Source organism: Pseudomonas sp. Mn2068 (assembly GCF_049319725.1).
Classification (GTDB): domain Bacteria; phylum Pseudomonadota; class Gammaproteobacteria; order Pseudomonadales; family Pseudomonadaceae; genus Aquipseudomonas; species Aquipseudomonas gingeri.
In genome coordinates this window covers 1-56,060 of record NZ_JBMOUG010000015.1, presented here as the reverse complement: position 1 = coordinate 56,060, position 56,060 = coordinate 1, and the positions used below count along the sequence as shown (strand labels likewise).

At 63.4% G+C, this 56,060-nt stretch carries 50 protein-coding genes; 19 read left to right on the top strand and 31 right to left on the bottom strand.

Annotated elements, in window-relative coordinates:
• Positions 1-948 precede the first annotated feature (948 nt).
• The gene (locus ACL9RJ_RS26570; RefSeq protein WP_017124295.1) at positions 949-2,313 is read left to right on the top strand and encodes an OprD family porin; all 1,365 of its coding nucleotides are present in this window, start codon (positions 949-951) and stop codon (positions 2,311-2,313) included.
• Between the two features lie 233 nt (positions 2,314-2,546).
• Here ACL9RJ_RS26570 and ACL9RJ_RS26565 read toward each other — a convergent pair whose 3' ends face one another.
• Both ACL9RJ_RS26565 and ACL9RJ_RS26560 read right to left on the bottom strand, forming a co-directional pair.
• Complete coding sequence (locus tag ACL9RJ_RS26565; RefSeq protein ID WP_017124296.1) at positions 2,547-3,389, bottom strand: mechanosensitive ion channel family protein; 843 nt, start codon at positions 3,387-3,389, stop codon at positions 2,547-2,549.
• A 121-nt stretch (positions 3,390-3,510) separates the two neighbouring features.
• Positions 3,511-3,996: a YajQ family cyclic di-GMP-binding protein gene (locus tag ACL9RJ_RS26560; RefSeq protein ID WP_017124297.1), complete on the bottom strand. Its 486-nt coding sequence runs from the start codon at positions 3,994-3,996 to the stop codon at positions 3,511-3,513.
• Between the two features lie 118 nt (positions 3,997-4,114).
• On the opposite strand from ACL9RJ_RS26560, the gene ACL9RJ_RS26555 reads away from it, so the two are divergent.
• Together ACL9RJ_RS26555 and ACL9RJ_RS26550 are read left to right on the top strand one after the other, a co-directional pair.
• Positions 4,115-5,068, top strand: coding sequence for a GGDEF domain-containing protein (locus ACL9RJ_RS26555; RefSeq protein WP_017124298.1), 954 nt, complete (start codon positions 4,115-4,117; stop codon positions 5,066-5,068).
• A complete protein-coding gene (locus tag ACL9RJ_RS26550) occupies positions 5,068-5,985 on the top strand; it encodes a putative 2-dehydropantoate 2-reductase (protein ID WP_422765832.1) in 918 nt (305 codons plus the stop codon). Before ACL9RJ_RS26555 ends, ACL9RJ_RS26550 begins: the two co-directional genes overlap by 1 nt.
• 26 nt (positions 5,986-6,011) lie before the next feature.
• Here the strand turns inward: ACL9RJ_RS26550 and ACL9RJ_RS26545 are convergent, their stop codons facing one another.
• Positions 6,012-7,247: a M20/M25/M40 family metallo-hydrolase gene (locus tag ACL9RJ_RS26545; protein ID WP_177064869.1), complete on the bottom strand. Its 1,236-nt coding sequence runs from the start codon at positions 7,245-7,247 to the stop codon at positions 6,012-6,014.
• Between the two features lie 215 nt (positions 7,248-7,462).
• Here ACL9RJ_RS26545 and ACL9RJ_RS26540 point away from each other — a divergent pair, with 215 nt between their 5' ends.
• Together ACL9RJ_RS26540 and ACL9RJ_RS26535 are read left to right on the top strand one after the other, a co-directional pair.
• Positions 7,463-9,499, top strand: coding sequence for a sensor histidine kinase (locus ACL9RJ_RS26540; protein ID WP_177088212.1), 2,037 nt, complete (start codon positions 7,463-7,465; stop codon positions 9,497-9,499).
• Positions 9,500-9,501: 2 nt separating this feature from the next.
• Positions 9,502-10,086, top strand: coding sequence for a cob(I)yrinic acid a,c-diamide adenosyltransferase (locus ACL9RJ_RS26535; RefSeq protein WP_017124302.1), 585 nt, complete (start codon positions 9,502-9,504; stop codon positions 10,084-10,086).
• Positions 10,087-10,194: 108 nt separating this feature from the next.
• Here the strand turns inward: ACL9RJ_RS26535 and ACL9RJ_RS26530 are convergent, their stop codons facing one another.
• From ACL9RJ_RS26530 to secA, 3 genes are all read right to left on the bottom strand, one after another.
• On the bottom strand, positions 10,195-11,136 hold the full coding sequence (locus tag ACL9RJ_RS26530; RefSeq protein ID WP_177130786.1) for a Nudix family hydrolase: 942 nt from the start codon (positions 11,134-11,136) through the stop codon (positions 10,195-10,197).
• Positions 11,137-11,245: 109 nt separating this feature from the next.
• Complete coding sequence (gene argJ, locus ACL9RJ_RS26525; protein WP_177108733.1) at positions 11,246-12,463, bottom strand: bifunctional glutamate N-acetyltransferase/amino-acid acetyltransferase ArgJ; 1,218 nt, start codon at positions 12,461-12,463, stop codon at positions 11,246-11,248.
• A 128-nt stretch (positions 12,464-12,591) separates the two neighbouring features.
• Positions 12,592-15,327, bottom strand: coding sequence for a preprotein translocase subunit SecA (gene secA / locus ACL9RJ_RS26520; protein ID WP_042934581.1), 2,736 nt, complete (start codon positions 15,325-15,327; stop codon positions 12,592-12,594).
• A 308-nt stretch (positions 15,328-15,635) separates the two neighbouring features.
• On the opposite strand from secA, the gene ACL9RJ_RS26515 reads away from it, so the two are divergent.
• A complete protein-coding gene (locus tag ACL9RJ_RS26515) occupies positions 15,636-16,091 on the top strand; it encodes a DUF721 domain-containing protein (protein WP_422765831.1) in 456 nt (151 codons plus the stop codon).
• A 4-nt stretch (positions 16,092-16,095) separates the two neighbouring features.
• On the opposite strand, the gene ACL9RJ_RS26510 is transcribed toward ACL9RJ_RS26515, so the two are convergent.
• The 3 genes from ACL9RJ_RS26510 to purU are packed head-to-tail and all read right to left on the bottom strand — an operon-like array spanning position 16,096 to position 18,694.
• A complete protein-coding gene (locus tag ACL9RJ_RS26510) occupies positions 16,096-17,583 on the bottom strand; it encodes a helicase HerA-like domain-containing protein (RefSeq protein WP_017124307.1) in 1,488 nt (495 codons plus the stop codon).
• A gap of 34 nt (positions 17,584-17,617) precedes the next feature.
• The gene (locus tag ACL9RJ_RS26505; RefSeq protein WP_017124308.1) at positions 17,618-17,815 is read right to left on the bottom strand and encodes a hypothetical protein; all 198 of its coding nucleotides are present in this window, start codon (positions 17,813-17,815) and stop codon (positions 17,618-17,620) included.
• A 30-nt stretch (positions 17,816-17,845) separates the two neighbouring features.
• Positions 17,846-18,694 carry a formyltetrahydrofolate deformylase gene (gene purU, locus ACL9RJ_RS26500; protein WP_042934597.1) on the bottom strand — a complete coding sequence of 283 codons (849 nt, stop codon included), beginning with the start codon at positions 18,692-18,694 and terminating at the stop codon, positions 17,846-17,848.
• Between the two features lie 349 nt (positions 18,695-19,043).
• Between purU and mvaT the strand changes: the two genes are divergently transcribed.
• The gene (mvaT, locus tag ACL9RJ_RS26495) at positions 19,044-19,421 is read left to right on the top strand and encodes a histone-like nucleoid-structuring protein MvaT (protein ID WP_017124310.1); all 378 of its coding nucleotides are present in this window, start codon (positions 19,044-19,046) and stop codon (positions 19,419-19,421) included.
• Between the two features lie 90 nt (positions 19,422-19,511).
• Here mvaT and sbcB read toward each other — a convergent pair whose 3' ends face one another.
• Positions 19,512-20,948 carry an exodeoxyribonuclease I gene (gene sbcB / locus ACL9RJ_RS26490; RefSeq protein ID WP_178991287.1) on the bottom strand — a complete coding sequence of 479 codons (1,437 nt, stop codon included), beginning with the start codon at positions 20,946-20,948 and terminating at the stop codon, positions 19,512-19,514.
• Positions 20,949-21,110: 162 nt separating this feature from the next.
• On the opposite strand from sbcB, the gene ACL9RJ_RS26485 reads away from it, so the two are divergent.
• From ACL9RJ_RS26485 to ACL9RJ_RS26460, 6 genes are read left to right on the top strand one after another with little or no spacing between them, the layout of a single operon-like run.
• Positions 21,111-21,836: an RDD family protein gene (locus ACL9RJ_RS26485; RefSeq protein WP_017124312.1), complete on the top strand. Its 726-nt coding sequence runs from the start codon at positions 21,111-21,113 to the stop codon at positions 21,834-21,836.
• On the top strand, positions 21,833-22,813 hold the full coding sequence (locus ACL9RJ_RS26480) for a stage II sporulation protein M (RefSeq protein WP_422765830.1): 981 nt from the start codon (positions 21,833-21,835) through the stop codon (positions 22,811-22,813). The genes ACL9RJ_RS26485 and ACL9RJ_RS26480 overlap by 4 nt, the downstream gene beginning before the upstream one ends.
• Complete coding sequence (locus ACL9RJ_RS26475) at positions 22,800-24,329, top strand: DUF4129 domain-containing protein (protein WP_177119346.1); 1,530 nt, start codon at positions 22,800-22,802, stop codon at positions 24,327-24,329. The genes ACL9RJ_RS26480 and ACL9RJ_RS26475 overlap by 14 nt, the downstream gene beginning before the upstream one ends.
• Positions 24,326-25,489 (top strand): DUF4350 domain-containing protein, encoded by a 1,164-nt coding sequence (locus tag ACL9RJ_RS26470; protein WP_177119345.1) that lies wholly within the window; start codon positions 24,326-24,328, stop codon positions 25,487-25,489. Before ACL9RJ_RS26475 ends, ACL9RJ_RS26470 begins: the two co-directional genes overlap by 4 nt.
• Positions 25,486-26,502 (top strand): AAA family ATPase, encoded by a 1,017-nt coding sequence (locus ACL9RJ_RS26465; protein ID WP_177088197.1) that lies wholly within the window; start codon positions 25,486-25,488, stop codon positions 26,500-26,502. The genes ACL9RJ_RS26470 and ACL9RJ_RS26465 overlap by 4 nt, the downstream gene beginning before the upstream one ends.
• A 13-nt stretch (positions 26,503-26,515) precedes the next feature.
• Positions 26,516-27,847, top strand: coding sequence for a DUF58 domain-containing protein (locus ACL9RJ_RS26460; RefSeq protein ID WP_017124322.1), 1,332 nt, complete (start codon positions 26,516-26,518; stop codon positions 27,845-27,847).
• 18 nt (positions 27,848-27,865) lie between these two features.
• Here the strand turns inward: ACL9RJ_RS26460 and ACL9RJ_RS26455 are convergent, their stop codons facing one another.
• Together ACL9RJ_RS26455 and ACL9RJ_RS26450 are read right to left on the bottom strand one after the other, a co-directional pair.
• Positions 27,866-28,225: a PilZ domain-containing protein gene (locus ACL9RJ_RS26455; protein WP_017124323.1), complete on the bottom strand. Its 360-nt coding sequence runs from the start codon at positions 28,223-28,225 to the stop codon at positions 27,866-27,868.
• Positions 28,226-28,452: 227 nt separating this feature from the next.
• Positions 28,453-28,827, bottom strand: a complete 375-nt coding sequence (locus ACL9RJ_RS26450) for a tetratricopeptide repeat protein (protein ID WP_042934583.1) — start codon at positions 28,825-28,827, stop codon at positions 28,453-28,455.
• A 172-nt stretch (positions 28,828-28,999) separates the two neighbouring features.
• On the opposite strand from ACL9RJ_RS26450, the gene pyk reads away from it, so the two are divergent.
• Positions 29,000-30,451: a pyruvate kinase gene (gene pyk / locus ACL9RJ_RS26445; RefSeq protein ID WP_017124326.1), complete on the top strand. Its 1,452-nt coding sequence runs from the start codon at positions 29,000-29,002 to the stop codon at positions 30,449-30,451.
• 91 nt (positions 30,452-30,542) lie between these two features.
• Here pyk and ACL9RJ_RS26440 read toward each other — a convergent pair whose 3' ends face one another.
• From ACL9RJ_RS26440 to ACL9RJ_RS26430, 3 genes are read right to left on the bottom strand one after another with little or no spacing between them, the layout of a single operon-like run.
• Positions 30,543-31,292 (bottom strand): enoyl-CoA hydratase-related protein, encoded by a 750-nt coding sequence (locus ACL9RJ_RS26440; protein WP_177119343.1) that lies wholly within the window; start codon positions 31,290-31,292, stop codon positions 30,543-30,545.
• Between the two features lie 45 nt (positions 31,293-31,337).
• On the bottom strand, positions 31,338-32,276 hold the full coding sequence (locus ACL9RJ_RS26435) for an iron-sulfur-binding ferredoxin reductase (protein WP_422765829.1): 939 nt from the start codon (positions 32,274-32,276) through the stop codon (positions 31,338-31,340).
• Complete coding sequence (locus ACL9RJ_RS26430) at positions 32,269-33,375, bottom strand: GGDEF domain-containing protein (protein ID WP_017124329.1); 1,107 nt, start codon at positions 33,373-33,375, stop codon at positions 32,269-32,271. Before ACL9RJ_RS26430 ends, ACL9RJ_RS26435 begins: the two co-directional genes overlap by 8 nt.
• A 335-nt stretch (positions 33,376-33,710) precedes the next feature.
• Here ACL9RJ_RS26430 and ACL9RJ_RS26425 point away from each other — a divergent pair, with 335 nt between their 5' ends.
• The gene (locus tag ACL9RJ_RS26425) at positions 33,711-35,234 is read left to right on the top strand and encodes a fumarate hydratase (protein WP_017124330.1); all 1,524 of its coding nucleotides are present in this window, start codon (positions 33,711-33,713) and stop codon (positions 35,232-35,234) included.
• 426 nt (positions 35,235-35,660) lie between these two features.
• On the opposite strand, the gene ACL9RJ_RS26420 is transcribed toward ACL9RJ_RS26425, so the two are convergent.
• Both ACL9RJ_RS26420 and ACL9RJ_RS26415 read right to left on the bottom strand, forming a co-directional pair.
• Positions 35,661-36,137, bottom strand: coding sequence for an REP-associated tyrosine transposase (locus ACL9RJ_RS26420; RefSeq protein WP_017124331.1), 477 nt, complete (start codon positions 36,135-36,137; stop codon positions 35,661-35,663).
• Between the two features lie 879 nt (positions 36,138-37,016).
• Positions 37,017-37,943 carry a LysR family transcriptional regulator gene (locus ACL9RJ_RS26415; RefSeq protein WP_177088188.1) on the bottom strand — a complete coding sequence of 309 codons (927 nt, stop codon included), beginning with the start codon at positions 37,941-37,943 and terminating at the stop codon, positions 37,017-37,019.
• 77 nt (positions 37,944-38,020) lie between these two features.
• On the opposite strand from ACL9RJ_RS26415, the gene ACL9RJ_RS26410 reads away from it, so the two are divergent.
• Entirely contained in the window at positions 38,021-38,539 is a 519-nt protein-coding gene (locus ACL9RJ_RS26410; RefSeq protein ID WP_422765828.1) for a DMT family transporter, read from the top strand.
• Here the strand turns inward: ACL9RJ_RS26410 and ACL9RJ_RS26405 are convergent.
• From ACL9RJ_RS26405 to yiaY, 8 genes are all read right to left on the bottom strand, one after another.
• Positions 38,527-39,867, bottom strand: coding sequence for an MFS transporter (locus ACL9RJ_RS26405; protein ID WP_422765827.1), 1,341 nt, complete (start codon positions 39,865-39,867; stop codon positions 38,527-38,529). The genes ACL9RJ_RS26410 and ACL9RJ_RS26405 overlap by 13 nt on opposite strands.
• A 78-nt stretch (positions 39,868-39,945) precedes the next feature.
• Positions 39,946-40,887, bottom strand: coding sequence for a hydroxymethylglutaryl-CoA lyase (locus ACL9RJ_RS26400; RefSeq protein WP_177119339.1), 942 nt, complete (start codon positions 40,885-40,887; stop codon positions 39,946-39,948).
• Complete coding sequence (locus ACL9RJ_RS26395) at positions 40,884-42,077, bottom strand: CaiB/BaiF CoA transferase family protein (protein ID WP_177119338.1); 1,194 nt, start codon at positions 42,075-42,077, stop codon at positions 40,884-40,886. The genes ACL9RJ_RS26400 and ACL9RJ_RS26395 overlap by 4 nt, the downstream gene beginning before the upstream one ends.
• Positions 42,078-42,196: 119 nt before the next feature.
• Complete coding sequence (locus ACL9RJ_RS26390) at positions 42,197-43,105, bottom strand: LysR family transcriptional regulator (RefSeq protein WP_177119337.1); 909 nt, start codon at positions 43,103-43,105, stop codon at positions 42,197-42,199.
• Positions 43,106-43,152: 47 nt separating this feature from the next.
• Positions 43,153-43,824, bottom strand: a complete 672-nt coding sequence (locus tag ACL9RJ_RS26385; protein WP_177119336.1) for an NAD(P)H-binding protein — start codon at positions 43,822-43,824, stop codon at positions 43,153-43,155.
• Positions 43,825-43,834: 10 nt separating this feature from the next.
• Positions 43,835-44,698: an oxidoreductase gene (locus ACL9RJ_RS26380; RefSeq protein WP_422765826.1), complete on the bottom strand. Its 864-nt coding sequence runs from the start codon at positions 44,696-44,698 to the stop codon at positions 43,835-43,837.
• A 77-nt stretch (positions 44,699-44,775) separates the two neighbouring features.
• Positions 44,776-45,348 (bottom strand): TetR/AcrR family transcriptional regulator, encoded by a 573-nt coding sequence (locus tag ACL9RJ_RS26375; RefSeq protein ID WP_017126583.1) that lies wholly within the window; start codon positions 45,346-45,348, stop codon positions 44,776-44,778.
• A 344-nt stretch (positions 45,349-45,692) separates the two neighbouring features.
• Entirely contained in the window at positions 45,693-46,841 is a 1,149-nt protein-coding gene (gene yiaY / locus ACL9RJ_RS26370) for an L-threonine dehydrogenase (protein ID WP_422765825.1), read from the bottom strand.
• Positions 46,842-46,994: 153 nt separating this feature from the next.
• Here yiaY and ACL9RJ_RS26365 point away from each other — a divergent pair, with 153 nt between their 5' ends.
• Positions 46,995-47,999 carry a DUF4917 family protein gene (locus ACL9RJ_RS26365; protein ID WP_017126585.1) on the top strand — a complete coding sequence of 335 codons (1,005 nt, stop codon included), beginning with the start codon at positions 46,995-46,997 and terminating at the stop codon, positions 47,997-47,999.
• Between the two features lie 11 nt (positions 48,000-48,010).
• On the opposite strand, the gene ACL9RJ_RS26360 is transcribed toward ACL9RJ_RS26365, so the two are convergent.
• Entirely contained in the window at positions 48,011-48,553 is a 543-nt protein-coding gene (locus ACL9RJ_RS26360; RefSeq protein WP_017126586.1) for a helix-turn-helix domain-containing protein, read from the bottom strand.
• 160 nt (positions 48,554-48,713) lie between these two features.
• Here ACL9RJ_RS26360 and ACL9RJ_RS26355 point away from each other — a divergent pair, with 160 nt between their 5' ends.
• Together ACL9RJ_RS26355 and ACL9RJ_RS26350 are read left to right on the top strand one after the other, a co-directional pair.
• Positions 48,714-49,496: an aldolase gene (locus ACL9RJ_RS26355; protein WP_177119333.1), complete on the top strand. Its 783-nt coding sequence runs from the start codon at positions 48,714-48,716 to the stop codon at positions 49,494-49,496.
• 42 nt (positions 49,497-49,538) lie between these two features.
• Positions 49,539-50,432, top strand: a complete 894-nt coding sequence (locus tag ACL9RJ_RS26350) for a dihydrodipicolinate synthase family protein (RefSeq protein ID WP_177088172.1) — start codon at positions 49,539-49,541, stop codon at positions 50,430-50,432.
• A gap of 30 nt (positions 50,433-50,462) precedes the next feature.
• Here ACL9RJ_RS26350 and ACL9RJ_RS26345 read toward each other — a convergent pair whose 3' ends face one another.
• From ACL9RJ_RS26345 to ACL9RJ_RS26325, 5 genes are all read right to left on the bottom strand, one after another.
• Positions 50,463-51,815, bottom strand: coding sequence for an LLM class flavin-dependent oxidoreductase (locus tag ACL9RJ_RS26345; protein WP_369684105.1), 1,353 nt, complete (start codon positions 51,813-51,815; stop codon positions 50,463-50,465).
• Positions 51,808-53,229, bottom strand: coding sequence for an MFS transporter (locus ACL9RJ_RS26340; RefSeq protein WP_017126590.1), 1,422 nt, complete (start codon positions 53,227-53,229; stop codon positions 51,808-51,810). Before ACL9RJ_RS26340 ends, ACL9RJ_RS26345 begins: the two co-directional genes overlap by 8 nt.
• A 236-nt stretch (positions 53,230-53,465) precedes the next feature.
• Entirely contained in the window at positions 53,466-54,215 is a 750-nt protein-coding gene (locus ACL9RJ_RS26335; protein ID WP_017126591.1) for a tRNA-dependent cyclodipeptide synthase, read from the bottom strand.
• 4 nt (positions 54,216-54,219) lie between these two features.
• A complete protein-coding gene (locus ACL9RJ_RS26330) occupies positions 54,220-54,996 on the bottom strand; it encodes a 2OG-Fe(II) oxygenase (protein ID WP_177088167.1) in 777 nt (258 codons plus the stop codon).
• Positions 54,997-55,006: 10 nt separating this feature from the next.
• Positions 55,007-55,936: an aliphatic sulfonate ABC transporter substrate-binding protein gene (locus ACL9RJ_RS26325; RefSeq protein WP_017126593.1), complete on the bottom strand. Its 930-nt coding sequence runs from the start codon at positions 55,934-55,936 to the stop codon at positions 55,007-55,009.
• Positions 55,937-56,060 lie beyond the last annotated feature (124 nt).

Sequence of the window (56,060 nt, the reverse complement as noted above, 5' to 3'; positions counted from 1 at the left end):
CCAGGGCGACGACTCGACTGCGCCCGGCCACATGCGATGAGGATACCCGCCTTCGGCCTCCAGTTCACTGCAAGCCGGCCGGAGAGCGGCAAACGGACGATCATCTTCTCTCCGCGCCAAAATGAAACACCTGGAAACGCTACGCACCATTTCGGGCACAGAACGACCCTTTCTCATTCAGAAAGACGTAAAAAAACCTTTCTTATAATCAAAACGTCATCTTTTCCTGAAAACCTTCCCTGACCTGCAATGCCGACTCGACCTGAGCCGATCGCCAGAAAGCACGAACGGAAACGACTGACTGTACGAACAGAAACAGCCTACAGTCACTTTTGCACCAAAACTGCACAGAGCGACTACTATCGGTGCATGTTCTACCCGCCGATTAACCCATTGGCGGTGTGGACCGGTAACGTTTTCAGCTTTCTGCACGTAATCAATGGATTAGCAGCACAAGGAAAAGTGATACGTCAAGCACCATGAGAAACCGGCTTCGCCCCTGCTCTCATGAGGGTTTCAGCGCGACGGGACGGTCAGGAAAATATTTTCTGGTTTTTTTTGAACTTTGTGCATGCTTGTTGCATTACCCCTTGCATAGTCGCTACAGAGGGCCTGATCGGACGCTGAAGCTCCCGCGACACGGTAACAACGCAAGACGGTGCGACCATGGACAGTTAAATGCTTGAACATGGGGCTTTCTTATCTATGCTCAGGCGTTCGACAACAGCGCTGAAGTTGTACAGCCGATACGAAAAGGCTGTGAATTTGCGACATGGACCGAGCTTTTTGCGACACGCTCGTAAAGAAGCCGCAAGGATAGGTGAGCAAGTATCGCCAATAATGTCAGCGTGATATAAGTTTGCGCCGACACAAAAAGAAAGAGCCGCCCAGACAAAAATACAGGTGGGACGGCAGTACTCTTCCTAAAAACCAAAGGAGCAAATCACGATGCGCGTGATGAAGTGGAGCATGATCGCCCTGGCTGTTTCCGCAGCAGGCACTCAATTGGCAATGGCTGAACCTTTTGTTACCGACCAGGCTGATGCCAAGGGTTTTGTTGAAGGTGCTTCGGCTGGCGTGGTTCTGAAGAACTACTACTTCAACCGTGACAAGAAAGCCGGTGCAGAAGACTCGATCGACTGGACCCAGGGCATTCTGGGCAAGTTCAGCTCGGGTTACACTCAGGGTCAGGTTGGTGTAAAGGTTGAAGGTTTTGGCGATGCTGGCTATCTGCTGAGCGGCGAAGACAAACAATCGGGCTCTCAGAACATGAGCCGTGATGCCAACAACAAGAACAATGACAGCTTCGGCAAAGCCGGTGCAGCAGTTGCTGTACGCGTCTCCAAGACCGAACTGAAATTCGGTGACCAGCAGCCTAGCACTGCTCCTGTCTTCGCCCTGGGCGGCAGCCGTCTGTTCCAACAGACCGCTCGTGGCTTCCAACTGCAGAGCAGCGAAGTCAAAGACCTGGATCTGGAAGCCGGCCACTTCTACGCTGGCAGCAGCCAGGACCAGACTGCAATGGATCAGCAACTGCGCGCTACCTACGCCGGCAAGATCGGTGCAGGCAAAGCCAACGCTGGTGCGAACCTCGACGTCAAGAGCGCCGACTACCTGGGTGGCAAATACGCCATCAACGAGAACCTGACCGCGTCCCTGTACGGCGCCAAACTCAAGGATCTCTGGAACCAGTACTACGCCAACGTTAACTACACCCTGCCATTGGCTGCACAGCAATCGTTGAACTTCGACTTCAACATCTATCGCACAACCGACACCGGCTCTGCGCTGGCAGGTGACATCGACAACACCGCTTTCTCGTTCGCGACCGCCTACTCCTTCCTGAATGCACACACGATTACCGTGGCATTCCAGAAAGTACGTGGCGACACCCCGTTCGACTACGTCGGTGTGGGTGACCGCAACAACCGTGGTGGCGACTCGATTTTCCTCGCCAACTCCATCCAGTACTCCGACTTCAACGGTCCGGGTGAGAAGTCCTGGCAAGTACGTTACGACCTGAAAATGGCCGAGTACGGCATCCCAGGCCTGAGCTTCATGGCTCGTAACATCCACGGTACCGGCATCGACGGCACCCACGCCGACGTTGATGGTTCCTATGTCGGTGCATACGGCAAAGATGGCCGCCACTTCGAAACCAACGTGGAAGCCAAGTACGTCGTTCAGGCTGGTCCTCTCAAGGATCTGTCCTTCCGTGCACGTCAAGCCTGGCACCGTGCCAATGCTGACGAAGGCGAAGGCAACATCAACGAGTTCCGCCTGATCACCGAATACCCGATCAACATCTTGTAATCGTGTGATACTCGCAACACTCGCTTGAACAAAGGCCCATCCTGGTGATGGGCCTTTTTTATTGCCCTGGTTTTATTAACGCGCAAACTTTGATAGCAAACTAATAAGTAGCCAGCATCCAATTTACCAACAACTATCCCACTGATCGACGGCCACAAAAAAGGGGCCATCAATCGGCCCCTTGGTTTGCCACTGAATACCTGACCACTGCGCCAGGTAACAATGCACCTGTCTTACTTTGCCGCGGTTTCCTGCATCACCCGGATAACGCGCTGCGGAAACGGAATATCGATCCCCGCGTCCTTGAGACGATCCCGCGCATGTTCGTTGAACATGAACATCAGGTCCCAGTAATCGGCAGTCTTCACCCATACTCGCAGGGAAACGGTGATAGAGCTGTCGCCCAGCGCCGAAATCACCGCCGCGGGGGCCGGGTCAGCCAGCACGCGCTCATCCTTGGCCAGATCCAGCAATACCTGGCGAGCCTTCTGCAGGTCAGCCTCGTAATCGACACCGACATCGAACACCACCTTGCGGGTGGCCTGGCGGTTGGCGTTGGTGATGATGCCGTTCGACAGGTTGCCGTTGGGCACGATCACCGTCTGGTTGTCACCCGTGCGCAGGATGGTGTGGAAAATCTGGATGCTGTCGACTGTCCCGGTAATGCCTTGCGCGGTGATCGTGTCACCGATGCGGAACGGCCGGAACATCAGGATCAGCACGCCACCGGCAAAGTTCGCCAGGCTGCCCTGCAATGCCAGGCCAATGGCCAGTCCCGCGGCACCGATAGCCGCGACAAATGACGTGGTTGCCACGCCGATCATCGAGGCCACACTGATGCTGAGCAGGATCTTCAGGGCAATATTCGCCAGGCTGCTGATAAAGCCTTGCAGCGCCAGGTCGGCGTTGCGCAATGCCAGCAACTTGCCGATCTTGCCCGTCAGCTTGTTGATCAGCCACCAGCCCACGGCCAGGGTAACCACCGCCAGCAGCACACGGCTGCCATATTCCATGATCATCGGAATCCAGGCCTCGGAGGCCTTGATGAGATGATCCACTTCCGCATTCAGATCCATTGTTCTCTCCTGTTACCGTACGATCGCCCGGCGAAACGATTGCGCCTTGAACACCCAACCGTTTCGCCGTGCCTGGGCCCTCCGACGCCGATAACTTCCAGAGGTTCCCTGACAGGCTGGATCAGTCGCGGAAGTTGTTGAATTGCAGCGGCAGGTCGAATTCCTTGGCACGCAGGTTGGCAATGGCTTCCTGCAGGTCGTCACGCTTCTTGCCGGTCACCCGTACCTGTTCGCCCTGGATCGCCGCCTGTACTTTCAGCTTGGCGTCCTTGATATGGGCGACGATCTTCTTCGCCATTTCCTTATCGATGCCTTCCTTCAAGGTCGCTTCCTGCTTCATCAGCTTGCCGGATGCATAGGCGTCCTTGACCTCAAGGCACTTCACGTCGATCTTGCGCTTGGCCAGGGCCAGCTTCAGGATCTCGATCATCGCCTCCAGCTGGAACTCGGCCTCGGCGGTCAGGTTGACGGCCAGGTCCTTTTCCTTGAATTCGAAGCTGCCCTTGCCCTTCAGGTCATAGCGACGATCCAGCTCCTTGACGGCGTTCTCGACGGCGTTGGTGACTTCGTGTTTGTCCAGTTCGGATACCACGTCGAACGACGGCATGTCATTTCTCCAAAATAAGGTCGGCGCAGCTCGATACCGATGGAGCGCGCCTGGTTTGACGGTTAAAATCCGCGAGCATTATAACGGTTCTTCCCACTCATTCACTTGCGAGCCACCCATGCCTAACCCGGATCTGAGCATTTTGCTGGTGAGTGACGGTCAGCTGGTAAGCAGTGCCTTTGGTAGCAGCCTCCAGCGCGCGGGTTACCAGGATATACGCCAGGCCAACGACGCCGTGCTGGCACTGGAACAACTCGACCAGCGAGCCGCCAGCGTGGTGGTCTGTGCCGGGGCCGCCGGCCTCAAGCTGGCGGCAAAGGTCAGACAGCGCGACGAGATGAACGATCACTATACCTATGTGCTCCTCATCAGCGCCGAACCTGCGCTCACGTTGCTCGACGATGCGTCGGACAATGATATCGACGACCTGATCGCCCCCGGCGATATCGAGCGCCTGCTGCTGACCCGGGTACTGGCCGCCGATCGCCAATGCAGCACCCTGCAGCGGCTGCGCCAGGAAAACCGCCTGCTGCGCCAGAACATCGCCAGCCTCGAACAACGCAATCTCGTCGACTCCCTGACCGGCCTGGGCAATGCCCGCTACCTGCGCCAGAAGCTGACCGACAGCCTGCGCCAGGTGCAGGCCCGTGGCGGCGCCATCTGCTACCTGCTGATCGGGGTGGAACAGGCGAACGAGCTGCAGCGCCAGCATGGCAACGACTTCTACGACGAGTTGCTGCAAGGCATTGCCCGGCGCCTGCAACAACTGGTGCGCCCGCTGGATGTGCTGGCACGCCTGGACGACCAGCATTTCGTCCTGATGACCATGCCGCCGGACCTCCAGGATTGCGCCCCCAGCAGCTTCAAGCGCCTGTATGACGGGTTGAACCTCAAGCCTTTCATGACCAACGCCGGGCCTATCGAACTGAAGGCCGGCATCAGCCTGGTGGGCCTGGACAGCAAATGCTTCCCGCTGGACCAGCAAACCCTGTTCGATGAGGCCGACCGTCTGCTGGCCGAATCCTATGCCGATGGCGTGGTCAGCGCCAAACGCCTGCCGGCCCGCAGCTGATGGCCACCACCTGGCACGTCCTTGGCGCCGGCAGCCTGGGCAGCCTGTGGGCCACCCGCCTGGCGCGCGCGGGGCTGTCTGTGACGCTGATCCTGCGCGACCCGGAGCGCCTGGCCGCCTACACAGCCAGCGGTGGCCTGACCCTGGTCGAACAGGGCCGGGAGCATCGCCTCGCCATTCCCGCCCAGACCTTTGACACTGCCGAGCCCATCAGCCGCCTGCTGGTCGCCTGCAAGGCCTATGACGCAGAGGCCGCCGTGGCCCGGCTGGCCCCACGCCTGGTCGAAAATGCCGAACTGGTCCTGCTGCAGAACGGCCTGGGCAGCCAGGATGCCGTCGCGGCGCTGGCGCCCAAGGCGCGCTGCATCTTTGCCTCCAGCACCGAAGGCGCCTTTCGCGACGGCGAGTGGCGGGTCGTGTTTGCCGGACACGGCTTTACCTGGCTGGGTGATATCGCCCATCCCCAGCCACCCTACTGGCTCGACGATCTGACCCTGGCCGGCATTCCCCATGAATGGAACACACAGATCCTCACCCGGCTCTGGCGCAAGCTGGCGCTGAACTGCGCCATCAACCCGCTGACGGTGCTGCATGGCTGCCGTAACGGCGGCCTGCAGGATCACCACTGCGAAGTGGCGACCCTCTGCGGCGAGCTGACGGAACTGCTGGAATGCTGCGGCCAACCCGCGGCCGCACAGGACCTGCACAGCGAAGTGGAACGGGTCATCCAGGCCACGGCAGCGAACTACTCCTCCATGTACCAGGACGTCGCCCAGGGCAGGCGTACCGAGATCAGCTACCTGCTGGGCTACGCCTGCGCGGCGGCGGCACGCCATCACCTGAACCTGCCCCACCTGAACCAGTTGCGGGACCGCCTGGTCGCGCACCTTGCCGCCCGCGGATTGCCCACCACCTGAGCAATCCGTGAACGGATGCGGCGGTTTTACCGGCTGATTTCCATCAACATCCGGGTCAGCAGATAGAAACGCGGCACCACGCTCTCGACCTCGGCATATTCATCCTCGGTGTGAATACCACCGCCGACGATGCCGAAACCATCCAGTGTCGCCGTCCCCACCGCAGCCGACAGGCTGGCATCAGCCGCACCACCACTGCCTTCCAGGGTCAGCTTGCGGCCGATTTCGCCGTAGATCGCCTGCGCCTTGGCCGCCAGGGCATCCTGGGCCGGCGTTGGCGGCATCGGCGGCAAGCCACGGAGCAGGCTGGTCTTGACCTCGGTGTCGGCAATCAACTTGCTGGTCGAGACCTTGGCCAGGTCGCGCTCGACCCGGTCGAACTCCTCCGGCACCAGCACCCGGACATCGGCCTTGGCAACGGCTGAATCCGGGATCACATTGACCCGGTCACCGGCCTTGAGCACCGTGAAGTTGACCGTGGTCTGCTTCTCCGGATCCCCCAGCTTGCCCAACTGGAGAATCTGGTGCGCGGCTTCCATCGCGGCATTGCGGCCGCTGTCCGGGGCCACGCCGGCATGGGCCGACTTGCCCTTGACCTCCACCACCGCCGTGCCGCTGCCCTTGCGCCAGATCACCAGGCCGTCGGCCGGGCGACCGGGCTCCAGGTTCAACGTCACATCGTGCTCCCTGGCTACCCGCTGAATCAGTTCGGTGGTGCCCTTGGAGCCGGTTTCCTCGTTGGTATCGAGCAGGAAGGTGATTTTCGCGTAGTTCTTGAAGTCCAGGTCCTGGAGGATTTTCAACGCATACAGACCGGCGACGATACCGCCCTTGTCATCCATGACGCCCGGCCCGTAGGCGCGCCCGTCCTTGATATAGAAAGGCTTGGCTGTCGCCGTGCCTTCCTTGAACACCGTGTCCATGTGCGCCATCAACAGGATCCGCGCCTTGCCGTTGCCCTTGAGGGTCGCCACGATGCTCTCGCCCGGCTCCGGCGTGGCGGGAAAGGTCTCGATACTTGCCCCGAGCTTTTTCAGTTCGTCGGTGACGATGGCCCGGACCTGCTTCAGGCCCGGCTCGTAGCCTGACCCCGAGTCGATATTGACCAGCCGCTCCAGCAGCTTCAAACCGTCTTCCTTGTAGTGCTCGGCCTTGTCATGGACCGGCTTGTTGACCTCGGCCAGTGCCTGAGGCGCGCCTGTCGCCAGCGCCACCCCCATGGCAAGCCCCGCCAGTGCCGCACGCTTGAAATGAAACCCCATGGTCATTTTTCTCCCTGAACCCGGTTCTTGATGTTTTCTTATCGAACTGTGATCGCATCGCCCAGGCAACTTACAACGTGGGAAAGCAACCGTCGACCCGTTCAGTTCGCACCTTTGGCAAAAGGCCGTGGTAAAAACCGACGGTTTGATACACTCATTCACGGTCGGCGCGATCGATGCCCGCCCTCTTCATCCCTTGCCAAACAGGATCCGCAATGCCTTTGCGCCAGCGCCTAGAAAACCTGCCGGTCGGCCAGAAACTCCTGGCGGCCCTGCTGGTGCTGCTGACCACCGTACTGCTGGTGGCCAACCTGACTTTTATCAGCGCGGCCTACTGGATTTCCCAGGAAAGCATGGCCCCCCAGGCCTTGCAGACCATCGGCCGGCTCGTGTCCAACCCGGCCCTGGCCAGCCAGGCCCTGGACTCCGCCGCCAATGCCGAGACCCTGCTCAAGGAACTCAACACCTATTCCCCCCTGCGGGCCGCGGCCATCTACGACAGCAAGGGCGATCGGCTGGCCCAGTTGCAACACGGTGACCGCCTGAAGCTGCCGGAACGCTATCGACATATCGAAGCCTGGCGCCTGACCGAGTTTCGCAGCAACCAGGTGATCGACATGCCCCGTCCGGGCCAGGCGCCCGGCCACCTGCTGCTGGTGGCCAGCAGCGAGTTGCCTGTGGCCTTCTATACCGGAACCCTGACCGCCAGCCTGGGCATCCTGATCTTCAGCGTCCTGCTGTGGCTGATCATCGCCCGGCAGATCAAGCGACTGATCACCCGGCCGATCCACCAACTGGAAGAGTTGTCGCGCCAGGTGACCCGTGAGGAGAATTATTCGCTGCGGGCATCACGGGGCAATCACGATGAAATCGGCAGCCTGGCCGAGGCCTTCAACACCATGCTCTCGCGCATCGAAGCCCGCGAGCAGCAGCTCAAGCGCGCCCGTGACGATTCCCAGGCCGCCTATGACCAAGCCCAGGGCCTTGCCGAGGAAACCCGGCATACCAACCGCAAGCTGGAACTCGAGGTCCAGGTCCGCAGCAAGATCGAGAAAAAACTCACCGGTTTCCAGAACTACCTCAACAGCATCATTGACTCCATGCCCTCGGCGCTGATCGCCCTGGACGAGCAGCTCTACGTCACCCAGTGGAACCAGGAGGCCAGCGCACTCTCCGGAACCCGCCTGGACGAGGCGCTGAACCAGCCGATCTTCCTCGCCTTCGAGCCGTTGAAACCCTTTCTGCCGCAGCTCAAGGACACCGTCGAACAACACAGCGTGGCGAAGATTGAGCGCGTCACCTGGATCAAGGACGACGAGGCCCGCCACTATGCCCTGACCTTCTACCCGCTGATGGGCGGTGCCGGCCGCGGCGTGGTGATCCGCATCGACGACATCACCCAGCGCCTGTCCCTGGAAGAAATGATGGTGCAGTCGGAAAAGATGCTTTCGGTCGGCGGACTCGCCGCTGGCATGGCCCACGAGATCAACAATCCGCTGGGGGCGATCCTCCACAACGTGCAGAACATCCGCCGGCGCCTGTCCTCGGATCTGCCGAAGAACCTCGAGTACGCCGAACAGGCCGGAATCGACCTGGACACCGTCAACCAGTACCTGACAAGCCGCGAAGTCCCGCAACTGCTCGACGGCATCCAGCAGGCCGGGGCACGGGCGGCAAAGATCGTCACCCACATGCTCAGCTTCAGCCGCCGCAGCAACCGGGAAATGGCCCCGTGCGACCTGCCGGCGCTGATCGACCAGGCCGTGGAAATCGCCGGCAACGACTTCGACCTGGCCATCGGTTTCGACTTCAAGGGACAAGCCATCATCCGCCAGTTCGACCCGCAGCTGGGGCCGGTCCCCGGCACCGCCAACGAACTGGAACAAGTGCTGTTGAACCTGCTGAAAAACGCCGCCCAGGCCATCCACCAGCGCGATGACGACCGCGAGCCCGGGCGTATCACCTTGCGCACCCGGCTGAACCCGCCCTGGGCGGAAATCCAGGTCGAGGACAACGGCATCGGCATGTCGGAGAACATCCGCAAGCGCACTTTCGAACCCTTCTTCACCACCAAGGAGATCGGCCAGGGCACAGGGCTGGGGCTGTCGGTTTCCTATTTCATCATCACCAACAACCACAAGGGCCAGATGGAAGTGCAATCGACCCTTGGCCAGGGCACCTGCTTCACCCTGCGCCTGCCGCTGGCCGGTAGCCAGGCCACCCTTCCCGTACTGAACCAAACGGAGCTGTAACCATGGGTTTTCGCCTGTCGAAGATTTACACAAGGACCGGTGACACCGGCGAAACCGGGCTGGGCGATGGTCGTCGCGTGCCCAAGGACCATCCGCGGATCGAAGCCATCGGTGAAGTCGACAGCCTCAATAGCCAGCTCGGCCTGCTATTGGCGGGCCTGGCGGAACTGGTGGTCATCCACCCGGAACTGGAGGAACTGATCGAAGTGCTCGCACCTTGCCAGCATCGGCTGTTCGACCTCGGCGGCGAGCTGGCCATGCCGGAGTACCAGGCGCTGAACAAAAGCGAAATCGACCGACTGGAAGCGGCCATCGATCGTTGGAACGAGGAACTCGGGCCACTGGAGAACTTTATCCTGCCAGGCGGCTCGATGCTGATTGCCCAGGCCCATGTCTGCCGTAGTCAGGCACGCAGCGCGGAGCGCCGTTGCCAGCAGCTCAACGCCTTGGAACCCTTGAGCGGGGTTGGTCTGGCCTATATCAATCGACTGTCGGATCTGCTGTTCGTGGCGGCACGCCTGATTGCGCGGCGCGAGAAGATTGCGGAGATATTGTGGGAGGCGGCGAAGAAGCCGGTCTCCCACTAACCCGCTGCAGGAGCCGGCTTGCCGGCGATGAGGCCCTGAGGTCGTGTATCGATTGACGGGGCGCCATCGCTGGCAAGCCAGCGCCTACAAGGGAAGCCGCGGCCCTGATTACTGCGGCCAGAACGCCCGGATGCCGGCCACGCCCTGTGCACCGGCTTCCCAGGCACGCGGCTGTTCCTGCGGGCCAACGCCCCCCAACAGATACACCGGTCGGTTGAAGCCGCCGATCAACTGCTGCGCCTGTTCCCAGCCCAGGGGCTGTGCATCGGGATGGGTCAGGGTCGGCTGGACCGGCGACAGGGTGACGAAATCCACGCCCATCTGCTCGGCCAGGGCCAGCTCTTCAGCGTTATGGCACGAAGCCGCCAACCAGCGATCCGCGGGCAATGGGCGACCGGCACTGGCGTACTTGCGCAACTGCGCCGCCGTGATATGCCAGCCGGCCGAAGGGAAATCACCTAGCCACTCGAACGGCCCCTTGAGCATCAGTTGCGCCTTGCCGGCACACAAACCCACCGCATCCACCGCCAGGTCGCGGTACTTCGGGTCATAACCGTTCGGCGCACGCAGCTGGACCAGCCTGATCCCGCCGGCAATCGCCTTCTGGATACCCCGCAACAGCTCCGGCGTCTCCAGGCCTTCCGGCGTGATCAGGTACTCGCCCGGCAGACGGGCCGCCGCGATGATCGGCTGGTTGGCCGCCGGGAACTCGTAGTCCGCCAGCTCCCGCTGCGTGACCCAGGCCAGCGGCTGGCCTTCGGCACCATGGGGTTCGCCGGTAAAGGCCGAAACCTCCCAGACGTCCAGCAGCACCTGCTTGTCCGGATAGTCGTGGCGCACCTTGATCAAGGGCCGGGCCGTGGTCACCACGATACCCAGTTCCTCCCGCAGCTCACGGGCCAGGGCGACCGCTACCGCTTCGCCCTCCTCGACCTTGCCGCCGGGGAACTCCCACAGACCGCCCTGGTGCTGGGAATCGGCACGCCGGGCGATCAGGATCCGCCCGTCGTTGCCTCGAATAACGGCCGCGGCCACATGTACGCGTTTCACGCTGAAAGCTCCTATAAATCCGCACCTGACAGAACTGGCCCGCGAAGTTCTTGCAGAGTTCACGGGCCTCTTCGCGGGCAAGCCCGGCCCCTACAGGGGGAAGTCGTACTTACGTGCGGTATTCCGCATTGATCTTCACGTATTCGTGGGACAGGTCAGTGGTCCAGATGGTTTCGCTGCAGGCACCACGTCCCAGTTCGATACGAATGGTGATTTCCTCGCGAGCCATCACCGCCGAGCCCTGCTCTTCGGTATAGGTCGAGGCACGGGCACCACGACTGGCGATGCAGACCTCGCCGAGGAACACATCGATCTTGCTCACATCGAGGTCCGCGACACCGGCACGACCGACCGCGGCCAGGATACGGCCCCAGTTCGGATCGGAGGCGAACAGCGCAGTCTTGATCAGTGGCGAATGGGCCACGGTGTAGCCTACGTCCAGGCATTCCTGGTGAGTGCCGCCGCCGTTGACTTCGACAGTGACGAACTTGGTCGCGCCTTCGCCGTCACGGACAATCGCCTGGGCCACTTCCATGCAGACTTCGAACACCGCCTGCTTCAGGGCCGCGAACAGCGGACCGCTGGCTTCGGTGATTTCCGGCAGCCTGGCCTGGCCGGTGGCGATCAGCATGCAGCAATCGTTGGTCGAGGTATCGCCATCGATGGTGATGCGGTTGAACGACTTGTTGGCGCCGTCGAGCATGAGGTTCTGCAGGACTTCGCGGGAGACTTTGGCGTCCGTGGCGATGTAACCGAGCATGGTCGCCATGTTCGGCCGGATCATGCCGGCGCCCTTGCTGATGCCGGTCACGGTGACGGTGACGCCGTCGTGCTGGAACTGGCGGCTGGCGCCCTTGGGCAAGGTGTCGGTGGTCATGATGCCGGTAGCGGCAGCGGCCCAGTTGTCCACGGACAGGTCGTCCAGGGCGGCCTGCAGGGCACCTTCGATCTTCTCGACCGGCAATGGCTCGCCGATCACGCCGGTGGAATAGGGCAACACGGCATTGGCATCGACGCCCGCCAGTTCGGCCAGTCTGGCACAGGTGCGTGCCGCGGCAACCAGACCGGGCTCACCGGTGCCGGCGTTGGCGTTACCGGTGTTGGTCAACAGGTAGCGCACCGGCCCCTGGACGCGCTGTTTGGCCAGGATCACCGGCGCGGCGCAGAACGCGTTCAGAGTGAACACGCCGGCCACGGTGGAGCCTTCGGCACAGCGCATGACCACGACATCCTTGCGCCCCGGGCGCTTGATACCCGCCGAGGCGATACCGAGTTCAAAACCGGCAACCGGGTGCAACGTTGGCAAAGGACCAAGACCAACAGCCATGAATGCGCTCCTATCAATGTTCAATGTGATGTCTGCACTGCCGGCAAAAGGGACAGTGTTTCAAATGGAAAAACGCCGCGACGGCTGAAGCCGGTCGCGGCGCGGTAGTTCAGGAGTCAACAGGAACCTTAGCTGATCTGCCCGTGGCAATGCTTGTACTTCTTGCCCGAACCGCAGTAGCACAGTTCGTTGCGGCCCAGCTTCTGCTCGTTGCGGACCGGAGCGGCGGCCAGGGCGACATCAACCTCCTCGCCCAGCACTTCCGGCTCTTCCAGGCCAGGCGCTTCGGCGTGCTGGAACTGCATGCGCTGGGCCAGGGCTTCGGCTTCCTGGCGCAGGCGCGCTTCTTCCTCGATCGGATCTTCGCGGCGTACCTGCACGTGGGACAGCACACGGATCGAGTCGCGCTTGATCGAATCGAGCAGTTCGGAGAACAGCGTGAACGACTCGCGCTTGTACTCCTGCTTCGGGTTCTTCTGGGCATAGCCGCGCAGGTGGATACCGTGGCGCAGGTGGTCCATGGTCGACAGGTGGTCTTTCCACAGGTCGTCCAGCACCCGCAGCACGATCTGCTTCTCGAAGGTCCGCAACGCTTCGGCGCTGGCCTGCTCTTCCTTCTCGTTGTACGCCGCCAGCAGCTCGTTCAGGAGCTTCTCACGCAGGGTTTCCTCGTACAGGTGATCGTCTTCGTCGAGCCATTGCTGGATCGGCAGCTTCACGCCGAAATCGTTTTCCAGGGCTGCTTCCAGCCCGGCGACGTCCCACTGCTCCGGCAGCGACTGCGGCGGAATGTGTGCGCTGACAGTGGCGTTGAGCACATCCTGGCGGAAATCGGAGATGGTTTCGCCGATATTGTCGGCCGCCAGCAATGTGTTGCGCATGTGATAGATCACTTTACGCTGTTCGTTGTTGACGTCGTCGAACTCGAGCAATTGCTTGCGGATGTCGAAGTTGCGGCCTTCGACCTTGCGCTGGGCCTTTTCGATGGCGTTGGTCACCATGCGGTGCTCGATCGCCTCGCCAGGCTGCATGCCCAGGGCCTTCATGAAGTTCTTCACCCGGTCGGAGGCGAAGATACGCATCAGGCTGTCTTCCAGGGACAGGTAGAAACGACTGGAACCGGCGTCACCCTGGCGACCGGCACGACCACGCAACTGGTTGTCGATACGGCGCGATTCGTGACGCTCGGACGCGATCACCTGCAGGCCGCCCGATTCGAGCACCTGCTGGTGACGCTTCTGCCAGTCGGCCTTGATCTGGGCGATCTGCTCCGGCGTCGGGTTTTCCAGGGAAGCCACTTCGACTTCCCAGTTGCCGCCCAGCAGGATGTCGGTACCGCGACCGGCCATGTTGGTGGCAATGGTCAGCGCTCCCGGACGACCGGCCTGGGCAATGATTTCCGCTTCCTTCTCGTGGAACTTGGCGTTCAGGACCTTGTGCTCGATACCTTTCTGGTTGAGCAGGTTGGACATGTGCTCGGAGGTTTCGATGGTCGCGGTACCCACCAGCACCGGACGCCCCTGCTTCAGGGACTCCTCGATGTCGGCAATGATCGCCGTGTACTTCTCTTCGGCGGTCAGGAACACCAGGTCGTTGTAGTCCTTGCGCGCCAGCGGCTTGTTCGGCGGGATGACCATCACCGACAGACCGTAGATCTGGTGGAACTCGAACGCTTCGGTGTCGGCCGTACCGGTCATGCCGGACAGCTTGGTGTAGAGACGGAAGTAGTTCTGGAACGTGGTCGACGCCAGGGTCTGGCTTTCGGCCTGGATATTGAGGTTTTCCTTGGCTTCGATGGCCTGGTGCAGGCCTTCGGACAGGCGACGGCCCGGCATGGTACGACCGGTGTGCTCGTCGACCAGGACCACCTGGCCATCCTGCACGATGTATTCGACGTTGCGGTGGAACAGCTTGTGCGCGCGCAGGCCGGCATAGACGTGGGTCAGCAGGCCCAGGTTATGCGCCGAGTACAGGCTCTCGCCTTCGGCCAGGAGGCCGACCTGGGTCAGCATCTCTTCGATGAACTGGTGGCCGGCTTCGTTCAACTCGACCTGGCGGGTCTTCTCGTCGATGGTGAAGTGACCTTCCTTGGTCACCACGCCTTCGACTTCCTCGATGTGCTGGGTCAGGCGCGGGATCAGCTTGTTGATCTCGGTGTACAGGCGCGAGCTGTCTTCGGCCTGGCCGGAGATGATCAGCGGGGTACGGGCTTCGTCGATCAGGATGGAGTCGACTTCGTCGATCACGGCGAAGTTCAGCTCGCGCTGGAACTTCTCTTCCATGCTGAACGCCATGTTGTCGCGCAGGTAGTCGAAACCGAATTCGTTGTTGGTGCCGTAGGTGATATCGGCGGCATAGGCCGCGCGCTTCTCTTCCGGTGGCTGGAACGGCGTGACCACGCCAACCGTCAGGCCGAGGAACTCATAGAGAGGACGCATCCAGTTGGCGTCGCGGCGGGCCAGGTAGTCGTTCACCGTCACCACGTGCACGCCCTTGCCGGACAGCGCGTTGAGGTAGACGCCCAGGGTTGCTACCAGGGTCTTGCCCTCACCGGTACGCATCTCCGCGATCATGCCTTCGTGCAAGGTCATGCCACCGATCAACTGGACGTCGAAGTGGCGCATGCCCATGACACGCTTGCCGGCTTCACGGGCGACCGCGAAAGCTTCCGGCAGGATCTTGTCGAGGGTTTCACCTTTGGCTAAGCGGGCCTTGAACTCTTCGGTCTTGGCGCGCAATTGCTCATCCGAAAGGGCCACCATTTGCTCTTCGAAGGCATTGACGATCTGTACCGTCTTGAGCATGCGTTTGACTTCACGCTCGTTCTTGCTTCCAAAAAGTTTCTTTAACAAAGGCGCAAACATATCGGCAGGTTCTTCCACACATAGGGATGGAGGGCGGCCCCGTGAGTCGCCCGAGCAGCCCTCATGGCCGCATGCGAACGAGCATTCTACCCGGAAACGGTGGTGAGGAAAGTGGCGTTATTCCACGATGCTGGCACTGCGCTTTGACGGGGCCACTCTAAAATAAGGTCTTTTTCCCGAACTTCAAGCCACCAAGCCCGGAAACTGGTTGCAGACTTTAGGGGCAAAGCCGCTCTGCATCAATGGGGGCCGGCTGCCGTGCCCGTTTCTGCTACCATGGCCGCTCTGTTACTTCAGGTGTCTGAATCATGGCATTTCGCCCTATCACCGCCCGGGCACCCGCCGTCCTGCTTCGCGAGGCCAAGCCGCTGAAAGCGATTTTCGGCCATGCCCAACGCCTCGCGCACCTGCAGCGCCTGGTGGAAAGCCAGTTGCAGCCCGCGGCCCGCGAACACTGCCATGTGGCCTCCTGGCGCGAAGGCAGCCTGCTGCTGATCGTCACCGACGGGCACTGGGCGACCCGCCTGCGCTACCAGCAAAAACGCCTGCAACGGCAGTTGCAGGCATTCGACGTGTTCATCGGCCTGAACCGCATCCTGTTCAAGGTGCAACCGCCGACCGTCCAGCAAGGCGCGGTGGGTCACACCATGGACCTGTCGATCAATGCCGCGCAGACCATCCAGGAAACCGCGGACGGCATCAGCGACCCGAACCTGCGTGCGGCCCTCGAACGCCTGGCCAGCCACGCCCGGCCCAAGGCCTGAGCACTCAACGGCGCTTGTTGCCGCCGAGCAACGAGCCCATCAGGCCACGTACCAACTGTCGCCCCAACTGATTGGCCGCCTGCCGCATGGCGGACTTCAGCGCCTGCCCCGCCGCCGTTCCGAGGAACTCGCCGGCCTTGTCCGCCAGGCTCGGCTCTTGCGCCGTCGCTTCGTCGGTGGACGCAGGAGCTTCGCTGACCGGCGCCTTGCGCGCCATCAGGATTTCATAGGCCGACTCTCGATCGACAGGCTTGTCGTAGCGACCGAGCAGGGCCGAGCCGGCGACCAACGCCGCCCGTTCGGCTTCGCTCAACGGGCCGATGCGCGATTGGGGCGGTGCGATCAGCACCCGCCGGACCATCTCCGGCGTGCCCTTGTCCTGCAAGGTCCCCACCAGCGCCTCGCCGATCCCCAGCTCGGTCAGTACCGCCAGGGCCTCGAAGGCCGGGTTGGGTCGAAAGCCCTCGGCGACCGCCCGCAGCGACTTCTGCTCGCGCGCCGTGAAGGCCCGCAGGCCGTGCTGGATCCGCAACCCCAGCTGCGCCAGGATGGTATCCGGCAGGTCACCCGGCGACTGCGTGACGAAGTACACCCCGACACCCTTCGAGCGAATCAGCCGGACCACCTGCTCCAGGCGGTCCTGCAAGGCTTTCGGGGTACCGGCGAACAACAGGTGCGCCTCGTCGAAGAACAGCGCCAGCAGCGGCTTGTCCGCATCGCCGCGCTCGGGCAGTTGCTCGAACAGCTCGGCCAGCAGCCACAACAGGAACGTCGCGTAGACCTTGGGTGCTTCGTGCACCAGGCGACTGGCATCGAGCAGATGAATCCGTCCGCGCCCATCGCCGGCCGGCTGCAGGATATCTTCCAGTTGCAGCGCCGGCTCGCCGAACAGCGCTTCGGCGCCCTGCTGTTCCAGGGTCGCCAGGCGCCGCAGCAGCGCCTGGCTGGAACCGGTGGTCATCAGCGCCGCGTCTTCGCCCAGCAGTTGGGGATGATCCTTGAGGTGATTGAGCAGCGCCTTGAGATCCTTCAGGTCGAGCAACAACAGGCCTTCGCGATCCGCCACCTTGAACGCGGCATACAAGGCCGACTGCTGGCTGTCCGTCAGTTCCAGCAACGCACCGATCAGCAGCGGCCCCATTTCGCTCAGGGTCGTGCGCAACGGATGCCCGGATTGTCCATGGATGTCCCACAAGGTCACCGGATAGGCCCTGGCCTGGTAGTCCAGCCAGGGCATGCCGGCGATCCGCTCCGCCACCTTGCCCTGGGGATTGCCCGGTGCGCCCAGACCACAGAGATCGCCCTTGATATCCGCCGCGAACACCGCGACCCCGGCATCGCTGAAGGCTTCGGCCAGGCGTTGCAGGGTCACGGTCTTGCCGGTCCCGGTGGCCCCGGCGATCAGGCCGTGACGATTGGCCAGGCGCATCGCCTGGCCAATGGGTTGGCCCGCCGGGTCGGCGCCGAAAACAAGTTGTGCAGGATCCGTCATGTCGTCACCCAGGGTTGGTCGCTGAGACAAGCCACTAGGATTTTAGCGGACCTCGGGAAACATCGACGGAAATCGTCTCGGACTCTTCCTGCAACTGCCGCCAGAGTTCGGCGGCACCGGGAAACTCGGTACCGTCCTCACTGCTCATGGCGTCGGGGTCATAGCGGCTCAGGCAGCCTTCCCCCAGGGTCGGCGGCGCCTTGGAGGTGGCCTTGTCGAGTGGATCGCCCATCAGCAAACCTCCAGGCCCGTCGACGGGCGGTCAGAACACCACGGTCTTGTTACCGTGCACCAGCACACGGTCTTCCAGGTGATAGCGCAGGCCACGGGCCAGCACCATCTTCTCGACATCGCGGCCGAAACGCACCATGTCCTCGATGCTATCACTGTGGCTCACACGTACCACATCCTGTTCGATGATCGGGCCGGCATCCAGCTCTTCGGTCACGTAGTGGCAAGTCGCACCGATCAGCTTCACCCCACGCAGGGATGCCTGGTGATAGGGCTTGGCGCCAACGAACGAAGGCAGGAAGCTGTGGTGGATATTGATCACCTTGTGCGCGTACTCGCTGCACAGTTCCGGCGGCAGGATCTGCATGTAGCGCGCCAGTACCACCACATCGGCATCGTGATGCTTGACCAGGCGCGAAACTTCGGCGAAGGCCGGTTCCTTGTCCTGCGGATTCACCGGCACATGGTAATAAGGAATACCGTGCCACTCGACCATGCTGCGCAAGTCGTTGTGGTTGGAAATCACGCAGGCGATCTCGCAATCGAGCTCATCGCTGTGCCAGCGGTGCAGCAGGTCGGCCAGGCAATGGGATTCGCGGCTGGCCATCAGGACCACGCGCTTCTTCTGCTCGGTGTCGGTGATGCGCCAGGTCATGGAGAACTCTTCGGCGATCGGGGCAAATGCCTCGCGGAAAGCATCCAGGCCAAACGGCAGGCTGTCGGCACGGATCTCGTGGCGCATGAAGAACCAGCCGCTGAGGTTGTCGGAGTGATGGCTCGCTTCGGTGATCCAACCGTTGTAAGACGCCAGAAAGTTACTGACTTTGGCAACGATGCCAACGCGGTCGGGGCAAGCGATCACCAGCCGGAAAGTGCGCATGAGGGGGAAACTCCAGAACTTCGCAAAGGCGGCCATTCTAGCGAGTGCGCGGCAAAACTGCAGTATTCCTTGCAATGCGCGCTGCAACAGGCGGCCCGCGGGCCCGGACAGCAGGACAAGGCTCGCGACATCAACTGAAGCAGCCGGCAGTTTCCATAGTTCAACGGCCCACTCGTGGGACTATTCTCAAGCGTCGCGGGCAGAACATCTAACAGGCACACATCGCGCGCCTGCAAAGTTCAAAAATTAAATGCAACAAACATTCGCTTAATTGTTTACTTGGGCAAACTGTCTGACTACTATTGCGACACTGCACCCTGTCACACACGACTCACATAAGGTAGTCCTCATGTCCCTGATCAACAAATATCGCGCCACAGAAGTAGCTATCAAAGAACTGCAAGCTCAGATGGCAGCGATGGAAAAAGACGGCGCCCTGAAAAAAGAAATGGAATTCGAAAAAGAACTGCGCGCCCTGCTGGCCAAGCACGCCAAATCGCTGCGCGACTGCCAGGTGATCCTGGACCCTCAGTCCAAAGAAAAAGCCCCACGTGGCGGCGCGGTAAAAACTACCGGCACCAAGCGTGCGCGTAAGGTCAAGCAATACAAAAACCCGCACAACGGTGAAGTCATCGAAACCAAAGGTGGCAACCACAAGACTCTGAAAGAGTGGAAAGCCAAGTGGGGCGGTGACGTGGTTGAAGGCTGGGCCACTCTGCTGGGCTAAGCGAAATACCCGTCGCGGCGCTGTTTGCGCTGCAGAAAAAACGCCAGCTTGCTGGCGTTTTTTATTACCTCGATTTAATCCGCCGCCCGCTCAATCCAGAGCAATGTTAAAACGAGTGCACAAAGAGAGTGCATGGCGCTGCCATTCACCGAGCACTTGTGCCTGCTCAGGCGTGGCATTGGTCAAACAGCTCGTAAGCGCTTCGCTAAATCCCGCCAGGGTATTTGGCGCGCCCCAGCTCGATTCACTCAAGCGTTGCCGACAGAATGTCTGCCAACGCTGTTGCTCTTCTTCGCTCAAGGTATCGGGAAAGTTACGTGCGCGATAACGGAATAATAATTCCGGCAAGCGCTCATCATCGAAAGGCCATTGCTCCCGTGTCAATTGCTCAGGCCCCGCGTTGCGCACTTGTTCACATAAGCGGCGGTCCCGATCGCCAAGAAAACCATCGTATAACTGCTGCTCCGGGTCTTGGCTGGGGGTGAAATCTTCTGCCGCATAAATCGCCTGGACTTTATCCCGCCAAACTTCCTGTGTGTCATTAAGCCGCAGGCGGCGGGCCTCATAGAGCGCCATGTCGAGTTGCAGGCGCTGCTGGTCTTCTCCCCGTAAAACCGCCATCGGCGCCACGACCGGACAGCGATTGACGTGAATCAACTTGAGCGGCACCGGCAATTGCCCATCCGCCATGTCTTCACGACGGGTATACAGATGCTGGCGCAGCGATTCGGCATCCAGGTCCAGCAGCGGCTGCGGATCCTGATGCAAGTCGCAGACAATCAGCGCATTGCGATTGCGCGGATGCCAGGCCAGTGGCAGGACCACTCCCAGGTAGTTGCGGGCCGCGGAAAAACGTCCGGAGATATGCACCATCGGTTGCAACAGGCGAATCTGATCCAGCACCCGCTGCTTGCTGCGCAACTGGAAGAGCCAGTCATACAGCTTCGGCTGCTTTTCCCGGATCAGCCGCGCCAGGGCGATAGTCGCGCGGACATCGGACAAGGCCTCGTGGGCATGGCCATGATCGATGCCGTTGGCGGCCGTCAGTCGCTCCAGCCTCAAGCTCACCCGCCCGTCCTCCTCCGGCCAGACAATGCCCTGGGGACGTAGTGCATAGGCGGCACGCACTACGTCGATCAGATCCCAGCGGCTGTTGCCGCCCTGCCATTCCCGCGCGTAGGGATCGAAGAAGTTCCGGTACAGGCTGTAGCGCGTCACCTCGTCATCGAAGCGCAGGGTGTTGTAGCCGGCGCCGCAGGTTCCCGGTTGCGCCAGCTGGGCGTGCACCCGGGTCATGAAATCGGCTTCCGCCAGACCCTGGCTGGCCAGTTGCGAGGGGGTGATGCCGGTAATCATGCAGGCCGCCGGATGCGGCAGGATATCCTCGCTGGGCTGGCAGTAGAGATTGACCGGTTCGTCGATCTCGTTGAGCTCGGCATCGGTACGGATGCCCGCCACCTGCAAGGCGCGGTCGCAGCGCGGATTGATCCCGGTGGTTTCGTAGTCGTACCAGAAGATAGTGGTCACGGCTTGTTCCTGAACAGAAGACCGGGGCAGTCTAGGCGCTCGATAGCCCTCGGGGCCAGTCGCCCGGCACAACTTATATATACAGCCGATTGCAGAGTTCGGTTGCTTAGCCCGGCAGCGCTGGCTAGGATCGGCCGACAAGTCCCTACCGACATGGCAGCCATGCCGCCGACTTCAAGCCCGACAAGGAATGCACCGCTGCAAACGCCACTGGATACCCGTTACCAGGTCGAGACCCCGGAAGGTATCGACCTGCCCCTGCGCCCGGCCGGCCTGCCGGTGCGGGCGGTCGCGTTCGCCATCGACCTCGGCGTACGCGGCGTGATCCTGGGCGCCCTGCTCTCGGTGCTGACCCTGCTGGACAAGTTCGGTGCCGGCCTCGGCTCGATCATCCTGTTCCTGGTCAGCTGGTGGTACATGGTGCTGTTCGAAGTGCTCAACCAGGGCCGCTCGCCCGGTAAACAGCTGATGGGTCTGCGGGTGGTGCACGATGACGGCACGCCGGTCGGCTGGTCCGCCTCGCTGACCCGCAACCTCCTGCGTTTCGTCGACATGTTGCCGTTCGGCTATTGCCTGGGCGCCCTCAGTTGCCTGCAGCATCCGACCTTCAAGCGCCTGGGTGACCTGGCCGGCGGCACGCTGGTGATCTACCGCGAACAACCGTTGTCGCGCCCGACTCTGCCCGAAGCGGTGCCGAGAACGCCGGTGTTCGCCCTGCGCCTGAACGAACAACGGGCCCTGTTGAGTTTCGCCGAGCGCCAGGGCGAACTGTCCGCCGAGCGCGTCAACGAACTGGCCGGCCTCCTCGCCCCGGCGCTGCGGGTCCCGCCCTCCCTCGCCGTGACCGAGCTGAACGGCATCGCCCGTGGCCTGCTGGGGCCGACATGAAACAGAGCCTCTTCGAAAGCCGTCACCAGCCCGAGTGGCAACATTTCAGTCATCTGCTCGAACAACTGGAACGCGGCAAGGCCAAGGCCGATACCTCGACGCAATTCCCCGCGGCCTACCGGCGCCTGTGCCATCAACTCGCGCTGGCCCAGGAGCGCGGCTACAGCAGTCACCTGGTGGATCCGTTGCAACAGCTGGCCCTGCGCGGACACCAGCAGCTTTACCGACATCGCAGTCGCCTGGGCGCCCAGTTGCTGGGATTCATCCTCGCCGACTTCCCCCGCTTGGTACGCCGGCAATGGCCCTTTGTCCTGGCCGCCGGCCTGCTGTTCTTCGCCAGCCTGCTGCTGATCGGCGTGCTGGTCTACCTGTTCCCGGACCTGATCTACAGCATCGTCAGCCCGCAACAGGTCGCCGACATGCAGAACATGTACGATCCCGCCGCCAGCCGGCTGGGACGCACCGCCGCACGCGCCTCCAGCGAAGACTGGGCGATGTTCGGCTACTACATCATGAACAACATCGGCATTGCCTTCCAGACCTTTGCCGGCGGCTTGCTGTTCGGCCTGGGCAGCCTGTTCTTCCTGCTGTTCAACGGCCTGACCATCGGTTCGGTCGCCGGCCACCTGACCCAGATCGGCTTCGGCCAGACCTTCTGGTCCTTTGTCATCGCCCATGGCGCTTTTGAACTGACCGCCGTCGCCCTGGCCGGTGCCGCCGGGCTGCAACTGGGCTGGTCACTGGTAGCACCAGGACGCCTGAGCCGCGGCGAAGCCCTGCGCCTGGCGGCGAAAAGCAGCATCCAGATGATCGCCGGGGTGATCCTGTTCCTGCTGATTGCCGCGTTTATCGAAGCCTACTGGTCCTCGCGGACCCAGCCGACGCTGCTGATCAAGTACCTGGTGGGTGCCGGCGCATGGTTGCTGGTAGCGGCCTACCTGCTGTTTGCCGGACGGAGTCGTCATGCGCCTGACTGACGCCAGCGTCACCATCCGTCCACGCAGCAGCTGGGAAGCCATGGACCTCGGTATCCTGCTGGCCAGGCAACACCGTGGCTTGCTGACGACCAGCTGGGCCATCGTCACCCTCCCGGTCTTTGCCCTGCTGAGCCTGCTGCTGTGGGAACATCCGTCGATCGCCCTGCTGCTGTTCTGGTGGCTGAAGCCAGCCTTTGAACGCCTGCCGCTGCATATCCTGTCCAGGGCCCTGTTCGGCGATACCCCGGACCTGAAACAGGCCCTGAAAGCCTGGCCGCGCCTGCTCAGGCCACAACTGCTGGCGAGCCTGACCTGGCGCCGGCTGAGCCTGAGCCGCAGCTTCACCCTGCCAGTGCAACAGCTCGAAGGCCTGGGCGGGCAAGCCCGGCAACAGCGCCTGCGCGTCCTGCTGCCACGGGCCAACCGGGGGGCGCGCTGGCTGACACTGATCGGCGTGCACCTGGAGTCGGTGCTGTGGATCGGCTGCATGGCGTTGTTCTACCTGCTGCTGCCGCGACAGATAGAGCTCGACTGGAACTGGCAGAAACTGGTTTTCGCCGCCCAGCACGGCTGGTTGTGGCTGGAACACCTGACCAACCTGTTCTATGTGCTGGTGCTGATTGTCTGGGAACCGATCTATATCGCCTGCGGCTTCAGTCTCTATCTCAATCGACGCACCGTGCTGGAAGCCTGGGACATCGAGCTGATCTTCCGTCAATTGCGCCAGCGCCTGGCGCCGATGCTTGCCGGTCTGATGGTCGCGGGTCTGTTGCTGGTATCACTGCCCGCGCCGGCGATGGCCGCCGCGCCACCCGCTCCGGACAGCCCGCGTCTGCTGCAACAACCGCTGACCAGCCAGGCGGCCCACGACTCGATCAAGGCGCAACTGGACGCGGCACCGTTCAAGAACCGGGAAACCATCACCCGCTGGCGTCTGGGAGATCCCTCCGCGAAGAACGAAAAGGCCGCGCCCGGCTGGCTGCAGCGATTGCTGGGCGGCCTCGACAGCCGCACGTTCGACGGCCTCGCCGATGGCCTGGCGGTACTGCTCTGGGCCAGCATTTTCGGCTTGATCGCCTGGCTGGCCTGGCGCTATCGGGACTGGTTGCAGGCCTTTGTCAGCCGGCGTCCGGCTCCGCCGGCAAAACCGCGCCCCGGCGCGCCTGCGCAACTGTTCGGGCTCGACCTGACTACCGAGAGCCTGCCCGAGGATATCGCCGGCCGCGCCGAAGCCCTCTGGTCCAGCCAGCCCCGCGAGGCCATGAGCCTGCTCTATCGCGGCTTGCTGAGTCGTCTGCTGCACGACTTCCAGGTGCCCCTGAAAAATGCCGATACCGAGGGGCAGGTCCTGGAGCGGGTCGCGCATCTGCGGCAGCCGGAACTCCAGGCCTTCAGCCAGAAACTCACCCGCCACTGGCAGAACCTCGCCTACGGCCATCGCGCGCCCTCGCCTGAACTGCAAGAGGAACTGTGCAATGGCTGGCGCCAGCTATTCGGTCCGGGAGCCCGTTCGTGAACCGGAGCCGGACACTGCTCGGGGCCTTGCTGGTCGGCGGCCTGCTGCTCGGCCTGGGCCTGTACCTGTATCACAAGGCGGTGCCCTACCCCGTGGTCATCGACCATGGGCCGTCCCCCGAAGCCCGCGCCTATCCCTATCTCGCGGCGGAAAACTTCCTGCGCCAGCACGGCCTTGACGTCCACCACGCCAACGACCTGCGGATCCTCCCGGACCTGGAACCGCGTCACCACAGCCTGATGCTGCTGGGCGAGCGCTCGAACATGAGCCCGCGCCAGGCCGACCAGTTGCTCAACTGGGCCCGGGCCGGCGGCCGCCTGCTGTTCGTCGCCGAAGCCCTCTGGGACCCGCGACAAGGCCGCAGTGGCGACTTGCTGCTGGACCGCGTGCAACTGCGCCAGTCCCTGAGCAAGGACCTCAAGGGCGACGGCCCCGAACCCGAGGACAAGTACTACCCGCAACTGACCCGGATGTACCTGGAGGACGAGGACGCCCCGGCCTACTTCAGTTTCGACACCGCCTTCCACCTGTCCGACCCGCAGAACCTGGCGCAATCCTGGGCCAGCAGCGCCACTTCCACGCACCTGATGCAAATGAGCTACGGCCTCGGCACGATCACGGTGCTGACCGACGCCGACCTCTGGACCAACGCCGCCATCGGTCGCTACGACAACGCCTGGCTGCTCTGGTACCTGAGCCAGGACAGCGACGTCACACTACTGTTCAACACCGACCATGACAGCCTGTTCAGCCTGCTGCTGCGCTATTTCCCCCAGGCACTGGTGGCCTTCGCCGCCCTGATCGCCCTGTGGCTATGGCATGTCGGCCTGCGCCAGGGTCCGTTGCAGGCCCCGGCCTCCAAGGCCCGCCGGCAACTGCAGGAACACCTGCGGGCCAGCGCCGATTTCCTGCTCCGGCGCAGCGGCCAGGAGGCCTTGCTGCAAGCCCTGCAACAGGACATCCTGCGCCGCGCCCGCCGCCGACACCCCGGATTCGAACGGCTCGGCGTTGCCGACCAGTGGCAGGTGCTCGCGCGCCTGACCCGCCAACCCACCAGCGCCATCAGCCAGGCCTTGCGCCCACGCCCGAAACAGCGCCTTTCCAGCGCTGACTTCAGCCGTCAGGTCGCCCACCTGCAAACCCTCAGGAATGCCCTATGAGCGAACATCCAACGGAACCGGCACCGGCGGTCGACGCCGAGGCCCACGCCCTCCAGCAGCGCCATCGCGCCAGCCAGCTGGCCCAGGCGGTGCGTCATGAACTGCAAAAGGCCCTGATCGGCCAGGACGCGGTCATCGACGACGTCCTGACCGCGCTGATCGCCGGCGGCCATGTCCTGCTCGAAGGCGTGCCCGGACTCGGCAAGACTCTCCTGGTGCGGGCCCTGGCCCGTTGCTTCGGCGGCGACTTCGCGCGGATCCAGTTCACCCCCGACCTGATGCCCAGCGATGTCACCGGGCATGCCGTTTACGACCTGCAGACCGAGCAGTTCAAGTTGCGCAAGGGCCCGCTGTTCACCAACCTGCTGCTGGCCGACGAGATCAACCGCGCCCCGGCGAAAACCCAGGCCGCCCTGCTCGAAGCCATGCAGGAGCGCCAGGTCACCCTGGAGGGTCGCGCCCTGCCGATTGCCCAGCCATTCATGGTGCTGGCCACCCAGAACCCGATCGAACAGGAAGGCACCTACCCGCTGCCCGAGGCCGAGCTGGACCGCTTCATGCTCAAGCTGCGCATGGACTATCCGGAGGCCGAGCAGGAATTGAACATGGTCCGCCAGGTCACCCGCTCGACCAAGGCCGACATGCTCGACGTGCAACCGCTGCGTACCGTGCTGCAAGCCAAGGATGTGCTGGCCCTGCAGCGTATCGCCAGCGACCTGCCGCTGGACGAGCAGGTCCTCGACTACGCCGTGCGCCTGGCCCGGGCCACCCGTACCTGGCCCGGCCTGACCCTCGGCGCCGGTCCCCGAGCCTCGATTGCCCTGGTCCGCGGTGCGCGGGCACGGGCCTTGTTGCGTGGCGGCGATTTTGTCATACCGGACGACATCAAGGGTTGTGCGCTGGCCGTCCTGCGCCATCGGGTCCGTATCGCCCCGGAACTGGATATAGAAGGCCTGTCGGTCGAGCAGGTGCTCAGGCAACTGCTCGACCAGGTCCCGGCGCCGCGCCTGTGAGTCAGCCCGAACGATGAAACCCTCACGGCTGCTGCTGATCTGGCTGGGCGTACTGCTCGGGCTGGGGATCCTCCTCGGGGCGCTCAAGGCCCTGGGCGTCGGCGTCCCTGAAAGCTTCGACGCGATCGGCTGGGGCCTGTTGCTGGCGCTGTTGCTGCTGGCCGCGCTGGACGCCGCGCGCCTGCGCCGCCTGCCCTCGCCACGCCTGCAACGGCAGATGCCCGGCAGCCTGGCCCTGGGCCGCTGGGGCGAAGTGCGCATCGAGTTGCAGCACGATTACCCGGACGAACTGCAGTTGCAGGTGTTCGACCATGTTCCGGACGGCGTGGGATTCGAACACCTGCCGCAGTCCATCACCCTGCAACCGGGGGAAAAAAGCGAACTGGGTTACCGCGTACGGCCCCTGCGCCGCGGGCATTTCACCTTCGAGCGCTGCGAAATCAGCCTGCCCAGCCCGCTGGGCCTGTGGTCGCAACGGCGCTACCTGGCACTCGACGACGCCACCCGGGTCTATCCCGACTTCGCCCGGCTCTACGGTGCACGCCTGCTGGCGGTGGATAACTGGCTCAGCCAGCTCGGCGTGCGCCAGCGCCAGCGGCGTGGCCTGGGCCTGGAGTTCAACCAGCTGCGGGAATTTCGCGAAGGCGACAGCCTGCGCCAGATCGACTGGAAAGCCACCGCCCGGCAACGCACCCCGATCGCCCGGGAATACCAGGACGAACGCGACCAGCAGATCATCTTCATGCTCGACTGCGGGCGCCGCATGCGCAGCCAGGACGGCGAGCTGGCGCACTTCGACCATGCGCTCAATGCCTGCCTGCTGCTCAGCTACGTGGCCCTGCGCCAGGGCGACGCGGTCGGCCTGAGCACCTTCGCCGGCGATCAACCGCGCTTCCTGTCACCGGTCAAGGGCCAGGGCCAGCTCAACCTGCTGCTCAACGCGGTCTACGACCTGGACAGTAGCCAGCGACCGGCGGACTACCAGGCCGCCGCCAGCCAGGTCCTGGCCCGGCAGAAGCGCCGTGCCCTGGTGGTGCTGGTCACCAACCTGCGGGATGAAGACGACGAGGAGTTGCTGACCGCGGTCAAGCGCCTGGGTCGCCAGCACCGGGTGCTGGTCGCCAGCCTGCGTGAGGAAATCCTCGACCAGTTGCGTCAGAGCCCGGTACAGACGCTGCCCGAAGCCCTCGCTTACTGCGGCACGGTCGACTACCTGAATGCCCGGGCCAATCTCCATGAGCGCCTCAACGCCCATGGGGTTCCCGTACTCGATGCGCGTCCGAGCGAACTCGGCGCCGAGCTGGTCAGTCGCTACCTCAGCTGGAAGAAAGCCGGGACCCTGTGAAACCGGAGGGCTCCCCGGCTACGCCGAAGCCTCCAACGGGTAAAAGCTGAAATAGTGCTGTAACGCATCCACCAGCTTCTGATACGCCTCGGGAGGTTCGGACAGGACAAACCCCGAGTCGTAATAGCCCGGCGTCACCTCTTCATGGGACCAGAGACAACGGGCATTCAGATCGATGAGCTGGACCGTGTCATCCGGTCCGGGGAGTTTCAATTGCAGCTGGAAGTCCGCATTCACCAATAACGGCAACTGGCTGATGAGCATCAGCCCGTCTTCGGAGACATTGCCCAGATACCCCATGGGCTTGTCGGTGAAGCGGTTGAACACCTTCAAAAAATACGGCAACTGGTGCCGCTCGATTCGACGGTCGGTAGGCATGTTCGTGATCGCTATACAAGGCCATTCAGCATGACCGCGCTAGTGCTTCGGAGCAGGGCCAGCCGGCCCGCTCTCCCTTGGCCTCGGCGCGACGGCAGCGGATCGCCCTGTCGCATGACATCTACCGAGCCATGGTTTTCAACTCGAACGAATTGATGAAACTCAAACCATACCCCCCGAACTGTAGCTGAAAGCTGGCAGAGAGCCAGTTCATATTACAGCCTTCATCATAGGGCTGCCGGCCTGGGTTGGGCCGGGACTGCGCCGTCGGCGTGCCCCAACTGACGCAAGGTATCCAGGCGAGCCTGGGCCCGGTAGGCATATTCGCTGTAGGGGAACTGGGTGATGATGAACCGATAGGTCTGCGCCGCGTCGACGAACAGTTTCTGGCGCTCCAGGCACTGACCGCGCAACATCGACACTTCCGGCTGGACGTAGGGCCGGGTGCGGCTCTCACGGTCGACCTGGGACAGTTGCAGCATCACGTCTTCACAATTGCCCCGGTCATAGGAACGGTAGGCATTGTTCAGGTGGCTGTTCATCGACCAGCGGGTGCAACCGACGACACTGGCGGCCAAGACTAAAACGAGCAAAATTCGCATGGATATCTCCTGTTCTTGGCAGTGTATCGACCCGTCGGCGAAAATCTTCAGAGTGTTCGCCAAACAACATATCCGAAAAAAACTTCTTCGCCGAAAAGTAGTGCAAATGAACAATGACTACAGCACAGGACCATAGTAGCCTCTCGTTGCGCTTGAACTCAGGAGTCTCTGCATGTCCGTTCGTCGTACTAAAATCGTCGCCACACTGGGCCCGGCCAGCAACTCGCCGGAAGTTCTGGAACAGCTGATTCTGGCTGGCCTGGACGTCGCCCGCCTGAACTTTTCCCACGGTACCCCCGACGAGCACAAGGCTCGCGCCAAGCTGGTCCGCGACCTCGCCGCCAAGCACGGGCGCTTCGTCGCGCTCCTGGGTGACCTGCAGGGCCCGAAGATCCGTATCGCCAAATTCGCCAACAAGCGTATCGAGCTGAAGATCGGTGATCAATTCACCTTCTCCACCAGCCATCCGCTGACCGAAGGCAACCAGCAGGTCGTCGGTATCGACTACCCGGACCTGGTCAAGGATTGCGGCGTGGGCGACGAGCTGCTGCTTGACGACGGTCGCGTGGTCATGCGCGTCGACACCGCTACCGACACCGAACTGCGTTGCACCGTGACCATCGGTGGCCCGCTGTCGGACCACAAGGGTATCAACCGTCGCGGTGGCGGCCTGACCGCTCCGGCCCTGACCGAAAAGGACAAGGCCGACATCAAGCTCGCCGCTGAAATGGAAGTGGACTACCTCGCGGTCTCCTTCCCGCGTGACGCCGCCGACATGGAATACGCCCGCAAGCTGCGCGACGAAGCCGGCGGCACCGCCTGGCTGGTGGCGAAGATCGAGCGCGCCGAAGCCGTGGCCGACGACGAGACCCTCGACGGCCTGATCAAGGCCAGCGACGCCGTCATGGTTGCCCGTGGCGACCTCGGCGTGGAAATCGGCGATGCCGAGCTGGTGGGCATCCAGAAGAAAATCATTCTGCATGCGCGCCGCCACAACAAGGCCGTGATCGTTGCGACCCAGATGATGGAGTCGATGATCCAGAACCCGATGCCGACCCGTGCCGAAGTGTCCGACGTCGCCAACGCCGTGCTGGACTACACCGACGCCGTCATGCTGTCGGCCGAAAGCGCCGCCGGGGCCTACCCGCTCGAAGCCGTGCAGGCCATGGCCCGCATCTGTGTCGGCGCGGAAAAGCACCCGACCAGCAAGACCTCCAGCCACCGTATCGGCAAGGTCTTCGAAAGCTGCGACCAGAGCATCGCCCTGGCCGCCATGTACACCGCCAACCACTTCCCGGGTGTCAAGGCGATCATCGCCCTGACCGAAAGCGGCTACACGCCGTTGATCATGTCGCGGATCCGTTCGTCCGTGCCGATCTACGCGTTCTCCCCGCATCGTGAAACCCAGGCTCGCGCGGCGATGTTCCGTGGCGTCTACACCGTGCCGTTCGACCCGGCTTCGCTGCCGCCTGAGCAAGTCAGCCAGGCCGCGGTGGACGAGTTGCTCAAGCGCGGCGTGGTCGAGCAAGGCGACTGGGTCATCCTGACCAAAGGTGACAGCTACCACACCATCGGTGGCACCAACGGCATGAAGATCCTGCATGTCGGCGACCCGATGGTCTGAGTGACCTGACGCTGGACCCGAAGCCTCGCCGCAGTCTTGCCGCGAGGCTTTTTAATGCCTGGAAGAACCTGTCCCCGGGCATTGCGATTGCTCAGCGCCGGGTCATGAACCCCGAAAGCGCGGCAATCGCCTCGGGCGAACGCAGACGCTGGACAAACAGCGCGCCCTCGGCCTCCACCACCTTGCGCAGTTGCTCGCGGTCCGGGGCCTTCATCAGCTCCTTGCTGATCTGCACCGCCGCCGGTGCCAGTTGCTCGAAACGCAGTGCCGCTTCCCTGGCCCTGGCCAGTGCCTCGGCACCACTGGACAAGGCCGCCGTCGCCAGCCCCCAGGCCGCCGCCTGTTCACCACTGAAACCTTCGCCCAGGAGCAACAGCTCGGCAGCCCTGGCATGGCCGAGCAGGCGTGGCAGCAACAGGCTGGAACCGAATTCGGGACACAGGCCCAGGTTGACGAACGGCATCCGCAGGCGCGCATCGGCGCTGACATAGACCAGGTCACAATGCAGCAGCAAGGTCGTGCCGATCCCCACCGCCGGCCCCGCCACGGCGGCAATCAGCGGCTTGCGGCAGTCGAGCAGGCTGCGCATGAAATGGAACACCGGGCTGTCGAGGTCGCTCGGCGGCTCCTCGAGGAAATCGGCGATATCGTTGCCGCTGGTAAAACATTCTTCACTGCCACGGATCAGCACCGCCCTGATCGCCGGGTCTTCGTCGGCCTGGCGCAACGCCTGGCCCAACTGGCTGTACATGGCGCGGGTCAGGGCGTTCTTCTTGTCGGCACGGTTCAGGCGCAGGGTCAGCAGACCGCCTTCGCGCTCAATCACAATCGCGTCAGTCATCACGGCTCTCTTGTTGTGGGCTCTGTGTTTTTCGAAAGCGGGCGCTCAACCCCGCGGCAGGAACACATCCGCCAGCAGTTGATTACGCGGCAATCCGGCCAGGTACAGACGCTTGGCAAAGGCTTCGACACTGGCCGGGGCACCACAGAGTAGAGCCAGGGTTTGTCGCGAGACAAGCCGCAGTTTGGCCAGAAACTCCGGCAGTTCGGCCCCGTCCAGGTATTCGACCGTGACATTGTCATGGGTCGCGGCCAGTCCGGCCAGCTCGGCGGCCAGGTAGTGCTCCTGGCGATCATGGGCCAGGTGCACCAGGCGGATCGGTCCTTCGTGCCCCTGGCGCAAGGCTTCGCGCAGTACGCCCCACAACGGTCCGAGACCGGTGCCGGCCGCCAGCAGCCAGAGCGGTCGGGCATGCCAGTCGGGGTCGTAATGCAGGGCGCCGCCACGCAACTCGCCCAGGCGAATCACTTCGCCGATGCTGAAGCGCCGGGCCGCATCGACGAATTCGCCGGGCTGGCGGCAATCGAGGTGAAATTCCAGGTGGCGGTCTTCCTCGGGCAGGCTCGCCAATGAATAGGGACGCGCGACACCCAGGGTGGTCCACAGCACCAGATGCTGGCCGGCGCGATAACGCAGCGGACGTTCCGGCAACAGCCGCAGGCGCAGGACCGTCGGGCTCGGCCAGTCGAGTTCGGCGATATGGGCCGCGACGCCGTCCCGTAGCGGATCGAAGACTTCCAGGAGCAAGTCCTCCTGCACCTGGCACTGACAGGCCAGGCGCCAGCCACGCTCGCGCTGCACGGGGGTCAAGGCCTGCGGTTGCCTGTCCAGCGGTTCACCCTGCAGGCAATGCACCAGGCAGGTATGGCAACTGCCCGCCCGGCAACTGTAGGGCACCCTCACTCCGGCCTGGTTCAAGGCATCGAGCAGATTGCTGCCGATGGCCACCGACCAGGCCCGTTCACCGACCCGCAGCTCAGGCATCGCTGTATTCCCAGGCGGCGCAACAGCGGTTGCGACCGTCCCGCTTGGCGCGGTACAGCGCCTGGTCGGCACGCTGCAAGGCGTCATCCAGATCGTCGCCCTCGGCCACCAGGGTCATGCCCACCGACAGGCTCAGGTTGCTGACCGTCACGCCAACCAGCTCGACCTGGGTAAAGGCCAGGCGCAGGCGTTCGCAGCAGGCCGTCAGGCGCTCGGGATCGGCATTGGGCAACAGCAACACGAATTCTTCTCCACCATAACGGGCCAGCACATCGCCCTCGCGTACACAGGCGCCGGCCACGCCGGCAAAGGCCTGCAACACTTGGTCACCGGCCGCATGCCCATGGACGTCGTTGATGCGCTTGAAGTGATCCAGGTCGATCAGCGCCAGGCCGTGCACGGTGTCCGGGTCCATCAGTTCCAGCTCGCGGGAAGCCAGGCGCAGGAAGTGCCGACGATTATACAGGCCGGTCAGCTCGTCGGTGGCGACCAGATCCTCCAGCTGGCGCATCATTCCGCGCAGGGTGTCCTGGTGGGCCTGCAGGGCAAACCGCCGCTGGCGCATGCGTTGCCGGGAGGCCTGGACATAACTGGCATACAGGCACAGCCACACCAGCACCACGAACAGCACGCTGACCTGCAGCGCCGCCAGTCCGGGATCGGGCAGCCGGAACTGATAGCCTTCCCACAGATTCAGGGCGGCAAAGCTGAAGAACACCAGCACCGCGCAACGCACGAATTTGCGGCGCGGCAGATGAAACAGGCCGAACAGCAGCACCAGCGGGTAAAACACCAGGAAGGTGCCGCGGGCGTGCTCGAGATTGGCCATCATGTAGGTCTGCCAGCCCAGTCCCAGCAATACCTGGAACTCGGTCAGGCTCGGATCGCGAAAGCGCAGGTTGCGGCCACTGAAAAACAGCCAGCCGAGTCCACCCTGGCTGGCGATCACCAGGCCGGTACTGATCAGGCCCGTGGTGACGCTGGCACGGTAGTGGTCGGTGAAAATCGCCGCCCAGACCAGCAGCAATGCCAGTACATACGTACCGGCAGCCAGGGCAAAGCGTTTGCGTAACAGACTCTGTATGGCTTTATGGGTCAATCTATGACTCACCGTGCGCTGAGGGCTCAAGGGGTTTCCTTCCCGTACAGGCCACTTGCCACTCTAGTGATCTGGATCAAAAATGACTATTCAATTTTTTACAACTAGTACAGCTTTTGCTGTACGAGCACGCAAGAACGATGCCTGCCGCCACTCGACCATGGTTTGACCACTGACGGATGTGCCCGGCAGCCGGGCGGGTTATACTGCCGCGCCTTTTTTGTGCCGGTCCTGCGTGCCCGGCCAGCCTCAAAAGATGTTTTCGACAGACCGGATGCACCCAGGTCGCAAACACCTTACTTAAATGTTCCCGTCTTTATAGAGGAGCGCGACCCATGACCGTGATCAAGCAAGACGACCTGATACAGAGCGTTGCTGACGCCCTTCAGTTCATTTCCTACTACCACCCCGTGGACTTCATCCAGGCCATGCACGAGGCCTACCTGCGGGAAGAGTCGCCGGCCGCCCGTGACTCCATGGCACAGATCCTGATCAACTCGCGCATGTGCGCCACCGGCCACCGGCCGATCTGCCAGGACACCGGGATCGTCACCGTTTTCGTCCGCGTCGGCATGGACGTGCGCTGGGATGGCGCCACCATGGGCCTGGACGACATGATCAACGAAGGCGTGCGTCGCGCTTACAACCTGCCGGAAAACGTCCTGCGCGCCTCGATCCTGGCCGACCCGGCCGGTGCCCGCAAGAACACCAAGGACAACACCCCGGCGGTCATCCACTACTCCATCGTCCCGGGCAACACCGTGGAAGTGGACGTGGCGGCCAAGGGCGGCGGTTCCGAGAACAAGTCGAAGATGGCCATGCTCAACCCGTCCGACTCGATCGTCGACTGGGTCCTCAAGACCGTGCCGACCATGGGTGCCGGCTGGTGCCCACCGGGCATGCTCGGCATCGGCATCGGCGGCACCGCGGAGAAAGCCGCGGTGATGGCCAAGGAAGTGTTGATGGAATCCATCGACATCCACGAGTTGAAGAAACGTGGTCCGTCCAACCGCATCGAAGAAATGCGCCTGGAGCTGTTCGAGAAGGTCAACCAGCTGGGCATCGGTGCCCAGGGCCTGGGCGGCCTGACCACCGTGCTCGACGTGAAGATCATGGACTACCCGACCCACGCCGCTTCCCTGCCGGTGTGCATGATCCCCAACTGCGCCGCCACCCGTCACGCGCACTTCGTGCTCGATGGTTCCGGCCCGGCCTCGCTGGAAGCGCCACCGCTGGACGCCTACCCGGAAATCGTCTGGGAAGCCGGTCCGTCGGCCCGTCGCGTCAACCTCGACACCCTGACCCCGGAAGACGTGCAGAGCTGGAAGCCGGGCGAAACCGTCCTGCTCAACGGCAAGATGCTCACCGGTCGCGATGCTGCGCACAAGCGCATGGTGGAAATGCTGAACAAGGGTGAAACCTTGCCGGTGGACCTCAAGGGTCGCTTCATCTACTACGTCGGCCCGGTTGACCCGGTGCGCGAGGAAGTCGTCGGCCCAGCCGGTCCGACCACCGCCACGCGCATGGACAAGTTCACCCGGCAGATCCTCGACCAGACCGGCCTGCTGGGCATGATCGGCAAGTCCGAGCGCGGCCCGACCGCCATCGAAGCGATCAAGGACCACAAAGCCGTGTACCTGATGGCCGTGGGTGGCGCTGCCTACCTGGTGGCCCAGGCGATCAAGAAATCCAAGGTCGTCGCCTTTGCCGAACTGGGCATGGAAGCGATCTACGAGTTCGAGGTCAAGGACATGCCGGTCACGGTCGCCGTCGATGCCAAGGGCGAATCGGTGCACATCACCGGCCCGGCGATCTGGCAGAAGAAAATCAGCGACAGCCTGGCGGTAGAAGTGCAGTAACGGCTTCTGTTGCAGGAAAAGAGGTGGCCCGGTTGATCCGGGCCGCTTTTTTTATGCCCGGAAAACAGCACCGTGGCGAAATACAAGTCCTGTAGGAGCTGGCTTGCCAGCGATTAGGCTCTCAAGCCTTGCGGTGCCCACCCGGACGTCATCGCCAGCAAGCCAGCTCCCACAAAGGGGGCATCACCCCCCAATATCGCTACCACCGCGATCCCTGTAGGCGCTGGCTTGCCAGCGATGAGGCCCTCAAGCCTTGCGGTGCCCATCCGGACGTCATCGCCAGCAAGCCGGCTCCCACAAGGGGGGCATCACCACCCAATATCGCTACCACCGCGATCCCTGTAGGAGCTGGCTTGCCAGCGATGGGGCCCTCAAGTCTTGCGGTGCCCACCCGGACGCCCCAGCGTAGCGATGGCTGTATCAAGCTCACGTATCCTTACCATCAGCATCCTCCAGCCATACAGCATCCCATAGTGGATAATCCCCTACCTGTGTCACCAAACCAGCGCGCAACGGGTTGGCGACGATGTAGCGGGCAACTGCCAGCAAATCTTCTTCGCTGCGAATCGCACGATCATGAAAGCCTTTTTGCCAAAGCCTCCCCGAACGTCCTGAACGGGCATTGATCTCTCGTGCACTTCTCGATTTTGTCGCAAGCATCAGCTCTGGCAAGGTGCCGTTTTTCAGTTCAACCAACCAGTGGAAATGATCCGGCATAACGACCCAGGTCAGGGAGTCAGCCAAGCCTAAGCTTTGTGCCTGACGAAATTGCTGTACCAGCAACCTGCCCGTTTGCCAGTCGGCGAGAATCGGTCTGCGGTTCTCGATAACGGCGGTCAGAAGATAGATTTGTCCGGACTGTGAATAGCGCCCGGCACGCAGCCGGTTGGAGTGAGGTGGCATAGGCAATCCGTCGCCTTCCTGTAGGGGTGGGAGGTCACAGAAAAGTTAGTACGCGACCGGAAAAAATGAAAAATGACCTTGGTTCTGGATGTGTCTGTACCCCTGCCATTGTTGCGATGCGGCGGCCTGGCAACCCAACACCTACCCAGATCGTGACTGCAACGATGCTTGATGGTCATGCACAAACCTTGTGGGAGCCGGCTTGCTGGCGATGGCGTCCGGGCAGGCGCCACAAGACTCAGGGGCCTCATCGCTGGCAAGCCAGCGCCTACAAGGGCCGTGCCGGGCATAGAACCGGCGTATGACATCTCACTCTGTGGGAGCCGGCTTGTCGGCGATGGCAGACGATCAAGCGCCACAAGGCTCCAGGGCCTCATCGCTGGCAAGCCAGCTCCTACAAGGGCCGTGTCGGACACAGAACCGGCGTATGACCTCTCACCCTGTGGGAGCCGGCTTGCTGGCGATGATAGATGATCGAGCGCCACAAGGCTCAAGGGCCTCATCGCTGGCAAGCCAGCTCCTACAAGGGGCATGTCGGACACAGGACCGGCGTATGACACCTCTCCCTGTGGGAGCCGGCTTGCTGGCGATGGCGTCCGGGCAGGCGCCACAAGGCTCCAGGGCCTCATCGCTGGCAAGCCAGCTCCTACAAGGGCCGTGCCGGGCATAGAACCGGCGTATGACATCTCAATCTGTGGGAGCCGGCTTGCTGGCGATGGCGTCCGAGCAGGCGCCGCAAGACTCAAGGGCCTCATCGCTGGCAAGCCAGCTCCTACAAGGGGCATGTCGGACACAGAACCGGCGTATGACATCTCAATCTGTGGGAGCCGGCTTGCTGGCGATGGCAGACGATCAAGCGCCGCAGGACTCGCGACCCCATCACCGGCAATCCAGCGCGCCCACGGCCACCACCGCCCGCAGGCGTTCGCGCAGCCAGCCCAGCGCCTGATCGCCATCACGACGCTGGTGCCAGACAAAAATGAAATCGAACGGCGCAATCTCGAAGGGCGGCGGCACTACCACCAGCCGCTCCTGATCGATATGGCGCAAGTTGCGCGAGGCGACGGTCAGGATCAGGTCCGTGCCCGCAATCAACTGCGGCGCCACGCTCCAGTGCGGCAGGCTGAGCGCCACGCGCCGACGCTGGTGCATCGCGCTCAGGGCCCGCTCGATTTCCGCCGTGCCGCTGCCACGCATTTCCAGCAGCACATGGGGCCGCGCCAGATAGTCGGACAGATCGAGCCCGCCCCCGGCCGACAGACTGTCCCGATCCACCAGGCAGGCATAGTGCTCGCTGAACAGATGGGCACTGCGCAACTCCGGCGAAAAGTCCGGGAACACCCCGGTGGCCGCATCGATATCGCCATTGAGCAACAGTTCCAGCATCCCCTCGCGACTGGCCTGGGTGATCTGCAGGTCAATGCCCGGCGCCTCCCGCCGCAACACCCGCACCAGCCCCGGCAACAACAGGGCGGCGCCATAGTCGGACATCGCCAGCCGGAACGTGCGTCGGGCCGACGCCGGATCAAAGCCTTGCGGGGCCAGCAGGTCCTGCACCCGACCCAGGGCATCGCGCAACGGCAACGCCAGTTCCAGCGCCCGGGCGGTCGGCACCAGGCCGCCGCCGACACGCACCAGCAAGGGATCACCGAGCAAATCGCGCAAACGGCCCAGGGCATGGCTGACCGCCGGCTGGCTCAGGTGCAGGCGCTCGGCGGCACGGGTCACGTGTTGCTCGGCGAGCAGGGCGTCGAGGATCACCAGCAGGTTGAGATCGATACGACGAAGATCATTCATCCGCTGCATACTCTTGATATTTTCTTCGAATTTAAATTTGCCCGGCGAATACCTTAGAGTCCAGCAAAACCTGTTGGAGAACGATCATGAACACCTTGAATTGGCTCGGGCTGCTGGCCCTGGCGGCGCTAGCCGGCGCGGTGGTGCCGTTCCAGAGCGCGGTCAACGCGAACCTGGGCCGGGGCCTCGGCCATCCGCTGTGGGCAACGCTGGTCTCGCTGCTGGTGAGCATGGCCGTACTGCTGCCGACGATGCTCGCCCTGCGCCTGCCCTTCCCCGACCTGGAATTTGCCGCCCGGGCTCCCGCCTGGATCTGGCTCGGCGGCCTGTTCGGTGTGTGTTTCGTCGCCCTGGCGGTACTGCTGGTGCCCAGGCTGGGAACGGGCGGCTTTATCGCCCTGGCCCTCGCCGGGCAAGTGGCGGCCTCGCTGCTGCTGGATCACTTCGGCCTGTTCGGCCTGCAGGCGCGCCCTCTCGACACGCCGCGGCTGATCGGCGCGGCCCTGCTGATCGCCGGGGTGGTGACGATCCAGCTCGGCAGCGCCCCCGGCCGGCCCGTCGCCCAACTGCCCACGTCAGCGGCGGGCAATACTCAGTCGGCCTGATGCCGGTCGAGGCTGCGCAGTTTCTGTGGCAGCCCCCACAACAGCAATCCGGCGGCGATCATGCTGGTGACGCCGATGACGTAGAGCGCCGGCGTCGTGCTGCCGCTGAGGTCCTTGATCCGTCCGACCATGACCGGGCTGATGATGCCGCCGAACTGCCCCAGGGTATTGATCACCGCGATACCGCCCGCCGCACCGGCACCCGCGCCGGCCAGCAGCTTCGGCGGCAAGGTCCAGAAGGTCGGGATCGACGCGATGATCCCGGCTCCCAGCAGGCTCAGGGCAACGATCAGGAACACCGTGTGATCGGCGAAGATTCCCGCACAGAAGAAGCCGATCGCCCCCAGCACCACCAGCCCGCAGACAAACTTGCGGCGCTCGCCACTGGCGTCGGACAGGCGTCCCACCACCACCATGCTGATCGCCCCGCAGATATAGGGGATGGCCGTGAGCAAGCCGATCATCACCGGACTCTGGGTGCCCGCGCTGCGAATCAGCTGCGGCGCCCAGAAGTTCAGGCCATAGGAAGCGACCTGGATCAGGAAGTAGATCAGCCCCAAGGTCAGGAAACCGGGAATGCGCAGCGCCGCCAGCAGCGAACTGCCGCCCTGGTGCGGCTCATGCTGGGCAATACGGCTCGACAGCAGGGTCTTCTCCGCCGGTGTCAGCCAGTGGGCATCGTCGATACGGTCCTTGAGCAGGGTCAGCACCAACAGGCCGAGACCGATGCAAGGCAGGCCGCCGAGCAGGAACAACCAGTGCCAGCCGCGCATCTGCAACACACCGTCGAGGTGTTCCAGCACCAGCCCGGAGAACGGCGCGCCCACCAGGCCGGCGAACGCCGAGGCGAGAAACAGCATCGAGGTGATACGTCCGCGATAGTGCTGGGGGAACCACAAGGTCAGGTAATACAGCACACCCGGGGCGAAACCGGCCTCCATCGCGCCGATGACAAAACGCAGGGCATAGAACTGCCATTCGCTGTTGACGAAGACCATCGCCGCCGTCGCCAGTCCCCAGGACATCATGATCCGGGCGATCCAGCGGCGCGCGCCGACCTTGTAGAGCATCATGTTGCTCGGCACTTCGAACAGCACATAGCCGACCACGAACAGCCCCGCTCCCAACCCGTAGGCGGTGTCGCTGAGGCTCAGGTCGGCCTGCAACTGGAACTTGGCGAAGCTGATATTGATCCGGTCGAAGAAAGCGAACAGGTAGCAGACCATGATCAGCGGCATCAGTCGCCAGGCGACCTTGCTGACCAGGGCTTTTTCGGCAGTGTGCATAACGGCGGGGCTCGCGCCCGCCTCCAGGACATTGAGGCTCATGGTATTTCTCCAGGCGGACTGCCCGTGGGTGTCCGATTGTTTTTGTTGTCTGGTGATGATTGTCTGAAGCAGGTACCGCTATGATCCGGCGCCAAAGTCCGGGAGCGGATGCAGGTCGCAATTGCGTCCGGCCTTGGCCACCTGGCCGGGCAGTTCGTGTCCGAGCAGCGCCGGCAGGCGACGGGAGATCGCCAGCAGCGCCGGCAGGTCGATCCCGGTGTCGATGCCCATCTCGTCGCACAGGTTGACCAGGTCCTCGGTACAGATATTGCCCGAGGCCCCGGGGGCGAAAGGGCAGCCGCCGAGCCCGCCGACCGCGGCGTCGAAACGCCGGGCCCCGACCTCATACGCGGCCAGCACGTTGCACAGGCCCAGGCCACGGGTATTGTGGAAATGCAGGGTCAGGGCCTTGGCCGGCAGACGGCCGAGCACACGCTTGACCAGCCGCTCGACCTGACGCGGATTGGCCATGCCGGTGGTGTCGGCCAGGGTGATGCCCTGCATGCCCATTTCCAGGTAGGTATCGACGATCCGCACCACGCGGTCTTCGTCGATGGCACCTTCGAACGGACAGCCGAAGGTGGTGGCGATGCTCGCGTTCAGCAGCACCGTCTCGCCGCGAACCCGTTCGATGACCGTCGCGAAGGCCGTCAGCGAGGCCTCGCAACTCATGCGCATATTGGCCCGGTTGTGGCTCTGGCTGGCGGACATCACCAGGTTCAGTTCATCGGCGCCGGCCGCCAGGGCCCGCTCGGCCCCTTTCAGGTTCGGCACCAATGCCACGTAGATCACGCCCGCCTGGCGACGAATGCCGCGAAAGACGGCTTCACCATCGCGCAGCGCCGGGATCGCCTTGGGCGAGACAAAGGAACCGCCTTCGATCCGCGAGAAGCCGGCCAGCGACAGTTCGTCGATCAAGGCGATCTTGTCGACGGTTTCGACCCAGCTCGGTTCGATCTGCAAACCGTCGCGGGGCGAGACTTCCTGGACCACCAGGCGTTCGGAAAAATCGCGGATCATTGCACCACCCCTTCGGCTTTCAGGCGTTCGATATCGGCCTCGATCAGGCCCAGGTCCTGGAGAATGTCATGGGTATGCTGGCCCAGGCTCGGCCCCTGCCAATTCACCACGCCCGGTGTCTCGGACAGTTTCGGCACGATGCCCGGCATTTTCACTCGGGTACCACCAGGCAATTGCGCATCCAGCAGCATGTCGCGGGCCTGGTAATGGGGATCGGCGACGATATCGGCGACGGAATAGATCCGCCCGGCCGGCACCTCGGCGTCCTGCAGGGCCAGCAGCACATCGTCGATCGGCAGGCTGCTGGTCCAGTGGGTGATCGCCGCGTCCAGCAACCCGCTCTGTGCCGCCCGGCCATCGTTGTGGGCGAACTGCGGCGCCTCGGCCAGGTCGGGACGGCCGATCACGTTCATCAGGCGCTTGTAGATCGGGTCGCTGTTGCCGGCGATCACTACATAGGCGCCATCAGCGGTCAGGTAGGTATTGGACGGAGCGATGCCGGGCAAGGCTCCCCCCGTACGCTCACGGACATGGCCGAGCAGGTCGTATTCCGGCACCAGGCTTTCCATGACGTTGAACACGCTTTCGGCCAGGGAGACATCGACCACCTGCCCTTCACCCTGGCCGGTCTTGACCCGCAACAGCGACATCAGCGCGCCGATGACACCGTGCAACGAGGCCAGGGAGTCGCCGAGACTGACCCCGACCCGCGCCGGTGGCGAACCGGGCGTGCCGGTGGTGTAGCGGATCCCGCCCATGGCTTCGCCGATGGCGCCGAATCCGGGACGGTCGCGATAGGGGCCGGTCTGGCCATAGCCGGAAATGCGCACCAGGGTCAGCCCGGGATTGAGGGCGTGGAGCACGTCCCAACCGAGACCGAGTTTCTCCAGGGCGCCGGGGCGCAGGTTTTCGATCAGCACGTCGGCATCGGTCGCCAGTTGCTTGACCAGTTCAATGCCTTGCGCCGACTTGAGATTCAGCGCCAGGGATTTCTTGTTCCGCGATTGCAGGTACCACCAGAGCGAGGTGCCTTCGTGGAGCTTTCGCCACTTGCGAAGCGGATCGCCCTGGCCGATGGATTCGATCTTGATCACCTCGGCGCCGAACTCGCCGAGCATGCGCGCCGCGAAGGGCGCCGCAATCAGCGTGCCGATCTCGATCACCTTGATTCCGCTCAGGGGAGCAGTCATCACCGGTACCTCACTTTCTTGGAATTTGCAGCCAAGGCTAGTGGAGCACGGGGTGTTGAATCCAACCTTCACTCGGCAAGCTTCGTTCGCGAAACGCGAAAGCTCGGGAGCAGGAACGTTCAGTCCGGCGCTTTCAGGTGTTCGAACAACAAACGGCTCACCGGCGACAACGCCGTCTCATCCCGGGCCACCAGGATCAGGCTGCGCGTGGACCATTCGTCGTTGAGCGGCACGGCGTGCAAGCCCAGGGCCCGACCGAACAGCTCATAGGCCTTCAGCGGCAGGATGCCGATGCCCATGTTCGCCTGGACCATCCGGCACATGGCATCGAAGCCCGGCACATGGATCCGCAGGCGCAGCACCTTGCCCGCCGCGCGGGCCGCCGCATGGGTGCGCATATTGATCGAACTGGCCGAATGCAGGCCGACGTGATCGCTGTCCAGCGTCTCGGCGAACGCCAGTTCCTCGCGGTCCGCCAGCGGATGATCTGGCAGCATCAGCACCACCAGCCGGTCGTGCCGGTAGAGTACGCTGGGCAGGCCGCGCACATCGGTGTCGCAGGAACAGACGCCGAGATCGGCCACGCCGTCGAGCACGCCTTGCACCACGCCATTGCTGGGACGCTCTTCGAGATCGACCTTCACCTGCGGATGGCGCGCGGAGAAGTCCCGCAGGTCTTCCGGCAGGAACTGGATGATCGCCGAAAGATTGGCCAGCATGCGCACATAACCGCGCACACCCTGGGTGTGCTCACCCAGTTCCAGGCCCATTTTCTCGACGTTGAACAACATCTGCCGGGCGTGATGCAGCAAGGTTTCCCCGGCCGGCGTCAGCGCCATGCCCTTGGCCTGGCGCACGAACAGACCGACACCCAGCGCCTCTTCCAGCTCCATCAGGCGCTTGCTCGCCGCCGACACGGCGATGGCCTCGCGGGCCGCCGCGCGGGTCAGGGTGCCTTCTTCGTGCACGGCGACGAACAGTTGCAGGGTGATCAGGTCCAGGCGGCGGATCAGGCTTTTTTGCAGCATGGCAGGCTCGGCGGCGGCTCAATCGAAGTGCCGAGGATATCGCCCTTTCAGCCCCGTGCTGAGAGTTGATTGATCGCCCGGGGATCGAGGATCGCCTGCGGCGCGCCCTGGCGGGCCACCGCCAGCATCGCCCGGCCCACGGTTTCGGTGGTCTGGATGGTGTCCGGCCACAAGCGCCGCAGCAGGCTGATCAACGGTCCGGCGACACTGTAGACCGTCTGGTACAGCGGGGTCTTGGAGCGCACGCCGTGCAGCGGCTGGATCGCCCCGGGACGCATCAGGTACACCGCCTTGAACGGCAGGCGCTGCAAGGCGTTCTCGGTGCGCCCCTTGACCCGTGCCCACATGCTGCGGCCCTTTTCACTGCTGTCGGTGCCCGCGCCGGTGACATAGACAAACGTCATGTCCGGGTTGAGCCGCGACAAGGTCGTCGCGGCCGCCATCGTCAGGTCGTAGGTCACCCGGGTGTACTGCGCCTCGTCCAGGCCCAGCGCGGAAACACCGAGGCAGAAGAAGCAGGCATCGAAGCCCTGCAACTCGGCCTCGATGCCGTGGTAGTCGAACAGGTCGGCGTGTACCACCTGGCTGAGCTTGCCATCGACCTGGCTCACCGGCGTACGACCGATGACCCGGACCTGCCGCACATCATCGGCCAGCAGGCATTCACGCAGGACACCCTGGCCGACCATGCCGGTCGCACCGAACAACAGAATCTTCATGGACGACCTCTCAATGGGTTGGAAATGCCGGCAGCTCCACAGGTGCACTGTAGTCGGCGGCGCGACTGACCTCCAGCCAGCGCTCACCCGCCTCGGCGCGCGTGCTCTCGGCCTGCGCGCAGTACTGCAGCGCATCGTTGCCGATCAACAGGTGCAGCGGCAGTTGCTCGTGATAGGCCAGCTTGAGCAGGATCTGCGCGATACGATCGGGATCGCTCGGCTCATTGCCGGCATAGGCACCGAGCAACTCCTTGATCGCACCGACGCTCTCGGCGTAGTCGTCGATGATCGACGGCGTACCCTGGCCGGCGCGTACCGCCCAGTTGGTGCGCATGCCACCCGGTTCGATAGCACAGATCCTGATGCCCAGCGGCGCCACTTCCTGCGCAACCACTTCGGTGAAACCGCCCACCGCCCACTTCGCCGCCTGATAGGCGCTGAGACCGGGCATGCCCAGGCGACCGCCCACGGAGGAGATCTGTAGGATGTGCCCGCTGCGTTGCGCGCGCATCACCGGCAAGGCCGCCCGGGTCATGTTGACCACGCCGAAGAAATTGGTCTCGACCTCGGCGCGGAACGCTTCGGCTTCGGTCTGCTCGAAGGGCGCGAGATGACCGTAGCCGGCATTGTTGACCAGCACATCGAGGCGCCCGAACGTATCGACCGCGACCTGCACCGCGGCTTGTGCCGCTGCCGCGTCCGTGACATCCAGGGCCACCAGCCGCACCTGGTCGCCGTAGCGCGCCACCAGGTCGTCCAGGCGCTGTGGATCACGCGCCGTCGCCACCAGGCGTTCCCCTGCCGCCAGCACCGCCTCGGCAATATTGCGACCCAGGCCGCTGGCACTTCCGGTAATCAACCAGACTTTGGACATTATCGTACTCCTGCTTTGCGTTGAGATAATTTATGAGTGAGCACTCACTCATTTTTCATACAAGAAAAAGCCCTCGCCTATTCCTTGGCAGTGGCACTCCAGAACGCCTGGAAACCGGTTTCGGCATAACGTTCGGCCTGGTCGGGTTCGCGGCGGATGAAATCGATGGTGGTATCGGCCAGGGCGCCCATGATCGCCGCGACAAAGGCTGCCGGCTGATCGCGGAACAGACCGCTGGCGATGCTCTCCTGCATCATCGCGTTGACCTCGCAGAAGTCCTGCATGCCCAGCAGCTTGCTCTGCTCGGTGACCTGCGCGGACATCCCGAGCAAGGCCACCACCTTGCGCTTGTGCGGCTCGGCCACGCCCCAGTCGACATAGCTCTGCCAGGCATGGCGGGCACGCTTCTTCACCGTTTCCGTGCGCGGATAGCCGGGCATCATTACGTCACGCAACTCGGCCTTGAGATGCAGGTAGAGTTCGTTGAGCAACACGTCCTTGGAACTGAAGTAGTTGAACAGCGTGCCCTCGGCGACACCGGCGAGCCTGGCGATCTTCAGCGTCGGACAACCCAGGCCCTGCTCGGCGAACACCTCGATGGCGGCGCTGAGGATGGCGTTGCGTTTGTCGGTGCTTTTCGGACGGGCCATGGATCGGGGAGTGCTCGGGCAATAAGTGAGTAATCACTCAATTAAACCCGCAAAGGTTTTTATTTGCAAGTGCCAACGAGATGAACGGTGTTTGCACCACGTCACGTGCGCTGGTGAATGCGCTGACGCCTTCGTGGGCAAGCCCACTCCCACAGGGGAACGCGATCAACTGTGGGAGCGGGCTTGCCCGCGAAAGATCCTGAAGGCTGGAACGCGCTGCGGAAGGTCTGATCGTTCCCACGCTCTGCGTGGGCATCCAGCCCGTGACGCTCTGCGTCACCTGCAAAGCGGACGCGGAGCGTCCAGCAACGCGTTCCCACGCAAAGCGTGGGAACGATCTGCAACTAGAACGCGCTGCGGAAGATCTCTTCGATCTGCCGCTGATCGGCCGCCCGCGGGTTGGTCAGGCCACAGGCGTCCTTCAGGGCATTGGCCGCCAGCACCGGGATATCCTGCAATTTGGCCCCCAGCTCACGCAGGCCGGCCGGGATCTCGACGTCCCCGGACAGGCTGCGGATCGCCACGATGGCCGCCTGGGCGCCCTCTTCCGCGCTCAACCCGGCAACCTCCGCACCCAGCGCCCGCGCCACATCGCTCAGCCGTTGCGGGCATACCGCCGCATTGAAAATCTGCACATGGGGCAACAGCACCGCATTGCAGACGCCGTGGGGCAAGTCATAGAAACCGCCCAACTGGTGCGCCATGGCATGGACGAATCCCAGGGAAGCATTGTTGAAGGCCATGCCCGCCAGGAACTGCGCATAGGCCATGTTCTCCCGGGCCTTCAGGTCGCTGCCGTCGCGCACCGCCAGGCGCAGATTGGCGCTGATCAACTCGATGGCCTTGATCGCGCAGGCATCGGTGATTGGTGTCGCCGCCGTCGAGACATAGGCCTCCACCGCATGGGTCAGGGCATCCATGCCGGTGGCCGCCGTCAGCCCCTTGGGCATGGCGACCATCAGCGCCGGGTCGTTGACCGACAGCAGCGGCGTGACATTGCGGTCGACGATGGCCATTTTCACGTGCCGCGACTCATCGGTGATGATGCAGAAGCGGGTCATTTCACTGGCGGTACCGGCGGTGGTATTGATCGCGATCAGCGGCAGTTGCGGCCTGGCCGAACGGTCGACGCCTTCATAGTCGCGAATATGCCCGCCGTTGGTGGCGCACAGGGCGATGCCCTTGGCGCAGTCGTGGGGCGAACCGCCGCCCAGGGACACCACGCAATCGCAGCCGGCATCCTTCAGCGCGGCCAGTCCTTTCTCGACGTTGTCGATGCTCGGATTGGGCCTGGCGCCGTCGAAGATCAGCGAATCGATGTCCTGCATCGCCAGCAACTCGGCGATCCGCGTCGCCACGCCCGCCCTCGCCAGCCCGGCATCGGTCACGATCAGCGCCTTGCGAAAACCGTAGTTGCGGATGGCATTCATCGCTTCGTCCAGACAGTCGATGCCCATGATATTCACGGCGGGAATGAAAAATGTGCTGCTCATGGCGAGTCCTCTTGGCGTTGACGGGGCTTGCCTGCCCCACGAAGCTCAGAGCATCGACCGGTTATCCGTGGGCGTTGTTGATCTGGCTCAACGCCGGGTCGTGATAAAGTCGCCGCCTGTCCACCTTTTGCCTTGAGACGACGAATAGCGATTATGGAATTCCAGGAATTTGACGCCGAACTTGAAGACTGGAACGCCCTGCGCGCCGAGATCCCCTTCAAGGGGCTGCTGATCGGCAACGGGGCGAGCCTGGCGGTGTGGCCGAAGTTCTCCTACGACTCGTTGTTCGAGAAGGCCCAGAGCACCCGTAACCGCCCGCTGGGGTTGAGTGAGCTGGCGGTGTTCAAGGCCCTGGACACCAGCAACTTCGAACAGGTGCTCAGTGCGCTGAAGAGCACCATCAAGGTCAATGCCGCCCTGACCATCAACTCATCGTCACCGCGCAATCGCTACTTCGCGATCAAGGAAGCGCTGATCCATGCGGTGCGCTCGGTGCACATCCCGTGGAAGTTCGTCGAACCCGGCAGCCTGGCGCGGATCAACGCCGAACTGGGCAACTACCAGACGCTCTATTCCACCAACTATGACCTGCTCAACTATTGGGCGATCATGCAGGCGCCGCAGTCGTTCAAGGACCTGTTCTGGAACGCCGACGCGACCTTCGACCTGGGCAATACCGCAACCCAGGGCACGCGCATCCTCTACCTGCACGGCGGCCTGCACCTTGTGAAGAATCTCGATGGCAGCACGCGCAAGTTGCTGTCCTCGGAAAGCACCCTGCTCGGCAGCTTCGCCATCAACACCCTCGGCGATGTGCCGCTGTTCGTCAGCGAAGGCAGTGCCGAAGACAAGCTCAAGGCGATCCGCAACTCGGACTACCTGGCGTACTGCTACGGCCAACTGAGCGAGCACCAGGGCGCCCTGTGCATCTTCGGCCACGACCTCGGCGAACAGGACCAGCACATCGTCCAGGCCCTGCACGACGCCCGCATCCAGACCCTGGCGATCTCGATCCATCCGCGCAGCAAGGCGTTCATCCAGCACCAGAAACGGCGCTTCGCGAAACTGTTCGTCGGCCGCGACGTGACCTTGCGCTTCTTCGATGCCAAGAGCCACCCGCTGGGCAGCCCGCAGTTGCTGGTCACCCCCGAGGACTGAGACTTCCCCGGTCACTCCTCGCGGCTGTGCACCACCACCAGCAACTCGGCCTGCTCCTCGCCCACCGAGCGCAGGCGATGGGGTTTCTGGGCGTTGAAATGCAAGGCATCGCCGCGCTCGAGAATCACCCGTTCGGTCATGAAGTCCACTTCCACGCGGCCTTCATGGACGAACAGGAACTCTTCGCCGAGGTGCTCCTTGAAGCGCTTATCGGTGAATTCCCTGGGCGGATAGATGATGAACGGCAGCAACGTGCGCTCGCTGACCTGGTGGGCCAGCACCGCATAACCCGGCGCCTGCGCATCAGTGCCCAGGGACTGGCGCTGCCCGCGGCGCACCAGGCTGTAGCTGTCGAGGCTGACACTGTCTTCGCTGAACAACTCCTCGACCTTGACGTTCAACGCCTTGGCCAGTTTCAACGCGGCCGCAATCGACGGCGTGTTCAAGCCGCGCTCGACCTTCGACAGGTAACTCTTGGTCATGCCGGATTTCTCGGCCAATGCCTCAAGGGTTACGCCAAGTTTTTTTCTCAATAATTTCAAACGGATAGACATGCGCAGCGATTAATCCAGCAGAAAGCCAGCGAATTCGTCTTGCCAATGACACTTTGTGTCATATAGCCTCTTTAGTGTCATCCGCTTTCCCACCCACGACCTTGCGAGCAACGGAGGGTTGGCAGATCCGACGTCCCTCGACATGACACAGGACCCCGATATGGCCAAGACATTAGCACTGCCCAAGGACCAGTTGGTCAAGCAGGCCCTGAACCAGATGCAGAACACCCTGGCGGATAATACGTGGACTGACCGGCAAAAGCTGGCCCTGACCTGCCGCATCCTCTTCGAGAACGGCCACGACTCGGGCCTGGCCGGGCAGATCACCGCGCGCGGACCGAAGCCCGGTACCTACTACACCCAGCAACTGGGCCTGGGCTTCGATGAGATCAGCGCCAGCAACCTGCTGCTGGTCAACGAAGACCTGGAAGTCCTCGAAGGCCAGGGCATGCCCAACCCGGCCAACCGTTTCCACAGCTGGGTCTACCGCGCCCGGCCGGATGTGAACTGCATCATCCACACCCATCCGACCCACGTCGCCGCGCTGTCGATGCTTGAAGTGCCGCTGGCGGTCTCGCATATGGACCTCTGCCCGCTCTACGATGACTGCGCGTTTCTCGAAGCCTGGCCCGGCGTGCCGGTGGGCAACGAGGAAGGCGAAATCATCAGCGCCGCCCTCGGTGACAAACGGGCGATCCTGCTCTCCCACCACGGCCAGCTCTCTACCGGCGCGAGTATCGAGGAGGCCTGCGTCATCGCCCAGCTGATCGAGCGTGCGGCCAGGTTGCAACTGCTGGCCATGGCTGCCGGCACGATCAAGCCGATCCTGCCGGAACTGGGCCGTGAAGCCCATGACTGGATCTCCCGGCCCAAGCGCCATGCCACGGCCTTCAACTACTACGTTCGGCAGAACCTGCGCCAGCACGCCGATTGCCTGAACTGAGCGTCCCTGCCCGATAACCTGCTCTCAATCCCGGAGACCCACATGACTACCCCTGCTATCCACGGCATCATCGGCTACCCCGTCACGCCCTTCAGCGCCGACGGCGAACACCTCGATCTCGACGCACTGGGACGTGGCATCGACCGCCTGATCGAAGGCGGCGTGCACGCCATCGCGCCCCTCGGCAGCGCCGGTGAAGGCGCCTACCTGAGCGATGCCGAATGGGACACCGTGGCCGAATTCAGCCTGGCCCATATCGCCCGGCGCGTACCCACCGTGGTCAGCGTGTCCGACCTGACCACCACCAAGGCCGTGCGCCGCGCCCGCTTCGCCGAGGCCAGGGGCGCCGATGCGGTGATGGTGCTGCCGACGGCCTACTGGAAGCTCGGCGAAGGGGACATCCTCGCCCACTACCAGGCCATCGGCGCCAGCATCGGCGTGCCGATCATGCTCTACAACAACCCCGCCACCAGCGGCACCGACATGTCGGTGGAACTGATCCTGCGGATCGTCCGCGCCGTGGAGAACGTGACCATGGTCAAGGAGAGCACCGGCGATATCCAGCGCATGCACAAGCTGCACCTGCTCGGCGAAGGCCAGGTGCCGTTCTACAACGGTTGCAATCCGCTGGCACTGGAAGCCTTCTGCGCCGGCGCGGTGGGTTGGTGCACGGCGGCGGCGAACCTGATTCCGCAGCTCAACGGCGCGCTGTACCAGGCGGTACAGGACAACGACCTGCAACGGGCCCGGGCCCTGTTCTACCGGCAACTGCCGCTGCTGGAGTTCATCCTCAAGGGCGGCTTGCCGGCCACGGTCAAGGCAGGACTGCGCCTGACCGGCCTGGAAGCGGGCGAGCCACGCCGGCCGGTGTCGCCACTGAACGAGGCCGGCCGGAAATCGTTGCAAGGGATGCTCGACAGCCTGCGCGAAGACTGAGCCGACAGCCGTGCCGACGGGACTGCCCGATCAGGTCCGCCGGGCCGCGGCAAAATGGCGATTCTCGACCCGCCGCAGCCCGAGGTTCTCCCTCAGGCTGCGGCCTTCGTATTGCCGCCGGAACAATCCCCGGCGCTGCAACTCCGGCACCACCAGCCCGACAAAATCGTCGATGGCCCCCGGCAGATGGGTAAACAGCACATTGAAGCCATCCGCCGCATCCTCCTCGTACCAGGTGGCCAGTTCGTCGACGATCTGCGCGGGCGTGCCCACCAGTACCTTGTGTCCGCTGGCCGACAGGCTGCGCAGCAATTGCGCCACGGTCGGCCGCTCGCGGCGAATCAGCTCGATCACCAGTTGCTGGCGACTTTTATGCCGCTCGGTCGACGGCACTTCGTCCGGCAACGGCACCCGTGCCTGCAGAGGCAATGACGACAGGTCGAGCCCCAGGTCCAGCAGGTAGGACAGGCCCTTGAGCTGCGCCTGGGGATCGACCAGGCTTTGCAGGTAGTCGTGTTTTTCCTCGGCCTCGCTCAAGGTCCGCCCCACGGTCGGCGAGATCCCCGGGAAGATCTTCAATGCCTCGGCAGTCCGCCCATACCGCGCCAGACGGCCTTTCAGGTCGGCATGGAATCCCTGCGCTTCCCGCAGGGTCTGCTGCGCGGTAAACACCAACTCCGCGGTACGCGCCGCCAGCTCCCGACCGGCTTCGGAAGAGCCGGCCTGGGCGATCACCGGCCAGCCTTGCAGCGGCCGTGGCGCATTCAGCGGACCACGGACCTGGAAGTGCCGGCCCTGGTGCTCCAGCACATGCATCCGGGTCACATCGAGCCAGGTCCCCGAAGCCTTGTCCCGGACAAAGGCATCGTCCGCCCAGCTGTCCCAGAGCCCGCTGACCACATCGAAAAATTCCTCTGCCCGCTGGTAGCGGTCGGCATGTGCCAGGTGTTCGTCACGATTGAAGTTCTCGCCACCGATCAGCGCCGTCACCAGGTTCCAGCCGGCGCGCCCGCCGGACAGATGATCCAGCGAGGCGAAGGTCCGGGCGAGGTTGTACGGTGCGTTGTAGCTGGTGTTGGCGGTGGCGACCAGGCCGATATGCCGGGTCGTCATCGCCAATGCCGGCAGCAGCGTCAGCGGGTCCCAGCGCAGGCTGTGGGAGCTGCGCGCCAGCACCTGCGGATCGAGGCTGCCCACGGCAACGTTGTCATTGAGGAACAGGGCATCGAAGCAGCCGCGCTCCAGGGTCTGGGCATAAGCAACGTAGCGCCGCGCATCCAGCGAGGCGTCGGCGTCCGCCTGCGGATGCCGCCAGCTGGCGCCATGGGCACCGGAGCCCGACAGAAAGGCACCGAGGCGAATCTGCCCGGCTCGCCTAGCCACGACCGGAGCCCTCCACCGCTGGCTGCGCCGCCGGCACCCGCAACAGGCCACTGACCAGCGCCCAGCCGGCCAGCACCACCAGGGCAAGGAACAGCATCACCGCGCGGTAACCGTGGATAAAGGCACCTTGCACATCGTCCAGCGGTTGTCCGGAAAAGCCGTGGTAGATGCCCACGCCGACCGCGAGGCCGAGGCCGCCGCCGACATTGTGCAGGGTCATCAGCGACCCCATCGCCACCGACGACACGCCTTGCGGTACCGAGGAGATGCCCAGCACCGTGGACGGACCGAGGATACTGGCCCAGCCCAGCCCCATGATGACGAAGGCCGCCAGCAGGTAGGGCAGCGAAGTCTGGCGATCGAAACCGGCCTGCAACAGCGCCGACAGCAGGAACAACAACAGGCCGGACTTGATCAGCAGGGCCGGGCCCTTGCGGTCCACCAGCCGCCCCACCAGCGGCGACAGCAGCGCCACCCCGAGGGTGGTCGGCAGCAACAGCAGGCCGCTGGCCTGCACGCTTTCACCGCGTACCAGCGCCAGGTACAGCGGCATCACGAAGAACGCCACGCAATAGAACACCGCCAGGGTGAAACTGGCGACCACGCCGGCGACAAAGCGCCGATTGGCGAACAGCTGCAGATCGATGATCGGTGCCGCGACACGTTTCTCCACCCGGACAAAGGCCGTCAGCGCCACAACCGCCAGCCCGATCAGGCCCAGGCTCAACGGCGAGCTCCAGCCCCAGGCGGCCCCCTGGACAATCACCAGCACCAGGCTCGGCAAGCCGACCAGCAGCAGCGCCGCCCCCAGCCAGTCGAGCCGGGTACCCGCCTGCGGCGAGCGCGATTCATTCACGCTGAACGCGCAGATCCCCAGGCTCAGCAGGACAAACGGTACGTTGATCAGGAAGATCCATTGCCAGCCGAAGGCGCTGGTGATCAGCCCGCCGAGCACCGGTCCCACCGCCAGCCCGACGCCGTTGACGCCGAACAGCACGCCAAAGGCCTTGCCCTGTTCGGCACTGTCGAAGGTATTGGCGACAATCGCCCCCGAGGCGGTGTAGAGCACCGCACAGGCCAGCCCCTGGGCGATGCGCGCGGCGATCAGGCCATCGATACCGACCGCCAGCCCGGCGCCGAGGGAGGCCAGGCCGAACACGCTCAGGCCGATAAACAGCACGCGCTTGCGCCCGTGCAGGTCGGCCAGGCGACCGACCAGCACCATGAAGCTCGACAGTGCCAGGATAAAACCGTTGATCACCCATTGCAGGCTGTCGACCGACGCCCCGAGGTCGGCCTGCAAGGCCGGCAGCGCGGTGTTGACGATGGTGAAATCGACACAGCCGAGAAAACTGGCAATGCTCACGCCGAGCAATGCCCACCATTTGCGTTGCTGTTGCGCAAAAACGCCCATGGGGAAACTCCTTTTTTCAATTGAAAATCACTCGTAAGGATCGTTCCCACGCTCCAGCGTGGGTACGCCTCGCTGGACGCTCCGCGTCCGTTTTTGTGCCGCGGAGCGTGGGCACGATCACCCATATCGGGGTGGCCGCACTCGCCTCTTCGCGGGCAAGCCCGCACCCACAAATTGTCGGTCGTGTGTGGGAGCGGGCTTGCCCGCGAAAGCGATGCGACAGGCAGCACAAAACCTCAGATGGCAATCGCCCCACTGGACCAGTTCGGGTGCACGATGCCCGGCAAGGTGAACGGAATCGGGATCCCGCGCTTCTTGAACTTGAGCGGCAACCAGCGCACCCGGTCCGGACTGTGGGGGGCGATCAGCAGGTCGCGACTGGTGGCCATCGCCGCCGTCATCTGCTGCGGATACAGCACATAGTGATAACCCTCGTCCGCCCACAGCGGCAGGATGATCGGGATCTCTTCCAGGATGTATTCCCGGCACTGGGCCGCGGCCTTTTCGATATCGGCGTGTTCGTCACGCAATCGCAGGCGGTCGGTGAACACCGCGATGGTTTCCTCGATGGCCAGGCGCAGTTCCTCGCGGCTCTGGTAGACCTCGTTCAATTGCTGGCGCAGCTCGGCATAGCGGTCGCTGGCCAGTTCCTGGTTCCAGCGCGTCACGTGGTACGGCACCCGCAAGCCGTCGAGGATGCCCTGGTTGCGCGCCAGCCAGGCATCACCATCGCGGATCGACGCCGACAGCGCTTCTCCCGGCGACTTGCCGTGCTTGTTGTGGCGTTGCAGGGTGTCGGCCACCACCACCTTCACGTGGCTGAAGCCCGACTGGTTGATCAGGTGGATGGTCGAGCGCAGCTTCTGGTCCTCGTGATACTCCTGGCCGACGCTGACCGCCAGTACCACACGCTTGCCATCGAACTCGTGGTCTTCACCACCCTTGTTGAAATACGCCTTGAGGTTGATCTCTTGCACAGTACTCATGGGATTAGCTCCAGTAGGCCAAAGGCTGGTGTTCGCCGTAGTAACCGATAAAAACGCCGAGGGTGACGCGGGTGCTGGTGGGCGAAGGGCGCACCGCGTGGATCAGCCGCGGGTTGAGCAGGATCAGGTCGCCGGGCTCGGGCTTGATCACGAAGTCCGGTGGCGGCAGCAGGTGGCGCTCGATGCCGTAGGCCCGTTCGCCGCGCAGGCGCCGGTACTCGTCTTCGTCGGGCTCGATGCCCCAGATCTCCAGCTCGCCGCCGTCGTCGGGGATCTGCAGGTAGATGTTGGTCGAGAGCTGGCTCAGCAACTGCCGGCCATGACCGGGCGGGGTGTTGCGTTCCAGGTCGTCGGTGTGGGGCGTGAGGTCGACGCCACTGCCCTGGAAACGGGCGATGCCGACAAAGCATTTCTGCCCCTGCACCTGCAACAGATGCGCACCGCTCGGCCAGACCTCGTCCAGCAGCAGGCGCAGTTCGTCGATGGGCGAGGCCAGCGGCCGGAACAGGTTGCGGATCCGGCGGATGTTCGGCAACGCCAGCGCGTGGTACTCGGCGCGGCTCTGCTCGTCCTGGATCTCGATGTAGGCCTTGCCCACCCGGACGAATTCGCGCTGCTCGCTGAAGGCGCTCCGCAGGTCGTGCTGGTAAAGCTTGTCGCGGGCCAGTTGCAAGGTGTCCGGCGGGCAGAAACCCTTGAGCTGGACCCCGTAGGAACGTTTCTCCACGACATCGAGGATATGTCGTGCTTCAAGCTGATCGGCAGTGGTCACGGTAAACATGAAAACTCCTTCAATTCCCTGAAAGTGATGGACTGTGCACAGCAGTGTTGAAGCGTTGATCGAAATGCTCGTCGGCCTTGAATGCGGCCTGGATGACGCCCTCCTCCCGATACAGATCGGCGGTGTGTTGCACGTCGTCGATCACCGTCGGCCCGACATCGATGCGATGGGCCTGGGCAAAGCGATTGGAACGTTCGTGGATGGCCAGCGGCAGGCCGCTGTAGCCGGCCTGGATCGCGGAAAAGGCTGGCTGGTGGGCATTGGCCCAGTCATAGGCACGGGCCAGGCGCTGCAGGAAGTCGCCGATCTGCGCCGGCTTGTCGCGGATCGCCGCGTCGTTGGCCACCAGCAACATATGCCCGGCGAACAACCCGGCACCGCTGACCAGCACCCGTGTGCCGCCCTCCAGCTGGACCATGCTGGTGTAGGGGTCCCAGGTCGACCAGGCATCGGCCTCGCCGTTGGCGAGCAGGGTTCGCGACTCGCCCGGGGCGAGGAAGACGAACTGCGCGTCGCCCCCGTGCAGCCCCACCGAACGCAGCGCCGCCAGCGCCAGGAAATGACCGATGGAGCCGCGCGTGGTCGTGATGCGCCGGCCCTTGAGATCGGCGGCTTCCTTGAGCGGCGAGTCGTCCTTGACCACGATGGCCACGGCGGTCGGCGTGACATTGACCTTGATCACCCCGACGGTTTTCAGCGGCGCACCGGCGGCCGCGGCAAACACGAAGGGCGCGTCGCCCAGGCTGCCGATATCCACCGCGCCGGCCGCGAGGGCTTCGGCGGTGGGCGCGGCGGCGGCGAACGAGGCGAACTCGATCGGGTACGGCAGGTTGTCCAGTTCACCGGCGGCCTGCAGGAGGATCTTCAGCGACTGCTTCTGGCTGGAGACCCGCAACGGCTCGGCGGCCTCGACGCTCAGGCACAGTAGCAACGCAAGCAAAACACCACACCTGTGCAGGAGCCGGGTTTTCTGCCTCACCGCCAGCAAGCCGGATCCCCCAAGCGGGGGGGTGGGATCTAGGTGAGGGGTCACTCCTCCAAAAAACAGGCTTGCGCGGCTTTGG

Excerpts from the sequence above, each read along its gene's own strand:
- ACL9RJ_RS26570 (WP_017124295.1), top strand. The coding sequence starts at position 949 with ATGCGCGTGATGAAGTGGAGCATGATCGCCCTGGCTGTTTCCGCAGCA.
- ACL9RJ_RS26565 (WP_017124296.1), bottom strand. The coding sequence starts at position 3,389 with ATGGATCTGAATGCGGAAGTGGATCATCTCATCAAGGCCTCCGAGGCC.
- ACL9RJ_RS26560 (WP_017124297.1), bottom strand. The coding sequence starts at position 3,996 with ATGCCGTCGTTCGACGTGGTATCCGAACTGGACAAACACGAAGTCACC.
- ACL9RJ_RS26555 (WP_017124298.1), top strand. The coding sequence starts at position 4,115 with ATGCCTAACCCGGATCTGAGCATTTTGCTGGTGAGTGACGGTCAGCTG.
- ACL9RJ_RS26550 (WP_422765832.1), top strand. The coding sequence starts at position 5,068 with ATGGCCACCACCTGGCACGTCCTTGGCGCCGGCAGCCTGGGCAGCCTG.
- ACL9RJ_RS26545 (WP_177064869.1), bottom strand. The coding sequence starts at position 7,247 with ATGGGGTTTCATTTCAAGCGTGCGGCACTGGCGGGGCTTGCCATGGGG.
- ACL9RJ_RS26540 (WP_177088212.1), top strand. The coding sequence starts at position 7,463 with ATGCCTTTGCGCCAGCGCCTAGAAAACCTGCCGGTCGGCCAGAAACTC.
- ACL9RJ_RS26535 (WP_017124302.1), top strand. The coding sequence starts at position 9,502 with ATGGGTTTTCGCCTGTCGAAGATTTACACAAGGACCGGTGACACCGGC.
- argJ (WP_177108733.1), bottom strand. The coding sequence starts at position 12,463 with ATGGCTGTTGGTCTTGGTCCTTTGCCAACGTTGCACCCGGTTGCCGGT.
- secA (WP_042934581.1), bottom strand. The coding sequence starts at position 15,327 with ATGTTTGCGCCTTTGTTAAAGAAACTTTTTGGAAGCAAGAACGAGCGT.
- ACL9RJ_RS26515 (WP_422765831.1), top strand. The coding sequence starts at position 15,636 with ATGGCATTTCGCCCTATCACCGCCCGGGCACCCGCCGTCCTGCTTCGC.
- ACL9RJ_RS26510 (WP_017124307.1), bottom strand. The coding sequence starts at position 17,583 with ATGACGGATCCTGCACAACTTGTTTTCGGCGCCGACCCGGCGGGCCAA.
- ACL9RJ_RS26505 (WP_017124308.1), bottom strand. The coding sequence starts at position 17,815 with ATGGGCGATCCACTCGACAAGGCCACCTCCAAGGCGCCGCCGACCCTG.
- purU (WP_042934597.1), bottom strand. The coding sequence starts at position 18,694 with ATGCGCACTTTCCGGCTGGTGATCGCTTGCCCCGACCGCGTTGGCATC.
- mvaT (WP_017124310.1), top strand. The coding sequence starts at position 19,044 with ATGTCCCTGATCAACAAATATCGCGCCACAGAAGTAGCTATCAAAGAA.
- ACL9RJ_RS26485 (WP_017124312.1), top strand. The coding sequence starts at position 21,111 with ATGCCGCCGACTTCAAGCCCGACAAGGAATGCACCGCTGCAAACGCCA.
- ACL9RJ_RS26480 (WP_422765830.1), top strand. The coding sequence starts at position 21,833 with ATGAAACAGAGCCTCTTCGAAAGCCGTCACCAGCCCGAGTGGCAACAT.
- ACL9RJ_RS26475 (WP_177119346.1), top strand. The coding sequence starts at position 22,800 with ATGCGCCTGACTGACGCCAGCGTCACCATCCGTCCACGCAGCAGCTGG.
- ACL9RJ_RS26465 (WP_177088197.1), top strand. The coding sequence starts at position 25,486 with ATGAGCGAACATCCAACGGAACCGGCACCGGCGGTCGACGCCGAGGCC.
- ACL9RJ_RS26460 (WP_017124322.1), top strand. The coding sequence starts at position 26,516 with ATGAAACCCTCACGGCTGCTGCTGATCTGGCTGGGCGTACTGCTCGGG.
- ACL9RJ_RS26455 (WP_017124323.1), bottom strand. The coding sequence starts at position 28,225 with ATGCCTACCGACCGTCGAATCGAGCGGCACCAGTTGCCGTATTTTTTG.
- ACL9RJ_RS26450 (WP_042934583.1), bottom strand. The coding sequence starts at position 28,827 with ATGCGAATTTTGCTCGTTTTAGTCTTGGCCGCCAGTGTCGTCGGTTGC.
- pyk (WP_017124326.1), top strand. The coding sequence starts at position 29,000 with ATGTCCGTTCGTCGTACTAAAATCGTCGCCACACTGGGCCCGGCCAGC.
- ACL9RJ_RS26440 (WP_177119343.1), bottom strand. The coding sequence starts at position 31,292 with ATGACTGACGCGATTGTGATTGAGCGCGAAGGCGGTCTGCTGACCCTG.
- ACL9RJ_RS26435 (WP_422765829.1), bottom strand. The coding sequence starts at position 32,276 with ATGCCTGAGCTGCGGGTCGGTGAACGGGCCTGGTCGGTGGCCATCGGC.
- ACL9RJ_RS26425 (WP_017124330.1), top strand. The coding sequence starts at position 33,711 with ATGACCGTGATCAAGCAAGACGACCTGATACAGAGCGTTGCTGACGCC.
- ACL9RJ_RS26420 (WP_017124331.1), bottom strand. The coding sequence starts at position 36,137 with ATGCCACCTCACTCCAACCGGCTGCGTGCCGGGCGCTATTCACAGTCC.
- ACL9RJ_RS26415 (WP_177088188.1), bottom strand. The coding sequence starts at position 37,943 with ATGCAGCGGATGAATGATCTTCGTCGTATCGATCTCAACCTGCTGGTG.
- ACL9RJ_RS26410 (WP_422765828.1), top strand. The coding sequence starts at position 38,021 with ATGAACACCTTGAATTGGCTCGGGCTGCTGGCCCTGGCGGCGCTAGCC.
- ACL9RJ_RS26405 (WP_422765827.1), bottom strand. The coding sequence starts at position 39,867 with ATGAGCCTCAATGTCCTGGAGGCGGGCGCGAGCCCCGCCGTTATGCAC.
- ACL9RJ_RS26400 (WP_177119339.1), bottom strand. The coding sequence starts at position 40,887 with ATGATCCGCGATTTTTCCGAACGCCTGGTGGTCCAGGAAGTCTCGCCC.
- ACL9RJ_RS26395 (WP_177119338.1), bottom strand. The coding sequence starts at position 42,077 with ATGACTGCTCCCCTGAGCGGAATCAAGGTGATCGAGATCGGCACGCTG.
- ACL9RJ_RS26390 (WP_177119337.1), bottom strand. The coding sequence starts at position 43,105 with ATGCTGCAAAAAAGCCTGATCCGCCGCCTGGACCTGATCACCCTGCAA.
- ACL9RJ_RS26385 (WP_177119336.1), bottom strand. The coding sequence starts at position 43,824 with ATGAAGATTCTGTTGTTCGGTGCGACCGGCATGGTCGGCCAGGGTGTC.
- ACL9RJ_RS26380 (WP_422765826.1), bottom strand. The coding sequence starts at position 44,698 with ATGTCCAAAGTCTGGTTGATTACCGGAAGTGCCAGCGGCCTGGGTCGC.
- ACL9RJ_RS26375 (WP_017126583.1), bottom strand. The coding sequence starts at position 45,348 with ATGGCCCGTCCGAAAAGCACCGACAAACGCAACGCCATCCTCAGCGCC.
- yiaY (WP_422765825.1), bottom strand. The coding sequence starts at position 46,841 with ATGAGCAGCACATTTTTCATTCCCGCCGTGAATATCATGGGCATCGAC.
- ACL9RJ_RS26365 (WP_017126585.1), top strand. The coding sequence starts at position 46,995 with ATGGAATTCCAGGAATTTGACGCCGAACTTGAAGACTGGAACGCCCTG.
- ACL9RJ_RS26360 (WP_017126586.1), bottom strand. The coding sequence starts at position 48,553 with ATGTCTATCCGTTTGAAATTATTGAGAAAAAAACTTGGCGTAACCCTT.
- ACL9RJ_RS26355 (WP_177119333.1), top strand. The coding sequence starts at position 48,714 with ATGGCCAAGACATTAGCACTGCCCAAGGACCAGTTGGTCAAGCAGGCC.
- ACL9RJ_RS26350 (WP_177088172.1), top strand. The coding sequence starts at position 49,539 with ATGACTACCCCTGCTATCCACGGCATCATCGGCTACCCCGTCACGCCC.
- ACL9RJ_RS26340 (WP_017126590.1), bottom strand. The coding sequence starts at position 53,229 with ATGGGCGTTTTTGCGCAACAGCAACGCAAATGGTGGGCATTGCTCGGC.
- ACL9RJ_RS26335 (WP_017126591.1), bottom strand. The coding sequence starts at position 54,215 with ATGAGTACTGTGCAAGAGATCAACCTCAAGGCGTATTTCAACAAGGGT.
- ACL9RJ_RS26330 (WP_177088167.1), bottom strand. The coding sequence starts at position 54,996 with ATGTTTACCGTGACCACTGCCGATCAGCTTGAAGCACGACATATCCTC.